The 57671-nt window shown below is 55.6% G+C and carries 49 protein-coding genes (1 of these 49 running past the window's edge); 27 read left to right on the top strand and 22 right to left on the bottom strand.

Translation table 11 applies throughout. From position 1 onward, the window contains the following. Window positions 1-512, top strand: a 512-nt coding sequence (locus tag ACOSDR_RS11155; protein ID WP_420731282.1) for an NAD-dependent epimerase/dehydratase family protein, incomplete at its 5' end; no start/stop codon positions are given. 265 nt (window positions 513-777) lie between these two features. On the opposite strand, the gene ACOSDR_RS11160 is transcribed toward ACOSDR_RS11155, so the two are convergent. From ACOSDR_RS11160 to ACOSDR_RS11190, 7 genes are all read right to left on the bottom strand, one after another. Next, the gene (locus tag ACOSDR_RS11160; RefSeq protein WP_420724982.1) at window positions 778-2028 is read right to left on the bottom strand and encodes an ABC transporter substrate-binding protein; all 1251 of its coding nucleotides are present in this window, start codon (window positions 2026-2028) and stop codon (window positions 778-780) included. Window positions 2029-2077: 49 nt separating this feature from the next. Continuing rightward, entirely contained in the window at window positions 2078-2623 is a 546-nt protein-coding gene (locus ACOSDR_RS11165; protein ID WP_420724981.1) for a carboxymuconolactone decarboxylase family protein, read from the bottom strand. Next, window positions 2620-3555, bottom strand: coding sequence for a branched-chain amino acid ABC transporter permease (locus tag ACOSDR_RS11170; RefSeq protein ID WP_420724980.1), 936 nt, complete (start codon window positions 3553-3555; stop codon window positions 2620-2622). The genes ACOSDR_RS11165 and ACOSDR_RS11170 overlap by 4 nt, the downstream gene beginning before the upstream one ends. Continuing rightward, the gene (locus tag ACOSDR_RS11175) at window positions 3552-4412 is read right to left on the bottom strand and encodes a branched-chain amino acid ABC transporter permease (RefSeq protein WP_420724979.1); all 861 of its coding nucleotides are present in this window, start codon (window positions 4410-4412) and stop codon (window positions 3552-3554) included. Before ACOSDR_RS11175 ends, ACOSDR_RS11170 begins: the two co-directional genes overlap by 4 nt. A 3-nt stretch (window positions 4413-4415) precedes the next feature. Beyond that, window positions 4416-5138, bottom strand: coding sequence for an ABC transporter ATP-binding protein (locus tag ACOSDR_RS11180; protein WP_420724978.1), 723 nt, complete (start codon window positions 5136-5138; stop codon window positions 4416-4418). Beyond that, entirely contained in the window at window positions 5135-5884 is a 750-nt protein-coding gene (locus ACOSDR_RS11185) for an ABC transporter ATP-binding protein (RefSeq protein WP_420724990.1), read from the bottom strand. The genes ACOSDR_RS11180 and ACOSDR_RS11185 overlap by 4 nt, the downstream gene beginning before the upstream one ends. Window positions 5885-6029: 145 nt before the next feature. After that, window positions 6030-7022: a TauD/TfdA family dioxygenase gene (locus ACOSDR_RS11190; RefSeq protein ID WP_420724977.1), complete on the bottom strand. Its 993-nt coding sequence runs from the start codon at window positions 7020-7022 to the stop codon at window positions 6030-6032. Between the two features lie 121 nt (window positions 7023-7143). On the opposite strand from ACOSDR_RS11190, the gene ACOSDR_RS11195 reads away from it, so the two are divergent. After that, window positions 7144-7998 carry a LysR substrate-binding domain-containing protein gene (locus tag ACOSDR_RS11195; RefSeq protein WP_420724976.1) on the top strand — a complete coding sequence of 285 codons (855 nt, stop codon included), beginning with the start codon at window positions 7144-7146 and terminating at the stop codon, window positions 7996-7998. Window positions 7999-8206: 208 nt separating this feature from the next. Then, window positions 8207-9817 carry a GMC family oxidoreductase gene (locus tag ACOSDR_RS11200; protein WP_420731284.1) on the top strand — a complete coding sequence of 537 codons (1611 nt, stop codon included), beginning with the start codon at window positions 8207-8209 and terminating at the stop codon, window positions 9815-9817. Window positions 9818-9850: 33 nt separating this feature from the next. Here the strand turns inward: ACOSDR_RS11200 and ACOSDR_RS11205 are convergent, their stop codons facing one another. Continuing rightward, a complete protein-coding gene (locus ACOSDR_RS11205) occupies window positions 9851-10750 on the bottom strand; it encodes a LysR substrate-binding domain-containing protein (RefSeq protein WP_420724974.1) in 900 nt (299 codons plus the stop codon). Window positions 10751-10896: 146 nt separating this feature from the next. Here ACOSDR_RS11205 and ACOSDR_RS11210 point away from each other — a divergent pair, with 146 nt between their 5' ends. The 6 genes from ACOSDR_RS11210 to ACOSDR_RS11235 all read left to right on the top strand — a co-directional run bounded on the left by ACOSDR_RS11210 (window position 10897) and on the right by ACOSDR_RS11235 (window position 18540). Next, entirely contained in the window at window positions 10897-12003 is a 1107-nt protein-coding gene (locus tag ACOSDR_RS11210; RefSeq protein WP_420731286.1) for a mandelate racemase/muconate lactonizing enzyme family protein, read from the top strand. An 82-nt stretch (window positions 12004-12085) separates the two neighbouring features. Continuing rightward, window positions 12086-13195: an ABC transporter ATP-binding protein gene (locus ACOSDR_RS11215; RefSeq protein WP_420731287.1), complete on the top strand. Its 1110-nt coding sequence runs from the start codon at window positions 12086-12088 to the stop codon at window positions 13193-13195. Between the two features lie 31 nt (window positions 13196-13226). Continuing rightward, on the top strand, window positions 13227-14591 hold the full coding sequence (locus ACOSDR_RS11220) for an ABC transporter substrate-binding protein (protein WP_420724971.1): 1365 nt from the start codon (window positions 13227-13229) through the stop codon (window positions 14589-14591). A gap of 71 nt (window positions 14592-14662) precedes the next feature. Further along, window positions 14663-15526 carry a carbohydrate ABC transporter permease gene (locus ACOSDR_RS11225; protein WP_420724970.1) on the top strand — a complete coding sequence of 288 codons (864 nt, stop codon included), beginning with the start codon at window positions 14663-14665 and terminating at the stop codon, window positions 15524-15526. A gap of 6 nt (window positions 15527-15532) precedes the next feature. After that, window positions 15533-16357 carry a carbohydrate ABC transporter permease gene (locus ACOSDR_RS11230; protein WP_420724969.1) on the top strand — a complete coding sequence of 275 codons (825 nt, stop codon included), beginning with the start codon at window positions 15533-15535 and terminating at the stop codon, window positions 16355-16357. Continuing rightward, window positions 16354-18540 carry a N,N-dimethylformamidase beta subunit family domain-containing protein gene (locus ACOSDR_RS11235; RefSeq protein WP_420731289.1) on the top strand — a complete coding sequence of 729 codons (2187 nt, stop codon included), beginning with the start codon at window positions 16354-16356 and terminating at the stop codon, window positions 18538-18540. The genes ACOSDR_RS11230 and ACOSDR_RS11235 overlap by 4 nt, the downstream gene beginning before the upstream one ends. A 94-nt stretch (window positions 18541-18634) precedes the next feature. Here the strand turns inward: ACOSDR_RS11235 and ACOSDR_RS11240 are convergent, their stop codons facing one another. Together ACOSDR_RS11240 and ACOSDR_RS11245 are read right to left on the bottom strand one after the other, a co-directional pair. Further along, window positions 18635-19897, bottom strand: a complete 1263-nt coding sequence (locus tag ACOSDR_RS11240; protein WP_420724967.1) for a type II toxin-antitoxin system HipA family toxin — start codon at window positions 19895-19897, stop codon at window positions 18635-18637. Further along, window positions 19887-20225, bottom strand: a complete 339-nt coding sequence (locus tag ACOSDR_RS11245; RefSeq protein WP_420731290.1) for a helix-turn-helix transcriptional regulator — start codon at window positions 20223-20225, stop codon at window positions 19887-19889. The genes ACOSDR_RS11240 and ACOSDR_RS11245 overlap by 11 nt, the downstream gene beginning before the upstream one ends. Before the next feature lie 246 nt (window positions 20226-20471). Here ACOSDR_RS11245 and ACOSDR_RS11250 point away from each other — a divergent pair, with 246 nt between their 5' ends. The 3 genes from ACOSDR_RS11250 to ACOSDR_RS11260 are packed head-to-tail and all read left to right on the top strand — an operon-like array spanning window position 20472 to window position 26002. Then, a complete protein-coding gene (locus tag ACOSDR_RS11250) occupies window positions 20472-21158 on the top strand; it encodes an ImuA family protein (protein WP_420731291.1) in 687 nt (228 codons plus the stop codon). Beyond that, window positions 21155-22771: a Y-family DNA polymerase gene (locus ACOSDR_RS11255; protein WP_420731292.1), complete on the top strand. Its 1617-nt coding sequence runs from the start codon at window positions 21155-21157 to the stop codon at window positions 22769-22771. Before ACOSDR_RS11250 ends, ACOSDR_RS11255 begins: the two co-directional genes overlap by 4 nt. Window positions 22772-22777: 6 nt before the next feature. Then, window positions 22778-26002, top strand: coding sequence for an error-prone DNA polymerase (locus ACOSDR_RS11260; RefSeq protein ID WP_420731293.1), 3225 nt, complete (start codon window positions 22778-22780; stop codon window positions 26000-26002). A 41-nt stretch (window positions 26003-26043) separates the two neighbouring features. On the opposite strand, the gene ACOSDR_RS11265 is transcribed toward ACOSDR_RS11260, so the two are convergent. From ACOSDR_RS11265 to ACOSDR_RS11275, 3 genes are read right to left on the bottom strand one after another with little or no spacing between them, the layout of a single operon-like run. Next, complete coding sequence (locus ACOSDR_RS11265; RefSeq protein WP_420731295.1) at window positions 26044-26946, bottom strand: SMP-30/gluconolactonase/LRE family protein; 903 nt, start codon at window positions 26944-26946, stop codon at window positions 26044-26046. Between the two features lie 11 nt (window positions 26947-26957). Beyond that, complete coding sequence (locus ACOSDR_RS11270) at window positions 26958-28874, bottom strand: TRAP transporter permease (RefSeq protein WP_420731296.1); 1917 nt, start codon at window positions 28872-28874, stop codon at window positions 26958-26960. Between the two features lie 57 nt (window positions 28875-28931). Further along, window positions 28932-29933 (bottom strand): TAXI family TRAP transporter solute-binding subunit, encoded by a 1002-nt coding sequence (locus tag ACOSDR_RS11275; protein ID WP_420731297.1) that lies wholly within the window; start codon window positions 29931-29933, stop codon window positions 28932-28934. Between the two features lie 178 nt (window positions 29934-30111). Between ACOSDR_RS11275 and ACOSDR_RS11280 the strand changes: the two genes are divergently transcribed. Then, complete coding sequence (locus ACOSDR_RS11280; protein WP_420724959.1) at window positions 30112-30792, top strand: IclR family transcriptional regulator; 681 nt, start codon at window positions 30112-30114, stop codon at window positions 30790-30792. A gap of 7 nt (window positions 30793-30799) precedes the next feature. On the opposite strand, the gene ACOSDR_RS11285 is transcribed toward ACOSDR_RS11280, so the two are convergent. Beyond that, on the bottom strand, window positions 30800-32029 hold the full coding sequence (locus ACOSDR_RS11285) for a CaiB/BaiF CoA transferase family protein (RefSeq protein WP_420731298.1): 1230 nt from the start codon (window positions 32027-32029) through the stop codon (window positions 30800-30802). A gap of 124 nt (window positions 32030-32153) precedes the next feature. Here ACOSDR_RS11285 and ACOSDR_RS11290 point away from each other — a divergent pair, with 124 nt between their 5' ends. Beyond that, a complete protein-coding gene (locus tag ACOSDR_RS11290) occupies window positions 32154-33104 on the top strand; it encodes a hydroxymethylglutaryl-CoA lyase (protein WP_420731299.1) in 951 nt (316 codons plus the stop codon). Between the two features lie 56 nt (window positions 33105-33160). Here ACOSDR_RS11290 and ACOSDR_RS11295 read toward each other — a convergent pair whose 3' ends face one another. From ACOSDR_RS11295 to ACOSDR_RS11305, 3 genes are read right to left on the bottom strand one after another with little or no spacing between them, the layout of a single operon-like run. After that, the gene (locus ACOSDR_RS11295) at window positions 33161-35476 is read right to left on the bottom strand and encodes a xanthine dehydrogenase family protein molybdopterin-binding subunit (RefSeq protein ID WP_420731301.1); all 2316 of its coding nucleotides are present in this window, start codon (window positions 35474-35476) and stop codon (window positions 33161-33163) included. After that, entirely contained in the window at window positions 35473-35955 is a 483-nt protein-coding gene (locus ACOSDR_RS11300) for a (2Fe-2S)-binding protein (protein ID WP_420731303.1), read from the bottom strand. Before ACOSDR_RS11300 ends, ACOSDR_RS11295 begins: the two co-directional genes overlap by 4 nt. Then, the gene (locus ACOSDR_RS11305) at window positions 35952-36824 is read right to left on the bottom strand and encodes an FAD binding domain-containing protein (protein WP_420731305.1); all 873 of its coding nucleotides are present in this window, start codon (window positions 36822-36824) and stop codon (window positions 35952-35954) included. Before ACOSDR_RS11305 ends, ACOSDR_RS11300 begins: the two co-directional genes overlap by 4 nt. A 191-nt stretch (window positions 36825-37015) precedes the next feature. On the opposite strand from ACOSDR_RS11305, the gene ACOSDR_RS11310 reads away from it, so the two are divergent. Beyond that, window positions 37016-38131 carry an alpha/beta hydrolase family protein gene (locus ACOSDR_RS11310; RefSeq protein ID WP_420724953.1) on the top strand — a complete coding sequence of 372 codons (1116 nt, stop codon included), beginning with the start codon at window positions 37016-37018 and terminating at the stop codon, window positions 38129-38131. Here ACOSDR_RS11310 and ACOSDR_RS11315 read toward each other — a convergent pair. The 3 genes from ACOSDR_RS11315 to dctP are packed head-to-tail and all read right to left on the bottom strand — an operon-like array spanning window position 38128 to window position 40967. Next, entirely contained in the window at window positions 38128-39444 is a 1317-nt protein-coding gene (locus tag ACOSDR_RS11315; RefSeq protein WP_420731307.1) for a TRAP transporter large permease, read from the bottom strand. The two genes, ACOSDR_RS11310 and ACOSDR_RS11315, sit on opposite strands and share 4 nt — an antisense overlap. A gap of 6 nt (window positions 39445-39450) precedes the next feature. Continuing rightward, on the bottom strand, window positions 39451-39966 hold the full coding sequence (locus tag ACOSDR_RS11320; protein WP_420731309.1) for a TRAP transporter small permease: 516 nt from the start codon (window positions 39964-39966) through the stop codon (window positions 39451-39453). A gap of 29 nt (window positions 39967-39995) precedes the next feature. Then, window positions 39996-40967, bottom strand: a complete 972-nt coding sequence (dctP, locus tag ACOSDR_RS11325) for a TRAP transporter substrate-binding protein DctP (protein WP_420731311.1) — start codon at window positions 40965-40967, stop codon at window positions 39996-39998. Window positions 40968-41295: 328 nt separating this feature from the next. Between dctP and ACOSDR_RS11330 the strand changes: the two genes are divergently transcribed. Next, complete coding sequence (locus ACOSDR_RS11330) at window positions 41296-43026, top strand: phosphoenolpyruvate hydrolase family protein (RefSeq protein WP_420731312.1); 1731 nt, start codon at window positions 41296-41298, stop codon at window positions 43024-43026. A 72-nt stretch (window positions 43027-43098) separates the two neighbouring features. On the opposite strand, the gene ACOSDR_RS11335 is transcribed toward ACOSDR_RS11330, so the two are convergent. Further along, entirely contained in the window at window positions 43099-43800 is a 702-nt protein-coding gene (locus ACOSDR_RS11335; RefSeq protein ID WP_420731314.1) for a hypothetical protein, read from the bottom strand. Window positions 43801-43838: 38 nt separating this feature from the next. Beyond that, window positions 43839-44555 (bottom strand): FadR/GntR family transcriptional regulator, encoded by a 717-nt coding sequence (locus ACOSDR_RS11340; RefSeq protein ID WP_420724947.1) that lies wholly within the window; start codon window positions 44553-44555, stop codon window positions 43839-43841. 538 nt (window positions 44556-45093) lie between these two features. Here ACOSDR_RS11340 and ACOSDR_RS11345 point away from each other — a divergent pair. The 11 genes in view from ACOSDR_RS11345 to ACOSDR_RS11395 are tightly spaced (at most 17 nt apart) and all read left to right on the top strand, a layout consistent with a single transcriptional unit that may run on beyond the window. Next, window positions 45094-46104: a branched-chain amino acid ABC transporter permease gene (locus ACOSDR_RS11345; protein WP_420731315.1), complete on the top strand. Its 1011-nt coding sequence runs from the start codon at window positions 45094-45096 to the stop codon at window positions 46102-46104. Window positions 46105-46107: 3 nt separating this feature from the next. After that, window positions 46108-47184 (top strand): branched-chain amino acid ABC transporter permease, encoded by a 1077-nt coding sequence (locus ACOSDR_RS11350; protein WP_420724945.1) that lies wholly within the window; start codon window positions 46108-46110, stop codon window positions 47182-47184. Window positions 47185-47195: 11 nt separating this feature from the next. After that, entirely contained in the window at window positions 47196-48443 is a 1248-nt protein-coding gene (locus ACOSDR_RS11355; protein ID WP_420724944.1) for an ABC transporter substrate-binding protein, read from the top strand. 15 nt (window positions 48444-48458) lie between these two features. Next, on the top strand, window positions 48459-49244 hold the full coding sequence (locus ACOSDR_RS11360; protein WP_420731317.1) for an ABC transporter ATP-binding protein: 786 nt from the start codon (window positions 48459-48461) through the stop codon (window positions 49242-49244). After that, window positions 49237-51489: an ABC transporter permease gene (locus ACOSDR_RS11365; RefSeq protein WP_420731318.1), complete on the top strand. Its 2253-nt coding sequence runs from the start codon at window positions 49237-49239 to the stop codon at window positions 51487-51489. The genes ACOSDR_RS11360 and ACOSDR_RS11365 overlap by 8 nt, the downstream gene beginning before the upstream one ends. Then, the gene (locus ACOSDR_RS11370; RefSeq protein WP_420724941.1) at window positions 51476-52309 is read left to right on the top strand and encodes a phosphoenolpyruvate hydrolase family protein; all 834 of its coding nucleotides are present in this window, start codon (window positions 51476-51478) and stop codon (window positions 52307-52309) included. The genes ACOSDR_RS11365 and ACOSDR_RS11370 overlap by 14 nt, the downstream gene beginning before the upstream one ends. Before the next feature lie 17 nt (window positions 52310-52326). Continuing rightward, window positions 52327-54399 carry a flotillin domain-containing protein gene (locus ACOSDR_RS11375; RefSeq protein ID WP_420731319.1) on the top strand — a complete coding sequence of 691 codons (2073 nt, stop codon included), beginning with the start codon at window positions 52327-52329 and terminating at the stop codon, window positions 54397-54399. Then, a complete protein-coding gene (locus ACOSDR_RS11380) occupies window positions 54396-54833 on the top strand; it encodes an SRPBCC family protein (protein WP_420731321.1) in 438 nt (145 codons plus the stop codon). Before ACOSDR_RS11375 ends, ACOSDR_RS11380 begins: the two co-directional genes overlap by 4 nt. Window positions 54834-54836: 3 nt before the next feature. Continuing rightward, window positions 54837-56309, top strand: coding sequence for an SRPBCC family protein (locus tag ACOSDR_RS11385; protein ID WP_420731323.1), 1473 nt, complete (start codon window positions 54837-54839; stop codon window positions 56307-56309). A gap of 11 nt (window positions 56310-56320) precedes the next feature. Continuing rightward, on the top strand, window positions 56321-57187 hold the full coding sequence (locus ACOSDR_RS11390; RefSeq protein ID WP_420731325.1) for a fumarylacetoacetate hydrolase family protein: 867 nt from the start codon (window positions 56321-56323) through the stop codon (window positions 57185-57187). Between the two features lie 2 nt (window positions 57188-57189). Further along, window positions 57190-57671, top strand: partial view of an alpha/beta fold hydrolase gene (locus ACOSDR_RS11395; RefSeq protein WP_420731327.1) — the 5' portion only. The gene runs 298 nt beyond the window's last position; the window shows 482 of its 780 coding nt (coding positions 1-482); it begins with the start codon at window positions 57190-57192; its stop codon lies off the right edge, out of view.

The following is a 57671-nucleotide window of genomic DNA, read 5'->3' on the forward strand; positions in this document are numbered from 1 at the left end:
CCTATGATCTTTGCAAAATCATTGGAGAGAGGTTTGGCGAGGCATTTGCAGCAATCTCCGATATGGAATTCGCTGCCCTTCGTTTCTCAACCATCTTTGGGCCGGGCAAGACCACACGGCATGGCCGTTTCGGCGCCTTGAGCAAATTAATCGAGAATCCGTTTTACGGGGAGCCGGTGACCATTCCTGTTGGCGGTGATCAAGTCGATGATATGATCTATGCTCAGGAAGCCGCACGGGGGGTCGTAGCGGCCTTATTGGCCCCAACGTTACCGAATAGTATTTACAATATCGCAACAGGTAGGGGGTATACTCTGCACGATGTTGCCAGGGCTGTTCGGCAATATTATCCGAACGCTGAAATCTCTATTGGTGACGGGCTGAATTATCTCGGATCGAGTGTCAACTATTCAGGTATTCTAAGTCCAGAGCGGGCACAACACGATCTCGGTTTCAGTGCCAACACTGATCTTTCTTCGGCCATCGGAAAATACTACGAGGCGCTGTCTTAAGACTTGTTCGAACTGATCCATTCGATTTTCGGTGCGACGGCCTGCTGCATAGCAAGGCCCCGACAAGCCCTCCCTGCGCTCCACGGCTTTGCCTCGGTCTTCATTCCCCCGATTTACGAAACTGTGAATCGAGTCCAAGAGAGTGGAAGAAGGTTTAGATTTTCTGGCATCTCAGTCAGCGATTGAGACACCACAGGTAAACGAAAGCCGACGCTTTATGAAAAGCGTCGGCTCTTGTTTTAAGGTTGGTTCTACAATCACATGTTTATGAAAGTGTCTGCACGAACTCGTTCTTGCCGTCTTTGATGACGCGGTGGAGGAAGTGGCGATTCAGCTGATCCCCTTGGCTGTCAAAATCACAATCAGCGCCGGCACCGACATAGGCTATCGTCTCACCGGCCCGCAGCATCTTTAATGCTTCGATCCCGTCGCTGACCAGTGCCCCAGGAGGATTGGCGATTTCGGGGACGGATTTTGTCCAGACCGCGCTTTCGTCGGTTCCCGCCTTCTCGATAGCAAGTGCGGCGGTCCACACCTGATCAAAGGCATTTCCGGCAAAGAGGAATACCGTATCCTCAGGTTCCCCCATATCTTTGATAAACTTCTTGTAAACAGGACTCTTCAGTGGTGGCGCCGGTTGGTAGTGATCGATGCCTTCCGCGACTTCCGCACCAACACTTTCCAGGAAACGGCCATTTGCATCTGCTGCAATCGACAGCGAGCAAATCTTGCTGGTAAAGCCACCGCGATAGACTTCTTTCATGATCGAAGAAAAATCCGTCAGCAGGCCGGGGATGAAAACGGCATCTGGTTCCGCGCTGAAAATCTTTTCGACTTCCGCACGATAAGAGGGTTGTTCCGGCAGATAGGTGAGATTGTCTACGATCTCGCCGCCGCCCTTTTTTACTTCCGCAACAAACGGGTCAATCATGCTATCGATGAAAGGGTTCTGCTGTGACAGAACCGATATTTTCTTATGGCCGCGCTGTAGCAGGATTTTGCCACCAACCGGGCCCCATTGGGTTGATTTGGCCTGGAAGCGCCAGATCAAACCGCCATGTTCCTGCTCTGTCACGGCATTGGCTGCACAACTGATCATCATTACTTTTTTCGCATCAATCAGAAGCTGTTTGGACGCCATGGCAATCGGGCTGCCCCAATAGCCAATGATGCAATTCACATCATTCACTTCCAGCAACTTCTTAGTCGCTGCTGCACCGGCTGTCGGGTTGGATTCTGAGTCCTCGATAAAGAGCTCAATCATCCGTCCGCCCAGCAATCCACCATTTTTGTTGATGGTATCAACCGCCAGTTTTGCAGCTTTCTCCATTTCGGGCCCATAGGCACCCGTGGATCCCGTGAAGGGGATAACCATACCGATTTTGATGGGGCCTTCCGCTGCCCAGGAGGGTCGGATGAAAGGCGTTGAGAGGGTCGCGACACCGGCAACTGCCACGCCCGTTTTCAAGAGGTGACGGCGGCTGAGAGTGGAAAGGAAAACATCTTTGGTCTTCATATCGGCTATTCCTTTGTTTGAGTGTAGGGAAGGTACATGGAATGGGTTATCAGGTTGGCGCCTGGGTAAGTTCTGGTTCGATTTCCAGCATCAAGGCATCGTTAAAGCGATTGAAGAAGCCACACAGGGCGATGCGCAGTGTCAGTTCGACGATTTCCGCCTCGGTGAATTCCGCCCGAAGTCGGTCAAACATCGCATCCCGGATACGCCCAGGTGTGTTGGTAACAGCGATTGTGTATTCGACGACAAGCTTGTCGACAGGGCTCAGCTCCGGATGCTCCTGATAGTCCAGTAATGTCTCGATTCCGGCTTCTGAAATGCCATCTACCCGCAAATGCGGTGAATGATGGGCGACGCAGTAATCGCAGGCATTCAGTTTTGAGACGCAGACGACGGCAAGTTCAATGTAACGCCAGGTAATGCCCTGGCGCTGTTTCAATTCCATCAGCATGGCGGCCAGATGCTGTGTTGGGGGAACATGGGCCAGAACCTGGGCCTGATTGTTGAATGGTCCATATTCCGTACCGTATTTTTTCAGCACGGCCCCTGCATCCGGCGGCAAGTTTTCGTAAGGCATAGGGCTGATACGGGTCATGGTTGATCCTTCCGGTCATTTGGCAAATGGGTGGGGGTCGTGGGGGCGGTGGCTCGATATTCACGGACCAAACCCTGAGGGCGGTAGATCAACAGCAGGATCAGGCCGCCCCCGATCAATATCAGGCGGATTGCTGCAATCTGACTGTTGTCCAGAATGTCGATGACATCCTTTAGGAAGCGGGTTGCTTCCAGCAGCACCATGATGGAACAGGCACCCAGAATAAGGCCCGAATGCGACCCGCGCCCGCCGGCGATAACAGCCATAAAGGCATAGACGGTCATGATGGCACTGAACTGGCTGGGATCAATGTAACTGAACTGGAACGCCTGCAGAGATCCCGCAATACCGGTAATTCCGCCCCCGATCGCGAAAGCCTTCACCCGCATAAGCAGGACATTCCGGCCTAGGCTTGCGGCGACTACCTCATCATCGCGAATGGCGCGCAATGCCCGCCCGAATGGCGCGCGGGTTGCCAGTTCAAGGCCAGCAAACACAACAAGAACGACCAGAACACAGACTGCCAGATAAAATTTCTCGTAATGATCGGTTCCAATGACATCCACCAGAGGGCGGGGAATGCCCGGCAATCCAAGTGCGCCGCCGGTCAACCAAGCCTCATTCAGCGTGATAAGACGGATCACTTCTCCAAAGCCAAGCGTGACGATGGCCAGATAATCATCCGATAATCGGAGGGATATCAGCGATAACAGCGCGCCCATCACGGAACAGATCACAATCGCGGCGGCAACTGCCACGAAAACGCCTGTGCCATTCAGCATCAGAATTGCCGTTGTATAGGCACCCAGCGCGACAAAGCCTGACAATCCGAAATTGACCATACCGCACATGCCCCATTGGACATTCAAGGCCATGGCGATCAGGACTGCGATAGAGACCAGGGTCATGATTGTTGTCAGATATCCGATCATTTGACGATCTCCCGCCGCCCCAGAAGGCCTGTTGGACGCACAAGCAGGACCAGGGCCACGACCATAAAGGCAATGGCGCTGCGATAATTTGGATCGACGATCAGTGTCGCCAGTTCCCCAACAATACCTAAAGTCAGGGCACCAATGACGGCCCCTACAGGACTGCCAAGACCGCCCAGGATGGCTGCAGCGAAACAGACGATGATGTAATTCCACCCCAATTGTGGGTCGATCGCACGGTCCATGCCGATCAAAACACCAGACGCGGCGATCAGCATTCCAGATAGGCACCAGGTGGCACCAATAACCCAATTGGCATCAATGCCACGGGCTGCGGCCAGGTTTGGGTTGTCTGCCACGGCCCGCATCGCCCGCCCCAGAGAGGTGTGCTGAAGAATGAAATAGACCATTGCCATGGCACTGATGCTGACCCCGGCGGTCACCAGCAACTCATAATTTATCCGCAGTCCCATAACGCGATAGGGGCGCGCCAACGGTATTTCGAAGCTGCGTGCATCATTGCCAAAGAACAGCCTGCAAATATTTTCCAAAACAAAGGACAGGCCCATGCTGGCCACCAACAACGTGACGGGGCCCCGGGTCCGTAAAGGTTTAAAAACGGACAGGTCACAGATCAGGGCGATCAGCGGGAACAGCAAGAGTGTCAGGGCGGCAGCTAGGATCAGGGACATTCCCAGAAGTGTGTTGAAACTCCATGCCATATATGCCGCCATGGTCAACATTGCGCCAATCGCAAAATTGGGGAACCGTAAAATCCCGAATGTCAGCGAAAGGGCCATTGCTGGTAGTGCAATGATCAATCCCGTTCCCAAACCATTGATAATCAGCTGACCCACGTCTTATGACTCCCGAAGAAATAGTTCATGCAGATCACCTCGTTCGCGCAGTGTTTTTGCATCGGATTGATATCGGACCGATCCATTGACCAGGACCAGCGCGCGATCTGAATAGGGCAGGGCCATGGCCACATTCTGTTCGACCATAATCACGGTTGTGCCCAGATTGTTGACGGCTTTGACCTTGTCGAAAATCTCGATTACCAGCTTTGGTGAAAGACCTGCGGAAGGTTCGTCCAGCAGCAGGATATCGGGAGAGGATATAAGCGCGCAGGCAAAAGCCAGCATTTGCCGTTGCCCGCCGCTCAAGTTTCCAGCCAAAAGAGTCTGTCGGTTTGCTATGTCTGGAAACAGTTCCAGAACGCGCTCTCGTTCCAGGTAACCGGCGCGCCCCCTGAGCCCTAGAAACTCTGTCGACAGCTTCAGGTTTTCCGCAATTGTCATATTCCGGAATACATTGAATTCCTGAGGAACATAGGCCATGCCCTCACCGACACGCTGGGGTGCCTTGAACGTCGTCACATCTTTCCCAAACAGCGTGATGGCGCCTTTCCGAATGGGAACGATCCCGGCCAGCACCTTGATCAGGGTGGATTTTCCAGAACCATTCGGGCCAATGATGGTGAATATTTCTCCTGGAACCACCGACAGGCTGACGCCGTTGACGATGTCATCACCGCCATATCCTGCGCGCAAATCTGATGCGATCAACAAGGGCGCCGTCACAGCACACCCCCCAGATACGCATCTGCAACCCTGCGATCGCTGGTCACATCTTTGAAGGTGCCCTCAACAAGTTTTTTTCCTTCAGCCATAACGACGACGTGGTCACTCAACGCGGCAACCATATCCATGTTGTGTTCGACCAGGATGAAGCTGACACCCTTGCCCTGCAGGCCTTTGATAACCTCAATCAGGACCTGAACCATCGGGGGGGCGACGCCTGCAGCGGGCTCATCCAACAGCACGACCCTGGGGTTCAGCATCAATGCGCGGGCAAGTTCCAGAAGCTTCTTCTGCCCCCCTGACAGGACGCTGGCGGTTTCATCTGCCAGCCGTTCCAGGCCGACACGGGTCAGCAGTTGCATCGCGCGCTGTGTGGCTTCTTTTTCTTCCTTCAGGATTCGACCGCGCAGAAAAATAGGGGCAAAAAAGTGTTCATCGGATTGACTTTGCTGCGCCAGAAGAACGTTTTCTAAAAGCGTCAGGCTGGAAAGCTCGCGTGAAATCTGGAACGTTCTGGCAAGGCCGGCACGGGCGAGCCGATGCGGCTTTTCACCGGTGACATTGTTATCGAACAATGTAATCCGACCGCAATCCGGCTTGGTTGCACCGCTGATACAATTCAGCAATGTGGATTTACCCGCACCGTTCGGCCCGATAATGGCGGTGATATGCGACTCTGCGGCCTTGAAGGAACAACCATCCAGTGCCGCGACACCACCAAAACTCTTTTGTAACTGTTCAACCATCAACACAGACAGGCAATCCTTTCTGGAAAATATCCAGGCTTACGGACCCCATGATCCGCAGCGTTTATTGCCCGCATTGGTAATTTCTATCCCAGAAGGCCGAAGCCTCTCCATGACGCTCCGTCAGTCATTGGTGCTGACGGTTTTAACCGGTGTAGGATCGATCCCCTACATCACGCATCCACAGTCGTATCAAATGTCTCCTGTTTTCTGGTTCTTCGAAATCTTCGAACTCTGTCCGGCTATGACCGATGACCTTGTTGTTCACATATTGGAACTGGCCGGCGGACATTGTAAAATGGAACTGCAGATCTGGATCCGCAAACACCCTTTCCAGCGCCGATATTGCCTTGCGGGTGGACTCGTCCATTTCCGCATTTTGCATCTCATAGCCATTCCTGACCTGATGAATGCCCAGCCGCGCGGTGAGGCCTCCCTTGTTGATAAAGACCGGCTCTGAAATCGTAGGAGGGTCATTCTCCAAATGCTCTCTTTGACGGTCGAAAATGAACGGCTCATAGAGACGCGGCAGCACATCAGGATCACGCTTCAACAGTGCATTGTGGGCCGTTTCAAAACTCATCACCCGACTGACGCCCCCACTTTTTGCAGGCTTCAAACACAACAGACCAACAAAATCAGGCATTGGGTTGTTGTAGGAATTATCATTGTGGAAGGTAAGGTCGATATTCGTTTTATCCGGTCGAACACCTGATCCCGCGACGGCCTTTTTGCCTGTATCCTGGACATCATAGATCATTGTGCCATCCAGCTTTTGAGCCACCGGACGACTGATCATGGAAGACAGTAACCAATAAGATAATTTTGCGTCTTCGCTATGAAGCCGATCCATTGGCAATCGGTCTACCAGGGCAAATCCGCATCCAGCGACAAGCGCTTCTCGCACTTTAGACATCACAATCTGGCAGCAGGGCATGTCAAATCGACCGGCATCCAGCAGCTCTATTGGCAGACGATGACTTTTGTGATGGGCAACGGCCAACTCGATTTCATTCAGACATGCCTCGTCCAGGCAAAACTTCCAATCATCCTCTTTCAGGTCAGCGGCGCGCCATACCAGGGGGCCAGTTAAGACTGTGTTGATTGGTTCGCCGCGCGTGACTTTCTCGGTACCCATTAAGGATTAACTTTCCGCTTTCAGGTGGAGGGGATGTCTGACTTTGGAAAAACCTTAACAGTCGGATTTCATAAAAAGAAATTATTTTTCTTTAATATAAATATAAGCTATTCTTATAATTATGTCTTATCGCAACCTTGATTTGTCCTTGCTTCGAACCTTCTCTACCGTTGTGGAGTCTGGCAGCGTTACAGCCAGCGCCAGGCGCCTGAATGTCAGTCAGCCTGCGGTTAGCCAACAGTTGCGACGGTTGGAAGAACTGGTGCAAAAGCCCTTGTTCAAGGCAACAAGAAGGCCCAGTGACCTTACCTCAGAGGGAGAGATTCTTCTTGGCTATTGTCGGGCCATCCTTCGCCTGAATGATGAGGCGTTGAGCCGGTTTGCACGACCAGAGGTGACGGGTCGCATTGTTTTGGGAAGCCCGGATCTTTATGCGAGCTTTTTTCTGCCAGACATTCTGGCAGATTTTGGTCGTGCCTATCCGACAGTTCAGATTGATTTGAGATGCGCCCTGACCGTTCCATTGTTGAAAGACTATGCGGCGGGACGGATGGATCTGGTCCTCGCCACCCAAATGCCAGATAACATACCCGGTCGATTTCTAAGGGCTGAACCACTGCATTTTGTAACGGGCGAGAACAGCACGGCTCATTCCAGGTCACCGCTGCCTTTGGCGATGTTGCCGCCCGGTAATTTATACAGGGATCACGCAATCGCTGCTCTTGAAGCACATGGTAGACCCTGGCGGATTGCCTGTGAAAGTGAAAGCATCGCCGGTCTATTGGCGTCGGTGCAAGCAGGCTTGGCAATCACAGTTCTCACCCGGCCCGCCGTCGGCGCAGGTCTGAGGATCTGTTCAGGATTTGATGGGGTGCCCGCACTGCCCAGCGTGGACCTGGTCCTGTATCACGAGTTTTCCGAAACAAATGAGCCCGCAGGCCATCTTGCGGATTATCTCATCACTCGATTGGCATGAATCCCCAAAGTCAAATTCGCAAGAACAAAACTTAGGTCGGTGTCTCAGCCAGATAATCTGAAACATGTCCGATGACGCTCTGCTAATCCTCTTAAGAGGCAAAAAAACTTATCCCTTACACCCATTTTCCTTCGTTTGCTTTTCCCTGGAGACGCCATAAAAGTCTGCCTGATGTGATATTCGGTGTAGGCTTAGGGGGGGTGTCTTTATGGAGGCGGATTACATAATTGTTGGGGCAGGGTCGGCTGGATGTGTCCTGGCCGAAAAGTTAAGCGCCCATCCGAACAACCGTGTAATCGTCGTCGAAGCCGGGGGCGCGGACAGTTCTTTCTGGATATCAACGCCCATCGGTTACGGTCGTCTGTTCTATGATAAGGCTGTTAACTGGTGTTACACAACAGAGCCTGATCCCAGCTTAGATGGCCGGACGAGCCATTGGCCCCGAGGGCGAGTTCTGGGGGGATCCAGTTCGATTAATGCGCTGGTCTGTATTCGCGGACGCGCAGAAGATTATGAAGATTGGGCCGCGGCGACCGGGGATACCCGATGGGGCCCCGATGCGATGGCAGCGTGCTTCCGTACATTGGATGACAATGATCAGGGCGCGAATGAATGGCGCAATTCTGGCGGTGTTTTTCCCATTCACAGCATTAAAGAGGCCTCCCATCCAATTACCCAGAATTTTCTGGATGCCTGTGCGGAAACTGGTGTTCCTCGTAACCCGGATTTCAATGGAGAGCGTCAGGAAGGCGCCGGGTTGTACCAAATTAATACGCAAGGCGGTAAACGCGTTTCCGCCGCTGATGCCTTCTTGCGCCCGGCAATGCGCCGACCAAATCTGACAGTGCTGAAACGAACCCAGGCGCTGCGTTTAATCTTCTCTGAAAATCGATGCACCGGCATTGTGGTTCAGCGAAATGGTGAGCAAGTAAATCTGGTCGCCCGCAAGGAAGTCCTTCTGGCATCGGGCGCCATTGAGTCACCGAAACTGCTTCAACTGTCAGGAATTGGTGATGCAGGTCATTTGTCAAAACTGGGCATCAATGTGCGTGTCGATAACCCCAATGTTGGGGCCAACCTTCAGGACCATGTCGGACTGAACTACTATTTCCGATCCAAGGTCCCAACCTTGAATCAGGAACTTTCCCCCATCATTCGGCGGTTTTGGAATGGTGCGCGGTATTTGCTGACACGGTCTGGCCCCCTTTCCCTGTCTGTTAATCAGGGGGGGGCATTCTTTAAGACATCACCAGACCGGCCCCTGCCAAACATGCAATTGTATTTGCAATTGATCACCACACTGAATGGCCGGGGACAGGCCCGACCGTTGCTTGCGCCCGATCCGTTTCCGGCATTTGCGCTGGGCCTGTCCAACATCCGCCCGAAAAGCCGGGGCAGCATTCAGATCAACAGCGCCGATCCTTTGGCTCCCCCGATGATTGATGCCCGCGCCTATAGTGCATCAGAAGACTTGGATGAAATGCTGGAGGCCGTTGAATTCATACGGAAACTGGTTGCAACAAAAGCCTTCTCTGGTATTACGGAGTCAGAGATCGTGCCGGGCCCTGATGTGCAATCGCGTTCGGATTTGTTGCAAGATATCAGGCAACGGACGGGAACTGTCTACCATCCCAGTTGCACCTGTGCGATGGGGCTGGACCCCAAGGCCAGTGTTTTGGATTCAGAATTAAGGGTGCGCGGTCTAGACGGGTTGAGAGTCGTCGACGCCTCCAGTTTCCCCAATATCGTTAGTGGGAATTTGAATGTGCCGGTGATGATGCTGGCAGTTCAGGCATCGGAGATCATTTCGAAGGGTTGAAGCCTAGCCTCCAGTTGAGATCAATCATCTGGATCAAATCGATTGAATTTGATCAATCAACCACGATCTGAACAAAACCATTTCAGGTTTTGCAATTTTCCGTTTATGGGGCGTTAACAAATAATGCGCCTCTTCGATGGGCAGCGGGAAATCGAATGGCATGGCAAGTGGCAGCGTCTCGGCGGCGGCCATCGCATGGGAGCGCAACACGATTGCAGCACCGGCCCCATTGGCGACCAGGGTTAACGCGGCCAAGGAGTTATCGACCCGCAATGATCTTGGGATCGATGGATCTTCCAATCCCAAAATCTCAAAAGCCTTTTTCCAATGATCCTCATATCCCACGATGTGAATTAAGGCTGAACTCGCGATAATTTCGCGAAGTTTGGAAGCATCCCGCTTACATTTTTCCGCCAAAGACTTTTGGATGACGATCACGGAGTGATCTTGCATCAATCGTTCTGCAGAATATCCGGGCCATTTTCCAGATCCAAACCGTATGTCCAAATCTGTCGTTTCGTCGGCCAGAGCATCTGCCCAGACGAGGGAATAGAGTTGTATTGGTATCTGCGGATAGAGCGCCTGAAAGTTCGCGATTCGGGGGGCTAGAAACAGGGCCACAAAGGACAGGGGCGCACTGATGGTTAAGACAGAGCCGGTGCCAAGTCCAAACAGCTTTACGGTCGTTGCAGACAGGCGTTCCAAGGCTTCACGGACTTCTGGCAGGTAGGACGCGCCCATCCCCGTCAGCCGCACACTCCGAGCACGGCGTTCAAACAAGGGGTGCCCAATCTGCTGTTCCAGGGACCGAATTTGATGACTGATTGCGGTTGCAGTCAGGTTCAATTCGCGGGCGGCAGCCGCAAAACTGCTATGCCGCGCACTGGCTTCAAAAGCCCGAATCCAGTTGAGTGGGGGAAGCCGATAACTCATTTGAGACCCAATTTTAATTATGCCTAAGCGCCATAAAACTTCACTTGTGTTGGGCAAGCAAGTGGCAAATACTTTTCCTAAGAAAAAAGCAATTAGCTCTGTGTATGGGTTGAGGTCTTAAAAAAGGACCTTTGGTGGGGATGGAAATGAAAATTGTAAAGTTAGAGACATTTTGTAACCGTTTTGTCGGTTTTCTGGTTGTGACAGATGAGGCTGGTAATCAGGGCTGGGGGCAATTCTCCACCTATAATTCCGATATCACCGCGACAGTGTTCCACCGCCAGGTTGCGCCGCATGCTTTGGGGCAGGATACCGATAGCCTGGAACAGCTTTTAACCCTTGTGCCGGAGCGGGAGCATAAGTTTCCTGGTGCCTATTTGAAGCGGGCGTTGGGAGGGTTGGACACCGCGATTTGGGACCTTCGCGGTAAGATTGCTGGCGTTCCGGTCACGGTGCTGCTGGGCGGAACACCAGGAAAATTACGCGCCTATGCGTCGTCGATGAAACGCAGCATTTCCCCTGAAGATGAAGCCCAACGTTTCCTTAAACTGCGCGATGAGTTCGGGTTTGATGCGTTCAAGTTTCGGGTCGCCAATGAATACGGCCATGACGTTGATGTGTATCCAGGCCGCAGCGAAGCCATGGCCCCAACCATCCGCAAAGCGCTGGGGGATAAAGTGTCGCTTCTGGCAGATGCTAATAGCGGTTTTTCCCCCAAGCGCGCGATTGAGATCGGCCGGATGCTGGAGCAGAACGGCGTCGAACATTTCGAAGAGCCGTGCCTGTACTGGGAACTGGAGCAAACCAAAGAAGTTACCCAAACACTGGACCTGAATGTAACTGGCGGCGAACAGGATTGTGAATTTGTTGTCTGGAAGGAAATAACTGGACGCAAAATCGTTGATATCGCGCAGCCTGATATCCTCTATCTTGGGGGTATGTGTCGCACGATGGAGGTCTGCAAAATGGCGGCAGAGGCGGGAATGTCGGTCACCCCGCATTCGGCCAATCTGGGCCTGGTCACGCTGTTTACCATGCACCTTTTGCGCGCCATTCCCAATGCTGGGAAATATCTGGAATTTTCGATTGAGCAGGCGGATTTCTATCCCTGGCAATATGGTGTTCTGAGGAACGATCCCTACAAGATTGAAGATGGAATGGCGACCGTTGGGGAAGAACCCGGATGGGGCTTTGAGGTTGAGCCGAATTGGTTGGCACGGTCTGAGTACAAGATCAGCGAGCATACTTCATGAGCAATACTGTAAGCATGCGGGCCTGTAAGCATACGAGATTGTGTATCGGTCGCACCGGCTTCGAGATTGGTTAGGGCACATTATGGCATCCATTGAACTGCAGGACGTAACAAAGCAATTTGGCAACATGACTGTTGTCGACAAGGTGAATCTGTCGATTGACGATGGTGAGTTGATGGTCTTTGTCGGCCCATCCGGGTGCGGAAAATCAACCACGTTACGGATGGTTGCCGGTCTGGAAACAACGACGTCCGGCACGATTCTGATTGGCGGTCGTGATGTCACCAGGCTTGATCCGAAAGATCGCAATATCGCGATGGTGTTTCAGAACTATGCGCTTTATGCCCATAAAAATGTTTATGGGAATCTGGACTTTGGGCTGCGCATGCGTGGGGTCCCAAAGCAGGAAGCGGAGCGACGGGTCCGGGAGGCCGCCGAAATACTTGGCCTGACAGATTTGCTGCATCGGAAGCCCAAGCATTTGTCGGGTGGTCAGCGCCAGCGTGTGGCCCTGGGGCGGGCACTGGTTCGTGATCCAGACGCTTTTTTACTGGACGAGCCGCTGAGCAATCTGGATGCAAAACTGCGCGTTAAAATGCGCGAAGAGATCGGCAGCCTGCATTCCAGACTGGGCAAAAGCATGTTGTATGTGACCCATGATCAAGTCGAGGCCATGACGCTTGGCAGCCGGATCGCCGTGATGAAGGACGGTGAGATGCAGCAGGTCGGAGCCCCCTTGGAGGTCTATGACAACCCGGCAAACCTGTTCGTTGCTGGCTTTATTGGATCACCAGAAATGAATCAGGTTTCTGCGACGGTGATCGAAAAGGATGGCGGGTTGTGTATCGCCGGGGATGGTTTCTGCTTTGTGGTGCCCAAGGGTGACTCGAATGGGCTGACGCCTGGAACAAAGGGAATTTTTGGCGTTCGCCCCGAGCATTTGGAGATTGTCTCGACCCCGCCGCATACGGACGCGCCCTTCAAGATGCGCGTCGATCTGGTTGAGCCGATGGGCGCCCAGACTCTGTTGTTATGTCGCGATGGGGAAACGTCGCTTCGTGTGTTGATTGCCCGCAATGACAAGATCACACGCGGTGATCACGTTGGTATGCAATTGGGCAATGGTCGCTGTCATTTCTTCGACTCAGCGACAGGGAAGACCCTGAAGTCAATTGGGACGACAGGTTCATAAGGGAGACCTAACGGTCGGAAGGAGGAGCATCATGGCTGATACGAATGATACAAATTTGCCACGGTCCGGTAAAAAACTGATGGGGAACGGCATTTCAAGACGGTCCGTGGTAAAGGGGCTGGGCGCGGCGTCCATGGTACCTTTTGCTTTGTCTGCCCCCAATGTTCTGGCGGCGGATAAAACCATCCGCTTTCTGAATGCAGAACCCAGCGCTGATAGTGTCCGGGCCATGCGTTTCGCGGCGGCACAGTATGAAAAGGAAACCGGCATCAAGGTTCAGATGGACAGCGTGCCGGGCGGCAAGGCTTTTGAGAAGCTGCAGACGTCAATTCAATCAGGTCGTCCTTATGACATTGGGACCTTAAGTTTCTTTGGCGACGTGCTGTTGCTGGCCAATGAAAAGAAGATTGTGCCGCTGAACAGCATCATCAAGAAATATGAATGGGGTCCGAAGATTCTCTACCCCGTGAATGGGGACAACTTCTGGTATCCGTACGATTACAATCTGTGCTGGATCAACTATCGGAAAGATATGTATGCCGCAAAAAGCCTGTCTGAGCCCCAGAATTGGGACCAGTATATGGGCAACCTTGCCAGCGTGACAGGAACTGGTGAAGGCCAATTGGCAAGCGGTGTTGTCCACCCGATTGGCAGTAATGGCGCAACGAACTACACCGCCTTTGGTTATATGTGGGCAAATGGCGTTAAGTTGTTTGACGACAATTGGAATGTTATCTTGGATTCGCCGGAAATTCTTCCCAAGGCAGCGGAATATGTCGACTTCATGGCGGACCTTACCCAGTATATGCCGCCATCGCCAATGCAGGCTGGCTGGGCCAATCTGGTCGGGGATTTCCAGGGCGGGATCATTTCCCATACACCAGGAACCGGTCGCCTGATTGACCAGATGAATATGACCATGCCGGACAAGGCGCAGCAGGTTTCGTCCTTCCTGTTCCCGTCGAAAGATGGCAAGAAGTTTGCGGTCAATCATGGGTATGATGGCTGGGTTGTCTTGGACACAGCGATGACAGATGAGGCGTTGAAGTTCCTGGAATGGTTCTCCGACGAACATCTGATCAACTTCCTGCACAGCTCTCCCGTGCATTATCAGCCAACCCGTCTGGACATCTATGAAGATGCCCGATGGCTGGCGCATCCTGCACTGGAAACCTTTGCGGATATCATCGCGATGCAAAAGCGTGTGTTGAATGACCCAGATGTCATCATTCGTTCGATCGATACAGAAGGGCCTGAGCCTGATGTGCGTGCAGGTAAGGTCTTCCGGTCTTACGCCCTGCCGGAAATGCTGCAGGATCGTATTCTGAACGGATTGTCCGGTGAAGACAGCGTGAAGGCGGCTGCGGCCAAAATTCGCAAAGTCATCGCCTCTTAAGGAAGCGGGAGGTGCCGGTTGCTCTTATGCAACCGGCACCTCTGTGCTACCCCTATACGGGACCTACCCCTATGCCCAGTGATCGCGTCATTTATGTAATTCTATTTCTGGCCTTGGCCTTTACGGCCGTGCTGGTGCTTTATCCAGCATTCTATGCCCTGGAACTGAGTTTCCAGCATCGGGAGTCTCTGGTTTCCGAACCCGAATGGGTCTGGTTTGCAAATTATATAAAAGTGCTGGCAATGCCTGAATTCTGGCAGGCGCTGGGGCGTGGCGTTGTTTTCGCTGGGCTGACGATATTTCTTCAAATTGTGTTGGGTATCGGCTTTGCGCTTTTGCTGGCGCGGGAGTTTCCCGGCATGCCGGTCATTCGGGGCCTTGCGGTTCTTCCCTATCTATTGCCCACAGTCGTGGTTGCCTTAACTTTTCGTTGGATGCTGGACGGGTCGGTTGGGATCCTGACCGTGGTCGCGAAGGTCTTTGGATTCGACTATATCCCCTGGGGTGAAGACCCGACCCTGGCAATGTTGACGGTCGTACTCATCAGTGTCTGGATCTGGACACCCTTTGTGACGCTGACCTGTCTTGCGGGCCTGCAATCCATTCCAGAGGAGTTGTATGAGGCTGCGCGCATCGATGGCGCTGGTCCCTGGCAGCGGTTTTGGCATGTAACCTTGCCACAGCTTCGCTCCGTTCTGCTTGTCGTGTTGCTGTTGCGCGCGATCTGGATGTTCAACAAATTCGACATCATCTGGCTGATGACCCAGGGCGGGCCACAGCATGCGACGGAACAATTGCCCGTCTTCTCTTATCGCCTGGCGTTCGAAATGTATGACGTGGGCCTTGGGGCCGCAGTGTCGTCCATATCCTTCTTAATTCTGTCGGCAATCATCCTTTTGTATTTCCACTTTTTTCCCTTAGAGCAGAAGGATTGATTGACGATGACCAAGCCGATTTCTCGAACAATCTATTGGCTTCTGCTGTTGTGCATGGTCGTGTATTCCGTGTTCCCGGTTTACTGGATGATCAATACCAGTTTTCGTGACGCACGGACCATTTACAGTTCAATCGATTTCATTCCTGTGCCGTTTACGCTGGAAAACTTTTCGACCTTGTTGGAACTGACGGACTATCCAACCTGGTTCATGAATTCAGTCATTGTGGCCTCTGGCACGGTGGCGGTGACAATCGTGTTGTCTGTGCTGATCGCCTATTCGGTTACCCGGCTTCAGTTTCGCGGTAAGAGCCTGGTAATCGGCACTATGCTGTATGCGTATATGTTTCCGCCCCTTTTGCTGGCGATCCCGCTGGCAACATTGTTCGTCCAGATCGGTATTCCAGACACATTGCTGTCGCTGATCATTTCACACACGACCCTGGCGCTGCCGCTGGGTGTTTGGCTGCTGTGGGGCTTTTTCAAACAGATTCCAACAGATGTGGAAGAAGCCGCCATGGTGGATGGGTGTTCCCGGTTGAAGGCCTTTATCCTGGTGGTCCTGCCCCTGACTTTGCCAGGGATCGTAACCGTCGCGATTTTTGCCTTCTTATTATCCTGGACCGACTATGTCTTCGCACTGGTCATGATCAGCAGTGATGTCAACAAAACCCTGCCAGTCGGCCTTGATACAATGGTGGGATTGTATGAATTGCGGTGGGGGGAATTGATGGCGGGGTCGACATTAATCGCACTGCCGTTGTTTGTGATGTTCACCTTCCTCAGTCGGTTCTTCATACGTGGCTTGGCAGCTGGGGCGGTGAAAGGATGATCCCGCTAATCGGCTATGCCAATGAGCTTGGCGCCCGCCCAGGTGAAAGCCTTGGCTTCAAAGTCAGTTCCACCAGCGATCAACCCTATGACGTTCAAGTGGTCCGAATTATATCGGCAGATCCGAATCCCGATGGTCCAGGTATCATCCATGAAGAAGTCCATGCCACCTGTAATGGGCAGTATCCCTCACGGTTCCAGGACTATGCATTGGGCTCTTATGCTGTGGTGCCGCTCAATCGTGCAACCGAACATCAGCAGCTAACGCTTGCCGTTATGGTATGCCCGTTCTTGTTGGATCGTGATCGCCAGACGCTGATTGCCATCGGGGACCCTGCGACTGGGGTGGTGTTGGAGCTTTGCCTTGATCGTGATGGTCCGGCCCTTTCTCTAGCGCGGGAGGGTCAGACAGATCGCTTGTGCCTTCAGACGCAGCCACGCCTGCGCCAATGGTATCGCCTTACAGCGTCTATCGACTTCATGACCGGCAATGCCAAATTGGTGTTTCAGGATGCCCGGAAAATCACGACTGTGATGACCGTTTCCGGCCAGCTGTCCACCAAGGATGCATTGAAACTATCTGATCTGTCCCAGGTTACGATTGCGGCCAGGAATATAGTCGGGACGCCCGATAATCTGTTCAATGGCCGTTTAGAAGCTCCTAGACTCTATTCAAGCCACGCAGTCGGCGCAGATCCCTTTGCTGAAAATGTACCGACAGGATGTTTCGCCGCCTGGGATTTTTCTAAGGGAATTGGTAGTGACAGGATTTCAGATATTGGCCCGAATGGATTTCACGGAACTCTGGTGAACATGCCGACCAGGGGCGTGACTGGCGTGAGTTGGCGGGGGCACGAAATGTGCTGGCGTCATGCGCCGCAGGACTATGCAGCCATTCATTTTCATGAAGATGATTGTCACGATTGTAGATGGGAAGATGATTTCACTTTTGAAATCCCGAAGGATTTTAAAAGCGGCAACTATGCCATGCGCTTGCGCTGTGGGGAGGAGACGGACTTTGTTCCGTTCTTTGTTGCCGCCCCGTTGGGTCATCCGCGTGCGTCGATCTGCGTCGTCATCCCCACCTATACCTATGTCATGTACGGCAATAATGGGCGTTATGATTATGGCCCTGCAATTGAGCAACGGATGAAAGACTGGGGTGCTTATCCGTATAATCCAGAGCGCCAAAGCCAGTTCAGCCAATCCAGCTATAATCTGCATCCGGATGGATCCGGTATCAGCCTGTGTTCATGGCGCAGGCCATTGATAAATTTACGCTCGGGCTATTTGACCCTGCTGGCGCCGCGTTGTGGGTCAGGATTGCGTCACTATCAGGCGGACAGCCATCTGTGGTCCTGGCTGGAGAATAAGGGGTTGGACTTTGATGTGGTCACAGATCATCAACTGGAACGCGATGGCGCGGACGCATTAAATCCATATCGGACGGTTCTGACCTGTACCCACCCCGAATACCATACTGAACGATCCCTGGATGCCTTTCAGGGATATACGGATCAGGGGGGGAATCTGTGTTATCTGGGGGGTAACGGATTTTACTGGCGGATTGCGGTGTCTGATACCATTCCAGGGATTGCGGAAATCCGACGCAATGAAGGCGGCATCCGAACCTGGGCGGCACAGCCCGGTGAATATTATAATGCCCTGGACGGCCAGTATGGTGGCCTGTGGCGACGCAATGGGCGCCCGCCGCAGATTTTGACGGGTGTCGGGTTTTCCGCTCAGGGGACCTTTAATGGATCCTATTATCGTCGCACAGCGCAGTCCTATTGCGACAAGGCGCAATGGATGTTTGAGGGTGTTGAGGGGGATGTCTTTGGGAATGAGGGCCTGTCTGGCAGTGGTGCCGCAGGTTATGAACTGGACCGTTATGATCCGCTGCTGGGATCACCAGAGAATGCAATTATTGTCGCCCAATCCGAAGCCCATGCCGACACTTATGTCGTCGCGCCAGAAGAAATGCTGACCCATGTCAGCACAACGACCGGTGACCCTCCCGCGGACTTGATCCGTTCAGATATCATTTATTTCGACACGCCATCCGGGGGCGCGGTGTTTTCTGTCGGGTCGATCACCTTTTGCGGCAGTCTGCCCTGCAATAATTATGATAACGCCGTCTCCCGCCTGTTGGAGAATGTCGTACGGCGGTTTTCGGGGTCTTAGAGCCTCTGCCTTTATCAAGTAATATACGGTCATTTCCGGCTTCGTATGGCCATTCCGTCGCCATGGAATGCATCGGTGTGGCCGCGGCACCCCGTCACAGATTCTCGTTGCCCTCAAAAATATAGGGGTTGAGGAATATCCGCTCCCAGAACAGGTTTCGATCCACGTCTGAGAGACAGGCCTCATTGCAGGTTGCTTCCCATTCCGTTCGCAGGATTGCCAGCATGTCCTGAATAACTCCCGCAGCGGTTTGTTTATCGAGCAGGAAGTTGGGAGCCGCCTCGATGCAGGTCGCGAGCGTGCTGCGCCGATTGTTATCGGTAATCAGCATGGCCTGGCTGGCCTCGTTGCCGGTTCTGCTTTGCGGGCAGATATCATAGGCGGGGGTCAGGTGGAGTGACTTGCCATCCCAGAAGGCGGCATGGTTGCGGGCATGGTCGTCGGTGTTGCCGCACAGGATGTTGAACACCAGTCGCCCGAACAATTCGCGCAATGTGTCCTTTGGCTGGCTGAAACGATGCCGGATCACTTCGGTCAGATCGGCATAGCTGGCATAGCGGGCCATCATCTCATCGAGCCCGAATATCGTCAGCGCCGAGACCATGGCTTTCCGCTGCCAGGCGTCACCTATGTGCAGGCGGTCAAAACGTTCGACCAGCAGCACATCCTTCCCCGCGACATGGGCCAGGCGCACCGGCGCAACGTTGAGACCGGCCTTGGCAGCAAGCCGCATGGCGATGAATTCCGCCTTCACCACGTTGTAGGTGTCCGAGGACGAGGAGAACTTGGCGATCAGCTTCTTTTCGTCTTCCTCAATCATGGCCTTGGGTCGTGCGCCGCCCAGCGAACTGCCATGAAACAGGGCCTGATCCAGCTCAGGAGTGAGGGGAATGCCCCTTTCGACCTTCTCTGCGGCGGTGAGCAATTCCTCCAGAGTGGCGGCCTGTACAGAACGGGGAACATATCTTGTCGGGGATAGCTGAAAGTCGAGCGCACCAATGCGGTCGGAGCCGGATTCAAGCAGATAGGTCAGTTCGTCGATTGCGCCGATATCGGCATCCTCGCCCTTGATGCCAAAGGTTCTATTCAGGATCACACGCCGCCCCCAGGCATCTGGTGCGCCATCGCGCAGGCAGCCTGCCATGTTCAGGCCCGGCTCAGGGGGGATTGCACCTGTACGTAAGGGCAGCTCAGGCAGATAGAGGGGAATAGCTCCTTCAAGCTCCAGGTAGCGACGGCCATAGTTGAAAATCAGGCCATCGCCATCACGGGCGAGGCGGCCAGCGACAACCGGCTGGGTTGCGTCGGGCAGCCATACCCAGACATACGCTTCATCATGACGGGGCTTAGAAATCATCCTTCACCGCCTTTGTGCTTTTGCGCACTTTCTTCGGCAACAGGGTCAGCTTGCTTCGTGCCGCTGCAAGATGGCGGGTCAGGATGGAGGGCTCTGGTTCAAAGAGCGGCACGCCAACGATGGCAGCGAGCTCAAAGACGGCACCGATGGAGCAGCCCATCTCGCCATTCTCGATCCTGTGGACCAGCCCGCGTGATATGCCTGCGCGTTCAGCAGCTTCCGCGACCGTCAGTCCTCGCTCAGTGCGCGCGTCGTGAATCAACAGCCCCAGCAGTTCAGCAGCTTCCAGTCCGTAACGGGAATAAGGTCGGGTGTTCGGCTTTGCCACTGCGATTAATCCTGTTCCATTAACAGGGCATAAAAGCCCTTAAAAGATTATTTATGGGTCAAGATAGTATATTTCAAGTCAGTTTTGCAATGATTTGTTCTATAAAAAGGGCTTTAGGCTTTTTAAAGACCTGTTTATAGATCGTTTATGCAACTTGGGTCGCTATCTCCTCGCCCCCCTTGATAAGAACATTAGTAGACTATATTAAAGAACATAGTATGAATAAACTAATCGGAGATGCACCCCATGCGGTTGGAGGAAGCGCAGGAGGACCGGCGGCGTTCGGCGCTTGATAGGGCGCGGGGGCTGATGCGGCGCATTGAGGCGCGGGATCGCCCCCGGTGTCATCGCTCTGTGGCGCTGGGCTGGGAGGAACCGGATGCGGCGCTGGGGGGCGGGCTTGGCCTGGGCGCGTTGCATGAGGTCGGGGGTAGGGCGGCAACAGGGTTTGCCATACGGCTGTTGGGGCGGCTGAAGGGGGCAGTGCTGTGGTGCCATCCAGCCGGGCAGAAGACCACACTTTACGGGCCGGGACTGGTGCAGGTCGGCCAGGGCGATCTGCCGGATCGACTGATCATCGCCCGGGCCCGAAATGGCAGCGAAGGCTGCTGGATCGCTGAAGAAGCCCTGCGTTCTGGCGCTTTCACGGCTGTGGTGCTGCAGCCCGCCGACCCGGTTGGCTTGATCCCCAGCCGCCGCCTGCATCTGGCGGCCGGGCGCGGGGGCGCGCTGGGCCTGATCCTGCGTGAGGTGCAGGGACATGGTCCGGTGCTGGCCCCTGGCATCGCGGCAAGCCGATGGCAAGTCGACCCGATACCCTCCATCCGGCAGGGGGCAATGATCGATCCCCATTGGCGCCTGGTACTGCAACGGCAGCGCGGGGGAAGTGCGGACAGGATTGGCGAAGAAGGGTGCTGGAGCGTCCCGGCATGACGACAGCCCCCATCTCCCGTCTGAATCCGCTGTATCTTGCGCTCTGGTTTCCCTGTCTATCGACGGACCGCTTACGCCGGGAGAAGCAGATCAATACAGAGCGGGCACTGGTTGCAACGCGCCGCGCAGGATCAGGCGTCTTCCTGGCCGCTGTCGATGCACTGGCGGCGCGTGAGGGGCTGTCCCCCGGCATGACACTGGCAAGCGCCCGCGCGATTCATCCCGATCTTCGCGCTGAACCGTTGGACCCCATTGCCGATGCGGCCCTGGTGCAGCGTCTGGCGGACTGGTGCGACCGTTATTCGCCGCTTGTGGCGGTTGCGGGCAGCGACAGATTGGTGATTGAAGCAACAGGCTGCACACATCTTTTCGGGGGGGAGAAGGCGATGTTGGAGGATGTCCGTGATCGGCTGCGTCGCACCGGCCTGTCGGTACGTGCCGCCCTGGCTGCCAGTCCCGCCGCGGCCATCGCGCTGGCGCTCCATGGGCCGCAGGATTGTGTGGTCAGCAAACGCCGTGGTCTGAGCACGGCCCTTGCCGATCTGCCGGTCTCAGCTCTTGCGCTGGCAGAAGGGGCGATGGATCGTGATGCGCTGTCAGGAATGCACCGGGTCGGTCTGCACTATTTGGGGGATCTGTATCAACTGCCCCGTGCGGCGCTGGCCACCCGCTTTGGACCAGTGGTGGTCTCCGCCCTCGACCGGTTGCTTGGACAGGCATCGCATCCGATAGCCCCCCGGCGTCCAGCCACGCCCTATCGTCTCCGCCTTGCCTTCGCCGATCCGATTGGCCTGCGCAGTGATATTGATGCCGCGCTTACCCAGCTGCTCTCGGACCTCTCGGTACAGCTACAGGCGAAGGCCATGGGCTGCCGACGCCTGACCCTGACCGCCTGCCGCGCCGACGGCACGGTGCAGGAGATCACCATCGGCACCAGCCGTCCGGTCCGGGCCGTCCCGCCGCTGATGCGCTTGCTGGCAGAGAAACTGGAAAGCCTGGATCCCGGCTTTGGGATCGACTGCCTGATCCTGACCGCCCCGATTGTTGAACCTTTTGAGCATGACCAGATCGACAGCGGGGCCCTGACTGAGGATAGCGGAACCGAGGATACAGTTGCAGACGACCGGCTGGCGTCGGTCTGTGACCGGCTGATAAACCGGCTGGGAGCAGAGAATCTGTTCCGCCTCGCCTCGGTCGATAGCCGCCTGCCGGATACCGCCCAGGGGCCGCGCCCCGCAGTGTCGTCGCGACGAGACCCGGCAGGCGGTTGGCCCCGTACTGTCGGTCGCCCGACCCGCCTGCTGGGTCAACCGATCCCGCTGGTGCCGCTGCACGCGCCAAGGCCCGGCGATCCGCTGGTGCGCTTTCGCTTGCAGGGGCGTGAGCATAGGGTTCGGATCGCACAGGGACCGGAGCGGATCGCGCCTGACTGGTGGCGGCGGGATGCGGCCTGGGCCGCAGGCGCACGGGATTATTGGCAGGTTGAGGACGAAGCGGGTCAGCGGTTCTGGATCTACCGCGACGGAACCGCAGGGTCGCATGCAGGATCAGGCGCGGAATCGGGGAAAGCTGATACGCCCCGGTCGCACTGGTTCCTGCACGGTTTGTGGTGATCTGCGATGCAACGCTATGCCGAACTGTGTTGCATGACCAATTTCAGTTTCCTGGAAGGGGCCTCCCATGCTGATGAACTGGTGGTGCAGGCAAAAGCGCTGGGCCTGGCGGGCCTTGGCGTTGCAGACCGCAACAGTTTGGCGGGCGTGGTGCGGGCCCATAAGGCGGCCAAGCAGGCGGGCCTGCCGCTGCTGATCGGTGCCCGTCTGGATCTGCAGGATGCCCCCCCTCTGATCGCCTATCCCAGAGACCGCGCCGCCTATGGCCGTCTGTCGCAATTGATCACCCTGGGCCGCCGCCGGGCGGAGAAGGGGTCTTGCCTGCTGTATCTGGACGACGTGCTGGCTGCCGCCCAGGATACTGTGCTGATCGTGCTGGCCGATGAAAGTATGGACAGGGCCGCCCTTTCCAAACAGCTTCTGCGCCTGAAAGCCGTTGCCGGTCCACAGGAACTCTATCTCGCCGCCAGCCACTTGCATCGTGGCGACGATGACCGGCGCATTGCCCGTCATGCGGCAATCGCCCGGGCATTGGGTCTGCGTCTGGTCGCGGTGAATGATGTCCTGATGCACAGCCCCGCCCGCCGTCCGCTGGCCGATGTGCTGACCTGTATCCGAGAGAAGCAGGTTATCGATACCGCAGGCACCCTGTTGGCTCGCAATGGAGAGCGGCATCTGAAGAGTGCAGCAGAGATGGCGCGGTTGTTCCAGGGCTATGAGGAAGCCTGTGCGGCAACGCTTGATATCCTGGAGCGCTGCTGCTTCTCGCTGGACGAACTTTCCAGCGATTATCCCAGCGAGGTTTTGGGCACAGAGGAAACACCCCAGGCGGTGCTGGAGCGGATGACCTGGGCGGGTGCCGCACAGCGCTATCCGGGCGGCATTCCGGCCAAGGTGCGCAGCATCGTGGAGCATGAATTGCGGTTGATTGGAGAATTGGGCTATGCCCCCTATTTTCTGACGGTGGAGGATCTGGTCCGTTTCGCCCGCAGTCGGGATATTCTTTGTCAGGGGCGCGGCTCGGCGGCCAATTCTGCGGTCTGCTATTGTCTTGGCATCACCGCTATTGATCCGAACCGGCTGGACCTGTTGTTCGAACGTTTCATCTCCGCCGCTCGTAATGAGCCCCCTGATATTGATGTCGATTTCGAACACGAACGCCGGGAGGAGGTGATCCAGTATATCTATACAAAATATGGTCGTGACCGCGCCTCGATGACGGCCACTGTCACCCGCTATCGGGCGCGCGGTGCGATCCGCGACGTTGGCAAGGCGATGGGGCTGAGTGAGGATACGGTGACACTGATGGCCTCTCAGGTCTGGGGCTCATCTGATCCGTCCGCCATGACCGAACGGCTGGTGGAGATCGGGCTGGATCCCTGTGACGAACGCCTGCACCTGACCCTGGCCCTGATTGGACAGATCACCGGCTTCCCACGCCATCTGGGCCAGCATGTCGGCGGTTTCGTGATCACCGACAGCCGCCTCGACAGCATCGTGCCGGTGGAGAATGCCGCGATGGAAAACCGCACCGTCATCCAGTGGGACAAGGATGACCTTGATACGCTGGGCATTCTTAAGGTGGATGTTCTGGCGCTTGGCATGTTGAGCTGTATCCGCCGCTGTTTCGATCTGATCCGTGGGCATCATGGCCGCAGTGTTGATTTGGCCGGGGTGCCACCGGGGGACACGGCGACTTATGATATGCTGTGCCGGGCGGATTCCCTGGGTGTTTTCCAGGTCGAGAGCCGGGCGCAGATGAGCTTCCTGCCGCGTATGAAGCCGCGCAATTTCTATGACCTGGTGATCGAGGTTGCCATCGTTCGCCCCGGTCCGATTCAGGGTGATATGGTTCATCCCTATCTGCGTCGCCGCAATGGGGAGGAGGTGGTGGATTATCCTTCTCCCGAATTGCGTGCCGTGCTGGAGAAGACGCTGGGCGTGCCACTGTTTCAGGAACAGGCGATGAAGATCGCCATTGTCGGAGCCAGGTTCAGCCCGGAGGAGGCCGATCAATTACGCCGTGCGATGGCGACCTTCCGCAAGGTCGGTACGATTGAAAACTTTCGTGGCAAGTTCCTTACCGGAATGGCCCAGAACGGCTACCCGCCGGACTTTGCAGAGCGATGCTGGCGGCAGATCGAAGGCTTCGGGGAATACGGTTTTCCTGAGAGCCATGCCGCCAGTTTCGCACTGCTGGTCTATGTCTCGGCCTGGATGAAGCGGCATTATCCCGCCGCCTTCGCTTGTGCGCTGTTGAACAGCCAGCCGATGGGCTTCTATGCCCCGGCCCAGATCGTGCGGGATGCGCAGGACCATGGTGTCGCGGTGCGCCCGCCTGATATCAATCATTCCGACTGGGATTGTACGCTGGAACCGGCGGAAGGGGGCTTTGCGCTGCGTTTGGGGCTGCGTCAGGTGAAGGGGTTGAAGCAGACAGAGGCGGAATGGGTTACCGCCGCCCGCGCCAACGGCTATCGCCACCCCGCCGATCTGTGGCGACGCGCGGGCCTGAAGCGGCGCAGCCTGACAGCATTGGCGGAGGCGGATGCGTTTACCTCACTGCATCTCTCGCGGCGTCAGGTGATCTGGGCCCTGCGTGGGATTGGTGGCGACAGGCCCCTGCCGCTGTTCGAGGCCGCGAATGAAAGCGATCGGGGGCGGGAATTGCCCGTCGACCTGCCGAAGGCAACACTGGGCGAGGAGGTCGCAGAGGATTACGCCAGTTTACGCCTCAGCCTGAAGGCGCATCCGCTCACCCTGGTGCGCGATCAGGCCGATGCGCCCCTGGCGGGCTGTCTGCCTGCCCTGCATCTCGCTGATGCAAAGGATGGGACAACCGTTTCTGTCGCCGGACTGGTGCTGGTTCGGCAACGTCCCGGCAGCGCCCATGGCGTTATCTTCGCGACCATCGAGGATGAAACCGGCACCGCCAATATCGTTGTCTGGACCGATGTCTTCGAGCGCTACCGCCGTCCCCTTTTGACCGCGCGGTTGATGCGTGTCACCGGCAAACTACAGCGCGAAGGCATTGTCATCCACGTCATCGCCCAAACCATCGAAGATCGCTCTGACCTGCTCGACCGTCTGCTGACTCCAGGCACACGGGCGGGCGCATGCCTGAATACCCTTGCCCGCGCAGATGAGGTCCGCCGCCCGATCCATACCGAAGACTTCCGCGGCACCGGCTATCATCCGCCAAAACTGGGGCCTTCGCGGGAGCGTCGGTAAGACCATATCTTGATGCGATTGCCATGACCCGGCACGGGTCCCTATTCCAATAGGGTTTTGATCGACGCTTTTGCGATAATACCGGTATCAGAAACAGTGATGAACAGGGTGTCGCAATCAGCCCCCCCAAATGTCAGGTTCGTGGTCGTCAACCCAAAGGCCTGACAATCGATGCGGGCGATTTGGTCGCCATGCGGGTTATAGACAAAAACCGAACCACGGCTGGCATGGCAGACATACAGGTTGCCTAGACGGTCCAGGGCCAATCCATCCGGCCCGCTGCGCCCGGCAGGCAGACGCGCAAAAAGGCCGACTTTGCTGGTTCCCGTGGCAAATAACGGCATGCGCCAGATTTCACAACTGCGGGTCATGGCGACATATAATTCCGTGCCAGCATGATTGGTGACCAGGCCATTGGGGCTGGGTCCGGTATCCAGAAGCACCTCAAGGTCGCTGAGACCCGGTCCGGCGCGATAGACACGACCGCTGGGGTCGTGCAGCCCTGTTTGCCCCTGATCAGTGAAAAACAACGTGCCGTCCTGGGCGAACCACAGATCGTTGCAGCCCTTAAATCCCTCACTGCGATATCCCTCAAACAGGGGGGTTATGGTCCCGGTTTGAGGGTCCAGGCGCAGAATTCCCCGTTTGTAGTCGGCGATGCATAACGTACCGTCGGGTCGATAGCGCATGCCGTTGGGCCAGCCATCATAGTCGGCCATAACCGTCCAGGTACCGTCTGGCGCAACACGGAGGATTCGACCATACGGGATATCAACCACCCATAATGCACCATCGGGTGCCATGGTTGGTCCCTCCAGAAAGCTGTCAACCTTGGCGCCGGGTTTATTTGCTGTCACCCAACCGGAGGGCCGATCCTGCAGGCGCAGGGCGTCTGGCATGCTGCTCCACAACTCTGCCTGGAGAATTTGAATTTCTGGGGTCATCCGATCGTCCTTCAGGCCAGTCTGGTGCGGCGTTGAGCGATATAACGGTCCGCAAGGATCAGCAGGATCATGCCGCATGCGACCGCTTGTATCCAGGGATCTGTGTAAACCGCACCGGCCGCGCCAAGTGTTAATACCAATCGATGCCACAGCCGCAAGGGGCTGAAGAAATACCCTATATGGGCGGCATTGAACCCGATGATTGCGCAGGTCAGGGCGGCAAATACGGCCAAAGCCGGCCCAATCATGTCGGCGCGGAGAGTATCCAGGAAGATTTCCGGGTGATAGATCCAGACAATCGGTAAAACGAAGGCAACAGCACACAGCCTTAGGGAATTGCCCGCAATGACTAAAGGCTTCTCTCGCGCGATGGCGGCGGCGGCAAAGACAGCCAATGCCACGGGGGGCGTGATTGCTGACAGGACGGCGTAATAGAAGACGAAGAAATGCGTCTGTAGCTGGCTGACCCCCAATTCCATCAGCGATGGACCGGCGACAAAGACGACCATCAAATAAGACGCTGCGGTCGGCAGCCCCATGCCCAACACAATCGAACAGATCGCCGCCAGGATAAGCGCGGGCAGCAGGTCTCCCGATCCCATGGAGACAATCAGCTGATTCAGTTTCACACCCAGACCGGTGGAACTTACCGCGCCGATAACCACACCAATGGCGGCACACGCGATCAGCACAGACAGGCCATCCCGGCCTGAATCCACAAGGAATTCCCAGGTGGCTTCCCATCCGAAACGGGTTTTCGGTAATACGAATCCGGTAAACAGAGTAACGCCCGCCGCGCTGAGACCGCTGAAGGTTGGGGAAAAGCCAGAAAACAGCATGCCCAGCAAAGTGCCGAAACCCAATACCAGTACAAGTGCTTGCGACGCCCGTTGTCCGGTCCACATGTCAGTGGTGGCTTCTCCCTGGGCTTTGATTCCCAGACGCTGGGCTTCCAGTATGGCTGCGACTGACAGTGAGAAAATGAACAGGAACGCAGGAACGATGGCGACCAACATGATTGTCGCATACGGAATGCCGGTTATCTCCGACATGATGAAGGCGCCAACGCCCATGATGGGCGGAATGATCTGACCAACGCAGGATGCGGTCGCTTCTACCCCACCCGCAAAACCGGCGGTATAGCCTGCCCGTTTCATCATTGGGATCGTCAATACACCGGTCGACGCCACATTGGCGGGGGCCGACCCGTTGACCGATCCAAACAATGTCGACGCTATGATGGCGGCCTGGGCCGGGCCGGAGCGCAAGCCACTGGTTGCCCGCATGGCGATGAAATTGAAAAAATCGCCAGCCCCTGAAATTCGAATGGCCGCCCCCAGAATGACAAAGACCATCACAACATCGACCACCGCGCCCAGGGCGATGCCATAGATCCCTTTGTAACTATAGGCGACTTCCAGGGCATTGGAGAATGGCATTGCACGGTGGTTCAACACGCCTGGCATCCAATGGCCATAGGCAAGGTAAAGAAAGGCCGCGATGACGATACCAACCAGAACCCAACCCTCGACCCGTCGTGCGGCCTCAACAACCACAAGCGTACCAATGGCATAGCAGGTCAAATCAGCAGTGTTGGGGATGCCTTCCCGAAACGCCGCAATGTCGTAATAATTCATCAGGTAATAGCCGCCGGTCCCCAGCGCCGCCAGGATCCACATTGAATTGACCAGGGCCATGCGCATGGTCAGTTCGCCATTTCCGTGAAATACACCGGGCTTTAACAGGAAAACCGCGACAATGCTTAATGTCAGGGCGATGCTGTATTGAGCCTCAGCGGGCAGTTTCCCAAAAACCGTAGTCGCGGCGATGAACACCGCCAATGCTACACAGCACAGTTTGCCCAAGGCGGGAAAAAGGACCCGCAGCGCCTTTGGGGCTGCTGCGGGGTTAGATGGGGTGTCTTGCATTGAAACAGACCCTTAAACAGAAAACTTTGCCAGTCTTACTGCATTAATCCTACTTCCTTACTGCATTAATCCTACTTCGCGGTAGTATTTTGCCGCGCCAGGATGAACCGGCGCAGACAGCGCCGTCAGGGCATTTTTCATTTGGATCAGCGCCAATGCCGGGCTCATGTCATTCACCTTTGCGATGTTATCCCAAAAGGTCTTCACCAGCGTATAAGCCGTTTCTTCTGGCATATCATTGCGCACAACCATCATGAAAGGGAAGGTCCAGAAATACGCAGGGCTGTCGGCTTGCACGCGCCCTTCATAGGCCTTGTTCAGGATTTCCGGGGAGACTTCCTGAAAAACATAGTATTCGCCGTTGGTGATATTGTTGCGGAAGTCATCTAACTTATCCGGGTCTGGCGAAACAAAGCGCAGCTTCATCTGGCGCGATGCATTGTCAACACCCGCATGGGGCACACCACCCCACACCAGCGTCGCATCCATTGTACCATCCGCCATCTGATCCAGTGCGGGTTGGTATTTCAGATATTGGCCGTCGGCATCCCCGGCTTCCAGATCAATGCCATGGGCTTTGAACAGCGCCATTGTCACGCGGCCTGCATTCCCGCCGGGTCGACCGATTGCCAGGGTTTTGCCTTTGAAATCCGCAATGGTTTTGATGTCGCTTTCAACGCGGGCAACATATTGGGCAGCACTGGTCGTGATCGCAAACAGCGTGCTCATGTCTTTATATTTTTCGACCAAATCTTCAGGGTCTTCATTGAATTTACCACTGCGCTGAATGGCATCTTTGTAATGGGGGGAGCCGATGGCGACGATGTCGGCCTGGCCCGCCGCGACCTGCCGCAAGCCCTTTACGGAGCCATTGTCGACAACAGTCAGTTTGATATCCGATCCGGATTCCGCCATTAAGTTCGACCAGGCGACCCCCATCTGATAATCTTGGGTTGTCGGACCAACGGCGCTGAAAATAACTTCCTGGGCGTTTGCGCCCACACCGAAACCCAAGCTTATTGGAAACGCAACTACAACTGTCGCAAGGAACTTACGCATGACTTCCTCCCTTTTTCAGGTCGGTCATTGCCGACCTGTTGTTTCACCACACTTGTGCATGGCTTTAAGAATCGTTTGTTCTATCTGACAGAACATCGTTCTATAATACACTTGGGTTAAGTTTGAAGTAAAGTAAAAATCCAAAAGACAGGAGGCGTGGTGATTATGCGTTCAAGAAATGAGCGATAAGGGGGTCGCGGCCGTAGAGCGCGCGTTGGCGATCCTGGATTGTTTCGAATCGGATCATGAGAGTCTTCCGCTAAAGACAATCGCGCAAAAGACCGGGCTTTATAAAAGCACGATACTTCGGTTGTGCGTGTCGCTGGAAAGCTACGGCTATCTGCGTCGGCGGGAGGACGGGGATTTTCAGCTTGGACCGACGCTTTGGCGTCTGGGCGCGCTGTACCGCAATCGATTTGACGTCGCAACGCATGTCCGTCCGGTCCTGAAGCGGCTGTCTGAAACAACCGGGGAAAGCGCATCCTTTTATGTGCGCGATGGCGATGCGCGGATTTGCCTGATGCGCCATAACAGCAGTCAGGCCATTCGGCATCACCTGGAAGAAGGCGTTCGCCTGCCGCTAAATTTAGGGGCGGCCGGACATTTAATTCTGGCCTATTCTGATGGCAGTGACCCAAAGACTGAGGAGATAAAGTCCTGCGGCTATGCAATAAGTTTGGGAGAGCGCGACCCCAATACCGTATCGATTGCGGTTCCCGTTCTGGGTCGAGGCGATGCCTTCATGGGCGCGCTTGTCGTGTCTGGCTTGGGAACACGGTTTGACGAAGCGGCCCGCTATCAGGCGATTGACCTGGCCAAGGACGAGGCGCGCCGTCTGTCACAGGAGATATATGGTTAGACCAAAGTCAGTCTGAGAAATTTATAATCCCAGACTGCTTCAAGGTATCAATTTCCTCGTTACTGAAGCCGAGTTCCTGTGCCAGTTCCTGGCTATGTTGACCGCTGCGGGGAATGTTCAGTCGAACACCAGGGCGCCAACCGCCAACGGAAATTGGCAAGGCAGGGACCTGCGTTTCCGTTCCATCGGGCAGGGTTATATCCAGCAGGCCGCCGGATTGTTGCAGATGGGGATCGTCAAACAGATCTTCGGGTCGGCGGATCGGCGCATAGGGCAGGCCCGATTTTTCACAGTTTGCCATCAGGGTTTCTGACGGAATGGTCAGAAACAGGCGGCGGATTTGGGGCAGGAAGGCATCTCTGGCATGGCACCGTTTGGCGTTTGTATCCAGGGCCGGATCAGCCAGCAGATCCAGCAGATGAAAATCCTCACAAAAGGTCTTCCATTGTCTGTCAGACACAACGCCGACAAAAACCTGTTCGCCATCGCTGCAATCAAAGACGTCATAAACAGCCCAGGCCGAAAGCCGTGCAGGCATGGGGGCGGCGGGCTTTCCTGTCATGGCAAATTGCGTCATGTGCTGGCCACTGAGGAAGGCGCAGTTCTCAAATAAGGCCGAAATCACTTCACTGCCTTGCCCCGTAACATCCCGTTGTCGAAGCGCAGCCATTACGCCAATGGCGCCGAACATACCGCCCATCACATCATTGACTGATGCGCCGGCGCGCAGGGGACGGCCGGGTGGCCCTGTCATATAGGCCAGGCCGCCCATCATCTGAACCACTTCGTCCAGGGCGGTGCGCTTTTCATAAGGTCCCGCCAGGAACCCCTTCGCGGAACAATAAATTAATCCGGGATTAGTCTCTTTCAGTTTCGCATATCCCAGGCCCATCGCGTCCAGCGCGCCAGGGCGGAAATTCTCAACCAGCACGTCTGCCGTCGCGATCAGGCGTTCGACAAACGCTTTGCCTTCCACAGATTTAATGTCCACAGCGACGGACCGCTTGTTGCGATTATAGGCAGTAAAGAAGCCAGCCCCGGATCCCGTAAGCTTGCGGGTTTTATCCCCCTCTGGTGCAGGTTCCACCTTGATCACATCCGCACCAAGATCGGCCAGAATCAGACCACAGGTCGGCCCCATAACCATATGGCTGAACTCAATTACCCGGATGCCCGCGAGCGGTAAGGTGGATTGAGTTCCTGATTGCTTGAGATGATCGAGGGTTTCTTCTGGCATTCTGGCATCCTCCATATACTTGTCATTCTCGAATTTAGTTGATATTTTAGAACGACGTTACGTAGAATAGAACGAATGCATGTTATCACGCAACTCCCTTTGCACGATCATAAAGGACCTGACCATGACCGATATCGACATTCTGATCAGCGAAGTTGGCCCGCGAGATGGCTTGCAGATGGCAAAATCAATCATGTCCACGGCTGACAAGAAGCGTTGGATTACGGATGCGCATGCTGCCGGGTTGCGGGAGATTGAAGTCTGTTCCTTCGTGCCACCGAAATTGGTGCCTGGCATGGCCGATGCTGATGAGATCACGCGTTTCTCTAAAACACTGCCTGGATTGCATGTGGCGGTTCTGGCCCCGAATTATCGCGGTGCAGAGGCCGCAATGGCTGCAGGGGCTGATAAGATCACCGTGCCGATCTCCGTCAGTGCCCCCCATAACCGGGCTAATGTGAACAAAACTCCAGAGGAAAGCATTGTGGAGATTGCCCGGATCTGTGCCCTGCGCGACAGTCTGCCTGAAGGACAGCGCCCCGCAATTGAAGGCGGTTTATCCACTGTCTGGGGTTGTACCATTGCGGGTCCGGTCGCCCAGGATGACGTTGTCCGTCTGTCGGTTGCCTTGGTGGAAGCGGGGGTGGATGAAGTTGGGCTGGCCGATACAACAGGCATGGCGGACCCTGCCGGTATCCGGCGTGTCTTCAAGGCGGTACGTGCCGAAATTGGTGAGGACAAATTAGGCGGGGCCCATTTGCATAATACCCGTGGACTGGGCCTGGCGAATGTTCTGGCGGCTTTGGATATCGGGATTACAACCTTTGACGGATCTCTTGCAGGATTGGGCGGTTGCCCCTTTGCACCAGGGGCTTCTGGCAACATTGTGACGGAAGACCTGGTCTATATGCTGGAAGAAATGGGACTGCGAACCGGCATTGATCTGGAAAAATTGATTGCCGTGCGCAAGGTATTGGAATCCGGCCTGCCCGACGAACCGCTTTATGGCTTCATCGCACAAGTCGGCCTGCAAAAAGGTGGCAAACGCCCGGACCGTCTGGCTGTCGCATCATAGATCGTGATGCGCAGAGGAACGAACTTGCACAGTCAGGCGGAGTTCAAATGAAGCTCTTACGTCCCGGATTGCGATAGAATTCCATTCAGGAGTCTCTCAGAGGTCATGGGAATGCGCGTCATTCGTGCGCCGGTCGCGTTATAGATTGCATTGGCAATCGCGGGGGCAACGCCAACGATACCGGCTTCTCCAATGCTTTTGGCACCATACGGTCCCGTTGTTTCCGGGGCGTCTTCAATCAGCATGACCACGATTTCATCAGGAGAATCCAATCCGTCAGGAATTTTGTAATCCATAAAGGATGGATTGGTTAGATGGCCGTTTTCCCACACCAATTCTTCCAGCAGGGCATAGCCAACGCCCTGAACGACAGCGCCATGCACCTGTCCCTCGACACTTTGTGGATTGATGGCACGCCCAATGTCGTGAGCGGACCAGACTTTCTGAACCACAGCCTTGCCGGTCACTGTATCGACATCCACGACGGCCCCCACGGCCCCAAAAACATAGACGCCCAGATTATCAAAGGCAAAATTCGACATCTCGGCCCGTTTGGGATCAAAGCGCGGCCCGTCGAAGGCAAAGGCATGGTGTCCCATAATTGGACCCCCGACGCGATTGAAGGCCCGGGCTGCGATTTCCCTGAAACTCGTCTGCCGGTCCGATCCGACAACCCGGACCGTACCGCCTATTTCCAGTTCCAGATCATCCTTGCTGCATTCCAGCATATCTGCAGCATCATTCAGGATTCGATCCCGCATTTCCACGGTCGCCTGCATCACAGCCCGTCCCGCGGTGTAGGTGATACGGCTGGCCGCAGTTTTCCAATTATATGGGGAACTGTCTGTGTCCTGGGTCGCATAGGCGATGGATTCTAGGGGAAGGCGCAATGTCTCCGCACATATTTGCGGTAACACGGTATCCGACCCTTGTCCGATATCCACCACGCCGGTTTGCAGGGCAACCGTGCCATCAGCCCGCAAATTGACAAAGGCGCTGGTGCCCATCAGGCCGGAAATATGAGACAGGCCTGATATGCCAACGCCCCTGACCCACCCGTCCTGGGGGGCTGGCAAAGCGGAGACATCTTTCTTCAGAGCCGCATCCAGCGCATCCAGACATTCGGTCATTGCACAGGACGGCACTGTTTGGCCCCCCAACCAAGCGTCACCAGCCTTCATGGCATTGCGGCGGCGCAATTCTATCGGGTCCATATCAAGTTTTGCGGCAAGTGCGTCCAATTGGCTTTCACTGGCGAATGTTGCCTGTGGATTGCCAAACCCCCGGAAGGAGCCCGCTTTCAGTTTGTTGGTGTAAACGGCATGGCCCTTAACACGAACATTGGGGCAGTTATAGGGGCCTCTGGAACACAGCATCCCGAAGCTCAGCACTGCTGGGCTCTCGTCTGAATAGGCACCAGCATCGAACCAAAGCTCTGCTTCTCGCGCGACAAGGGTGCCATCCTGTTTTGCGCCTGTGCGCATTTTAATGCGCGTAGGATGGCGGGAACGCAGCATTTCCATATCTTGCGCCCGGGTCAGAGTGATTTTAACAGGGCGTCCTGATGCGCGGGCGAGAGCAACCGCAATGGGCTGAACACTAACGCCGTTTTTGCCGCCAAAGCCTCCGCCGATCTTGGGGGCGATACAGCGGATCTTGGACATCGGGATATCCAGTTCCTCGCTAATGCGACCCTGTAGATAAAAGATTGATTGTGCGGTTGAACGCACAGTAATGCGACCGGCGAGGTCCGGTTCTGCCAAGGCGCTGCAGGGTTCCATATAGGCGTGATACTGGGCGGGTGTCTCATAGACATCTTCGACAATGACATCACAGGCCCCCCAGACTGACTCTGGATCACCTTCCAGAATACCGGCGGACCAGAAGATATTGCCGTTGGTTTCTGTATCGCTGTTACGCGTATAGCGATCCTGATCTGGATGCACCAAGGGGGCGTCTTGCGCCAAGGCGTCATCCAGAGAGCAGACAGCTGTGTAATCTTCATAGTCAACCGAGATCATTTGTGCTGCGAGGTCGGCTGCTTCCTTGGTTTCCGCTGCGACGGCCGCTACAGGCTCCCCAACATAGCGGACGTGGCCGCGCGCCAATGTTACTTCATCTTTGATAAAGGAGCCGACCAATTTGTCGGGTAAGTCATCCGCCGTTATGATCGATATAACCCCCGGCACGGCAAGGGCGTCGGTCAAATCAATGGCTTTGATGCGCCCGCTTGCAATCGGACTGGCGGTGATTGCTCCATACAGCATGCCAGACACCGTGTAATCATCCGCATATTTTGCCGCCCCACCCACTTTTTCTGATGAATCCAGACGAGCGGAAGACATCCCAACTGCACTAAAAGAATTCGTCATGATCCTGCCTTCCCCGCGACAGCCTCGGCGGCATCCACAATTTTTACATATCCTGTGCATCGGCAAAGATGACCTGACAGAGCCTCCCTTATCTTTGTGCGATCCGGCTTGGGGTCTTCGCGTAGCAAGGACGTCAGGGCGATGGTCACACCCGCTGTGCAAAACCCGCATTGTACGCCGCCGCTGTCGACCAGGGCTTGCTGTAAGACAGACAGTTTTCCATTCTCCAACAGCCCCTCTACCGTTTCCACATCCCGCCCGTTGCAGGTCGCAGCCATCGTCAGGCAGGACCGCATTGGGTTGCCATCAATCAGAACCGTGCAGGCGCCACAAAGGCCCTGGTTGCAGCCTCGTTTCGATCCGGTTAGTCCAAAACCTTCCCGCAACAGGGACAGCAACGTTTCCGTTGATTTGCAGAAGATATTTTTAGGGCTTTTGTTCAGCGTAAAGCGAATTGGAATCTCATCGGTATCGGTCATGCCGTTCCCTCCAGATCAGAGGTCAATTGGGTCTTCAATGCCTGGCTCAGGGCCCGGTGGATCAAACGCGGCATTAACATCAAACGATAGTCGGCACTGCCCCGCATGTCGTCGATCGGATTGCACAACGGTTCCAGGGAAGCACTGAAATCCTGGATCGCATCTTCTGTCAGGGGATGTCCGATCAGGCTGTTTTCATCAGACGGACTGCGCACCGGCTTTTCAGCGATGCCCCCCACAGCGATCCGGGCTGTTTTTACAACATCATCTAAAATACGCAGACACACGGCGACAGAAACTGTGGCAAAATCCCCATCCGCGCGGGTAAATTTTTCATAATGTACCGAAGCACCGCTTGGATCAGGCGGAATGACAACGGATACAACAATCTCCCCCGGTTCAAGGGCAGTTTCCAGCCAATCAACAAAGAATTCCGACGCCGGGATCTGACGTGTCGTCCCAGATCCGGCAATGTTAACGATGGCATCGGCGGCGGTGATCGCTGTCGGGTAATCTGCTGATGGATCCGCGTGACAGATAGAGCCACCGATGGTTCCCATATTGCGGATTGCGGGATGTCCGATCCGTCGGGCCGCTGCGGCAACGATCCTTTGCGCCCCGGTAAATCCATCATAGCGGGCGACATCGGCGTGACGGGCCATTGCCCCAATCTGGACGGAACCATCGGGTAAGGCTTGAATATTCGCCAGATCCGGTATCTTCCGAAGGCTGATCAAATGGGACGGTGCCAGCAACCCTGCATTCATCATGGCAACCAAACTGGCGCCGCCGGCCAAACAGCGGGCGTCCGGCTGTTCGGAGAGCAGATGACAAACCTCTTCTAATGTTTCTGGTTCTGAAAAAACCATTTAGGGTCCTACCTTGATCACGGACGAAATATTTTATGCATAAAATGGTTTCATATAGACATTTTCTGGTCAATGCTTAATACCGATTGGTAATCGTTTTCTGTAAACTAAATCTGTTCTGTGACAGCAACGCGAGGCACGACATGTTCGAATATTTTGGTGAGAATTATTCTTGGGACCTCGCCGTTTTGATGGCGATGCAACTGGGGGGACATCCATCCGAGATTGATGAGGCGTGTCGACCACTGCGTGCTTTGGCTGCTGCGCCGGACGCCAAGACGAATACCACTATTCAGGTCGCGTGGCTGGAGGCCTGGTTGGCACTGGCCAAAAAATTGGAAAGCAAGGCTGATCAGGATGTTTCTGAGAACCATCGCTTGAGTGCGGCAGGAAAATACCGACGCGCCTGCGTCTATTATCAACAGGCGGACCGTATGGCCCCCCATGATGATCCACGCAAGGCGCTTGCCTATGATGCGATGCGCGGAACATTTCAAAAATCGATCCAGAATGCGGATATTCCTATGGAATGGGTTGAGATTCCCTATGAGGGAACAACGCTGCCGGCTCTGTTCCTGCGGGGTCAGGGGGATGGTCCGCAACCCTGTATGATTGGTTTCGATGGATTTGATGTGACCAAGGAATGGACGTATCTGTCTGGTCTGGCAGATGCCTTGCGCGCACGAGGGGTATCGACCTTATTGGTTGATCATCCAGGCGTTGGTCTGGCGTTGCGCGATCGTGGCCTGCCCGCCGTGGTAGAGACGGAGCGTCCAGCCTCAGCCTGCGTCGATTATCTGATGGGGCGGGATGACACCAATGATGAAATTGGCATCGTCGCCATGAGCCTGGGTGGATACTATGCCCCGCGCGCGGCTGCATTCGAAAAACGCTTGAAAGCTTGTATTGCCTGGGGTGCGCGTTGGGATAATACGGAATCTCATGGCCGAATCTTGCGCGATCCCAATGCGGCCAGGTCCATTCCGGGTTGGATTGATCACGCCCTCAAGGTCTATGGTCAGCCTGACATAGAAAGCTGTGCTGCGATGATTGCCAAGATGAGCCTAGCAGGCGTTGCAGACCGGATCGAATGTCCGTTGCTGGTGGTTCATGGCGAAAATGACCGCCAGGTTCCCTTCGATCAGGCACAGAAGACCATTGATGGCGCGGTAAATGCCCGACGCAGGGACTTACGGGTCTTCACCAAAGAAGAAGGCGGTTGCGAACATGTGAATGGCGACAATTTCAGTCTAGCCATCGATGTGATCGCGGATTGGTCTGCCGATGTCTTGTTGGGGCGGCTTTAAGGGCTGGTTAGTGATACCAATCCTGTTGCCAGTTCTGGCACAAATATGATGCACAACAACAGCAACAATCCTAACCCGACGAATGGGGCCGCAGCCATATAGACCTGCCGCATCGTGACTTCTGGCGGGGCAACCCCTTTCATGACAAATAACAGCAGTCCGAATGGCGGCGTCGTCAGGCTGATCTCCATCACCAGCAACAGGATCACACCAAACCACACGGGTTCATATCCTGCCGCCGTCGCCATTGGCATGAAGAATGGCAGCGTGATCAGTAACATGCTGAGTTGGTCCATGAAGGCCCCCAGAAACAGCAGGATACCGATCATCGCGAACAGCTGAACCATCGGGTCCAGACCCAGGGCATTCACCATGGTCAATAGGCCGGAAGTTGCCCCCGAGAAAGCAAGAATCTGAGAGAATGTCAGTGAACCGGCAATGATCAGTAAGATGGTGACAGTAATTTTTGTCGTTTCCATCAAGGCCAGCTTCAGGGACTCCCAGGTTAACTGGCGGTACAGCATTGCGGCGATCAACGCGCCGATGGCTCCTAATGCAGCGGATTCGCTGGGGGTTGCGACACCGGTCAGAATCCCGCCGACGACCAGGACAAACAATCCGAACAAGGGAACAACATGTTTCAAGAAGGGATCTATGCGTTCCCTGAACGACATCGCCTGCACGTCCTGGCTGGGGGCAAGGCTGGGGTTCAGATGGCATCGAATAACCACATAGCCAATGCACAAACAGGCCATTAACAAGCCAGGGACGATGCCTGCGATTAACAATTTACCAATCGAGATACCAGCCAGACTGCCCAATAGAACAGCCAAGGCAGATGGGGGAATCAACATTGCGATACCGCCCGTTGCCATGATCGGCCCCATGGCGATGGTGGGATGATACCCACGCTTGCGCATGTCGGGTAACAAGGTGCTGCCCAGAAGAGCGGTATTAGCCATTGTTGAGCCGGAAAGAGTTGAAAATACGGTCCCGCCACAGATCGCCACCAGGGACAACCGACCGGGCACTCGCAGAATCAAACGGTCCACGGCATCAATCGCACGATGGGCAAGGCGGGTCTGAAACAGGATCTCTCCCATCAGGACAAACATTGCGATGGGGGCGAGTGAGAAGGACGAGACCGCATCAACTGCATTCCGGGCCAATTGGATCAATCCCCCATTTCCTCCCAGGAAAACCAGGGCACCGACCACATTGACCCCTAGGAAAGCAAAGGCGACGGGCGTTCCCAGCATCATCAAAAAAATCACGCCACCCAGCAAAAGGGGAAGGGCAAAATACCATTCCATATGATTTTAACCTTCTTGGATTTGGTGTTGCAGGGTGGGCGGTGTACGGCCGCGTATGCCAGACAGGCGCAGGAGAAATTCTATCAATAACAGCAGTGCACCGATTGGTAATGGAAGCAGCAGCCAGAATTGTGGAAAGATGAATGACTTGAACACCAATGTGCCTGCCATCCAGGCTTTCCATGTGGCAAGGCCTCCAGCGTAAATCAGGGTTGCCGAGACAATTAGGCCAATCAAATTGACCATCACAGCCGCAATGGATTTCCATTTTGGAGACAGCGAGTCGGTCACAATTTCGACCATGATATGTGCGCCCAGCCGCAGCGCCCAGGGAGACGCCAGAACGGTAACGATGTAGAGCGCATATTCGGTCAGTTCGATGACACCGTTCAGGCGCGGAGCAAATGGGATATGGCGCGTTAAGGCATCAAAGGCGATGAGAAAAGTGATCGCGAAAAGAATGCACGCTGCAAGAACTGCCAGCCCATCAATCAGGCGGTCAAACAGTCTTACAGCGCGCATTTTAATTTTCCGATCGATCAGAGACTAAGTTACTTCGACAGGAGTGGCCGCAATTTGCCAATGCTGTCCGCGTTTTCACCTTCCAGAAGTGACCAATAGGCACCAAGCGCCATGTCTTGCAGACTGGCGGCGTCATCCTTGGAAAGGGTGATAACCGTCATTCCCTTATCAACCATCTTCTGACCTTCAGCCTGGTCTGCTGCGACCATGGCTGGCGCCATTTCCATTTCGACGGCTTCTGCGGCGCTGGAAAGAACCGCTTTCTGCTCATCAGACAAGGAATCCCAACGTTCCTTGTTGACTGTGATTGTGACAACGGCGTGATAGAAACCAGGATCAACACGATATTTCGTCACGTCATCCCAGCCCGCGGGTGCGACTTCGGACATAGCATTGGCATATCCATCCACCACGCCGCGTTCCATCGCCGTATACAATTCGCCACGGCTGGTTTCCACCTGACGCGCCCCAAGCGCATCAAAGAAATGTCGGTAGGTCGGGGTCGTACGAAGGGGGAAATCTTTCAGATCCGCCAGCGTTTCAATCGGCTCGTCCAGGAATAAGTGGAATTGTAACCCATATCCGTATTGTGCCAGAAACTGCCAGCCGGCCGCATTATAGCGGGTTTGCAGATAATCAATCGCCCCATTTTTCCGCTGTTCTGCAGGAGGGACAGAAGCCAATTGCAGGGCATCTGCCTCTAATATGATCCCGCGATAGTAAGCGGGGGGAAGCCCGGCAACATCAATCACACCCTCGCTTAACGCATTGGGCATTTCCCGGGATGGAATTGCTTCAGGGCCCAGAACCGGGTCAATGCGAACCAGCCCTTTTCCTGTTTCATTTACCCGTTCAACGAATTGATTAAAGACTGACCGAAACAGTGACTTGTCAGACTTGATAAACATGGCGCCTTTCAGCACAGCTTCTTCTGCCTGCGCAGGCGCACCGGTCAGTAGAAGTGTCGATAGGCCCAGAACTGCAAAATACCGTCTCATCATAACCCTCCTGTTCTTCGTTTTTGATATTGAAACGAGTATGAGGCCAAGTAATTTTTTGTGTCAATACCGATTGTCATTCGGTACTGGTTTTATTTCTGATAAACCGTGCAATGTAGACATGCATTGCCTGACAACATCACTTCTTGCCTGCAGTAGGATTCTTGATGCCCTTTTGTCGATGACGTGGGTATGCGGTGCCTGCGATCATTATTCTCTGAATGTTTTGCCAGCGCAGTAAATTCGGTAGCATGCTATGCCAATTGATAAGGCTGTGTGATGAAGCTGATGTCCGTCGGGAATACCAGGGTAAGGGCTGAAAGTGGGTGCGGTGCGACAGATTTTGACAGATGGGTCTTTTTTGATTGGGGCGGCGATCGGGTCTGGCAGCACTGCGATGGCGGCCCAACGGGGCAGGGCTGATTTCCTGATCGCATTGAATGCCGGTCGATTGCGCAGCATGGGGGTGCCGTCAATTGCTTGCATGTTACCTGTATTCGATGCGACCACCCTGACGGAGAAATTTGCTGGGGAAGAAGTTTTGCCACAGACCAAGCTGCCGGTCCTGTTGGGCGTCAATGTCTGGGAAGAGCGGCTGGACGTTACGCAAAAGGCGATGTCGATCCAGCGGGCGGGATTTGCGGGCGCGGTGAATTTTCCCAGTTGCATGCACTATTCTCATGCGATGCAGCATATTCTCGCGCGCGCCGGTCGCGGCATTGAACAGGAAGTCGCCCAGTTAAAGGCGGTTCAGGATGTCGGGCTGACGGCTATGTTCTATTGTGCAACACGCACTCAGGCCCGACTGGCCGCAGATGTCGGCCTGGATATGGTCTGTCTTAATTTGGGATGGAATGTTGGCGGGGCGCAGGGGCATCGCCAGCGCGAAACCATCGAAGAAGTTGCCGTCGCCGTGCTGGAGATTGGCCGGTTGATCAAGCGGATCAGTCCTAAGACGCGGTTCTTATTGGAAGGTGGCCCGATAGAGACAGCCGACGATCTGCGCCGCCTGCTGCATCTGGCACCGATAGATGGATATGTTGGCGGTTCCACGTTCGAGCGCATGCCACTGGAAGTTTCTGTCGCTGATCAGGTTGACCGCTTTCGGCATGCCGGGCAGCGCAGGGATGTGCTGGACGATGAAGGGGCGCGGCTGGTCGCCTGGGGTCGTCCATACGGGTTTGTCGGTCACGCCAAGGCGCATTTAAACTTCCTATCGCGCCTTAAGGCTTTGTCGTCGGCTCAGGGCTCTGTATTGCTCTTGGCGGAACCTGGATTGCAGACATTGTCATGTTTGAAGGCATTGGGGTCTGCGAATGGCGCGGTTCCATCCATGGTTCAAATAGATGTCGCGGGAGAGGATTTTCCAACGCGCGCGCGCAGCATTCTGTTTGGATCGAATGATGCCAGTTTGAAACGCCGCCCCGCGCTGGAAGCGGGCGAGGGTGATCTGGTCGTGATCTTCGCGCCGGAACGCCTGCCTGCGGGAACTCAGCGACGCCTGGCCCGGGCGATGCGGGATGGTGTATTTCAAACCCCCGGGTCTCGCCGTCCAATTCCAATGGCCCGTCGTGTTGTGCTGGTCAGTACGGCGTCGGACCCGCAGGCAGCGGGATTGGACCCATCCCTGACTGAGGTTTTGCGTGGATGGAGCATTCGGGTGCCGCCCCTGCGCGAACGAATGGATGATCTTCTGTTATTGATCCAACAGATGTCGATTGAACGGTTTGGTGAGGTGATCGCCCGCGATCATTTTTCAGCAGATGCAATGCAGGTGCTGACGGAACATCTGTGGCCCGGTAATGAAACAGAGATACATGCCTTGCTGGGCCAATTGCTGGATATTCTTGGCGCGGCCCCGACGGGTCAACGCATTCGCCGAAGTGATATACTGCCCTTGTTGAATGGTCCGGAGCCTATGCGAGATATCGGGACAGAAAAAGATCGAATTGCCGATGCGCTGTGGCGGCATGGTTTCAACCGGGGGCGCACGGCACAGGCATTGGGTATGTCGCGAAAAACACTGTACAACAAGATTCAGAAATATGGACTGACCCGATAGAATGGCATAAGGGCCCTGCCAATTTCGCTCTATTATTGGTCTGTACGCATACAGTAAACTGAAAGGCGTACATTAGTGGGGGTCCTGTGTGTAGACCTGGGGTCGGCAAATCAATCCGTCCAGCGCATCGGGCCAAAGGCTTTCTGACTCCGCCTCAATCGCGGTGCCCAGGCCATAGATCCCCCCTGTCCACTGAACCTCTTTTGTGGCGCGGGCTATGGCGTCTATGGCGGCCCCTCTCTGCCGAAAAGATGGAAACCCCGCCCCAAAATCACCCACATGGGGCAGGACGATCAGGAATTCGGGATCGATCCTGCAGGCTTCGACCGATCCGGCTGCATCGGTGACCGTGACGGCGATGTGAAAACCAGCCATTTTAAATGATGCAAGCCGCTCCAACTCCCGATTCAGATTGAACTGCACTTCTGATAGCTGCAGGGCAATGCTGTCATCATACTGCGTTACACTTGGCAAATTCGTCACCCAGGTAATGCCTGCTTGTTTGATGGCATCGATACGATGGTCAACCACGAAGAACGGGTCGGCAAGAAACAAGCCCAGACCTAGCGGGCCATTGGATTTGATCGTCACAGTACGGAGCGCCGGAATCAGCGCGCGGACACCATCCTGGTTGGGCAATAGCAAAGCAACCTCCGGCGGAAGGCTGTCATGCTGTAGTGGCGCAGACAGGGTCAAAAATTGCTGTGGTGCCGCTGAAACACGCGACAGTCTATTGCGGCGCGGAACAATCCGCCAGGAGGAGAGTGACGTCATAGGCTGTCATATTACTCAAACTTACCCGTTTCGCCAGATCAGCTTTCCAGCAGGGCCTGGCGCACCTCTTCCAGATGGCGCGTCATCGCTTCGCGTGCGGCCGTCGGGGATCGGTTGATGACCGCATCAATGATCGCCGCGTGCTGGGTGACATAGCGGGCCTTCAGGGTCGCGGAATAGGCGCGGCGTTTTGCGGCCAGCCAGTCGGCATCATCGCGCAGGCTGCGAATCATCAGATCGATATGCTGCACGATGTCATTATGGGTCATGGCAAAGAGCAGGCGATGGATCTCTGCATCCTGCTTTTCGAATTCTTCCATAATATCCGTGTTGGTTGAAGCCAGCTGGGCACGCATCAAAAGCTCTATATCTGCATCGGTTGCATTGATTGCTGCGGCTGCGGCTGCGGCAGGTTCGATCATCATTCGGGCTTCAATCAGGGCGCGCGGGCTGACATCCCGTTTTGGCAATAACAGGGGTTCCGAATATAAAGCATCGGTTTCGATCGTATCACTGCCCGAAACAGGAACGGCATTTATATAAGTGCCACGACCAACCTCCCTGGAGATCTTGCCGGATTCTTCCAGTGCATCCATGGCGCGGCGAATTGTGTTGCGGGCTACGCCAAAACGCGTTGCCAAGTCCCGCTCCGTCGGGAATCGAATGGCGCCGCCCGATGTCGGGCTGCCGATGCGCCTGTTTTCTATGTCGCGCGATAAGGTTGCGGCGATGCGATGGGAGGCAGAGTTTCGCACGGTGGACTCTTTCATAACTGCCAAAACGACATGGGTTCTTTTGAATAGGTTCAATTGGTTCATTTTGTCAAGAAAATTACACCATCATCATTATTTTTCTTGACCATTGGTTCATAGTTATACCTATTATGATAACAAATGAACCTGATTGGGTTAATTTTGATCTGAATGGTTGGAATTGGTGCAATTTAAATTTTCCATCAGATTTTGAGAAAAATTGTGCGCCGCAGCAGGTGAGTAGAGTCAAGAGAATCAGAAATATGGCATCGGTTATTACCCAAAATTACCCAAATCTATGAGTCTGGGTCCTTGCGGGCAATTTCTGTTGACGCCAAGCTTGAACATCAAGGCCGGAAAACAGGCCATAGGGGAATACCCCTGAATAATATGGGCGCTGGGCACGTTTCGTACGGTGCCGGTCCAAATGGGAGGGTACAGACGTGATATTCAAGGATCACTGTGTCTTTGCGACTTTGGTTCGTGAGGTCTATCGGTCGCGCGTTTCCTCAGACCTGTCCGCGCGTCAGTGGGCGCGCGCATGAGGCAGTTTGTTGAGCGGCATACCTTTTGGGCAATCGTCTTGCTGGTCGCCATTGGCATATTGCTGTGGCTGATCTTTTCGGTATGGCCCGAGTGGTTGATTGATGCGATTGGCCGCAAGAAGACTTTCGTTAGCACACTATTGAATGGTGTTACGCTTGGCGGGCTGTACTTCCTGGTGGCCAGCGGGTTTACGCTGGTATTTGGATTGATGCGCAATGTGAACCTGGCGCATGGGTCTATGTATCTGTTGGGCGGCTATATCGGTTACGAGGTGGCGGAACTGACGGGTAGTTGGTTTTTTGGGTTGGCGATCGCCTTCGGCGCGGTTGCCCTGACAGGGGTGTTGCTGCAGGTTCTGGTGTTCCGGCGCATGGAGGGTGATGACCTGCGCCAGACACTGGTGACGATTGGCATTTCGATCATTGCCGCTGACCTGATGTTGGCGATTTGGACCGGGACAACATATCAGTTCCAACCGCCGGAATGGTTGTTTGGTGCCGCTGAGTTGCCAGTAATATCGGTGATTAAGTCGTCTGGCGATGCCGTCTATATCATGTATCCCATTTATCGCTTGTCCGTTTTGGCGGCTGCAGTGGCGGTTGGCATCGGGCTTTGGTTGTTCCTGAACCGCACGCGGATTGGAATGATGATCCGCGCTGGGGTGAATGACCGGGAAATGTTGTCCGCGTCTGGTGTGAATGTGCAGCTGGTCTTTGCCTTGGTCTTCGCAATCGGGGCCGGGCTGGCTGGATTTGCCGGGGTGGTTGGTGGCACAGCGCTTTCCATCGCGCCGGGGGAAGACATTCGCTACCTGTTGGCATCCCTGATTGTGGTAATCGTTGGCGGGTTGGGGTCCGTGCCAGGCGCGGCAATTGGTGCGCTGTTGATTGGTTTGGCTGAGCAGTTTGGGTTGGCTTATTTCCCGACATACGGGGTCGTGCTGACCTTTCTGATCATGGTGGTGACGCTGGCTGTGCGCCCTCAAGGCCTGATGGGGGGGCGCTAGACCATGGATTCACGACAGCTCTTTTCCGGTGGATTTTCTCTCAGCGATATACATCCGGCAAAGCTGGCACTGGCGGTTTTTCTAATCGCCTATCCTGCCTTTTCGTCTGATTTCTTCACCTATCAGATTGGTGCCTATTCCCTGATCCTGGGAACCATCGCCTTATCGCTGATGATGTTGGCAGGCTATGGCGGGATGGTCAGCCTGGCGCAGATGACTGTCGCAGGCTTGGCAGGCTATCTGGTTGCCATCCTGGGCGATAACAGCATGGATGTGATGGGGCTGGGCTGGCCCTGGTGGATGACAGCCCCCGTTGCCATCCTGTCTGCGGCATTGTTCAGTGCTTTTATCGGCGCGATTTCAGTGCGCACAGAGGGGATCTATACCATCATGATCACCCTGGCGATTGGGGTCGCCTTCTTCTATTTCGTGCGACAGAATTATCCGGTGTTCAATGGATTTACCGGCTTTGCAGGCATCGAACCCCCAACGGTCCTGGGTGTGTATTGGCGCGATCCGGTGCCCTTCTATTATTTAACGCTTTTTATCGCTGCGGGATTTTTCTTTGCGGTGCTCTATGCCTCACGCTCGACCTTCGGGCTCAGCCTGCAGGCGATCCGCGACAATCCGCGCCGGATGCGGGCGTTGGGCTATGACGTCACCCTGCATCGCATCGCGGCTTACTTTATGTCGGGTGTTATTGCGGGGACGGCGGGTGTTCTGATGGTCTGGTTCAATGGCCGGATATCGCCTGGCTCCGTCGGTGTGGATGTTGTGATCGACATCCTGGTCATCGCCGTTGTTGGTGGAATGCGCCATCCAATCGGGCCGTTCCTGGGGGCGATTGCCTTTGTGCTTTTAGAGAATTTCGCCATCGATTTGATTGACCGGGAACGGTTCAACACCGTGATCGGGGTGGCGTTTTTGCTCATCGTGCTGTTTTCGCCCGATGGGTTGTTGGGACTTTGGAATCGGACGCGTGACAAGATCCGGTTCGGAAGAAAAGTGCGGTCAGGATATGGCAGCACAAAGACGAACGACCGGCATGCCGCTGGATCGTTGGAAGAAACCAAACCTTAAGGGAGGTTACTATGCTTGGTATCGGTAAAAAGGCCCTAGCAGCGGCGGCGATCCTGTCGTTTGCCAGCCCGGCCATGGCTGAGGACACCATCAAGATGGGTGCGCTCGCAACCCTGGAAGGTGCATTCACCGTGTTGGGTGAAGATGGTATGCGGGGCGTCAAAATGGCGCTGGAAGAGTTCAACTATACAGCAGGCGGCAAGAAGATTGACCTGATAACAGGCTCGTCTGATGCGTCTCCTGACAGTGCCGTACGGGCCGCCCGCAAACTGGTAGAACAAGATGGCGTGCAGGTCTTGGTGGGCCCGCTGTCTGGTTCCGAAGGTCTGGCGGTTAAAGATTACGCCAAAACCCACCCGGAAGTGACCTTCCTGAATGGCTCATCGGCCGCTCAGGATACGACGCTGCGTAACCCGGCCGACAACTTCTTCCGCTTTGGCACTGAGGGTGCACAATGGATGGCCGGTCTTGGGGAATATGCCTATAATGAGAAGGGCTACCGTAAAGTGGCGGTCCTGGCCGAAGATTACTCCTTCCCCTATACGCAGGTTTTTGGGTTCCTTGAACCCTTCTGTCGTCTGGGCGGGGAAGCCCCGGTTGACGCCCGCTTCTGGGTTCCGATTGGCAACAAGGATTACTCCTCCGTCATTGCAGCATTGCCAGATGATGTGGATGCCATCTTTGTTGCGCTGGGCGGGGCTGATGCCGTCAACTTCCTGACGCAGTATGAACAGGCGGGCGGCAGCGCCCCGCTGATCGGTGGTTCCATCACCGTTGACCAAACCGTGCTTGGCTCCAAGGGCCGGACCCGGGATTTCATCATCGGCACACCCTCTGCTGGCCCGATTTCGGATACGTGGGACGATCCAGCGTGGAATGCTTTTGTTGCTGCTTACAAGAAGCAGTTCCCTGATGGTTTCCCATCACCGTCGCTTTTTGCTCATGCCTATTACATCAACACCAAGGCCGCTCTTTTGGGTCTGGACGCTGTGAATGGCGACCTGTCTGATGGTGGTGCGAAATATCGGGCTGTTCTGTCCGATCTGGAATTCGACACGCCAACTGGTAAGGTCAGCCTGGACGAGCGTCGCAACGCCATTGCTGACATGTTCCTGTCAGAAGTGATCGTCGGCCCGGATGGGAATCTGGTCAACAAGGTCATCAAGGTTATCCCACAGGTCTCTCAAACCCTGGGCCTGTCTTATGATGAATTCTTGAAATACGGCCAGGTTGGTCGTGAAAACCCGACCTGTGGTTAAGGGTTAGCACGGATCATGGTTGGTACGAACGCCCTTTCCCGTCTGCAAAGCACCGGCCGTTATGCGCTGGAGCTGGAAGCTGTCAGTCGCCATTTTGGCGCATTGGTGGCCTTGGCGGATATTAACTTAACCGTAAAGGCGGGAGAGCGGCGGGCGGTCCTGGGATCAAACGGGGCGGGGAAGACCACTCTGTTCAATGCGATCACAGGGGATTTTCCGCCAACCACGGGCCGTGTGCGTTTGTTTGGTGAGGACGTGACGGATTTGCCCAGTCAGGAGCGAATCCGTCGCGGCCTGCGCCGTACCTATCAGATTTCCCTGTTGTTTAACGGGCTGAGCGTGATCGACAATATTTACCTTGCCTGTCGCGGTGTCAGCCGGGGTCGGTTTTCGCTGCGCCGGCCGGGGCGGTCCGATACGGCGATGGAAAGCGCGGAGACGCTGCTGCTTGCCGTTCATCTGGATGATGTCAAAGACCGACCGGTCTCTGAATTGAGTTATGGCCAACAGCGCCAGCTTGAAATTGCCCTGGCGCTTGCGGGCGCACCACGCCTGATCCTGCTGGACGAACCCGCAGCGGGGCTGTCGCCTACAGAGCGCACCGATTTGATTGAGATATTGCAATCACTGCCTGAGCATATGGGCTTTATAATTATCGAACATGATATGGATGTGGCGCTGCGCGTCGCGGATAGTGTCACGATGATGCATAATGGCCGGATCTTCAAGGAAGGCACGCCTGACGAGATCGAAAACGATCCAGAGGTGCAGGAGCTGTATCTGGGGAATGCCCATGGCTAATCGAACCCCCGTCAGAAATGCCTCTTCTGCCGTATTGCAGGTGCGGGATCTGCACGTTTACTACGGTCAGTCCCATGCGCTGCAAGGGGTGGACCTGACCCTGGAGGCAGGTGTCCATGCCGTCGTCGGGCGCAACGGCATGGGTAAGACGACATTATGCAATACGATCATGGGCCTACAGCCTGCCCGGCGCGGATCAATCCGGTTTCTGGGGGAGGAACTGATCGGTCAGCCCCCTTACAAAATTGCCAGTAAAGGAATTGGCTATACGCCGCAGGGTCGCCGTCTTTGGCCCTCACTGACAGTGGATGAACATTTACGATTGTCCGACACCGGCGGTGGTGCCTGGACGATTGAGCGTATCTACGACACGTTCCCGCGCCTGGCGGAACGTCAGCGCAATGGCGGTGCTCAATTGTCGGGCGGGGAGCAGCAGATGCTGGCGATTTCCCGCGCCCTTTTGCAAGACCCCCGCTTGCTGGTTCTGGATGAACCAACGGAAGGGCTTGCCCCTGTCATCGTGGATCAGGTTGAAGAACTGTTGGTTCGACTGACCGAAGAAAGCGATGTTGCGATCCTTCTGATCGAACAGAATATCTCTGTCGCCACGTCGATTGCCAAAGATGTGGCGATTATGGTCAATGGCAAAATCAGCCGTGTCATGCCCGCCGCTCAATTGGCAAATGACCGGGCCCTGCAGGAGCGCCTGTTGGGCGTTGGTCGCCATTCTCACGAAGACGTCGACCTTCCGGCATGGGAGCCAACGGCGGAAGTTCCCCAGATAGACCCTGAAACGCAAGAGCCTGCGGAAGATTTGGCAAAGCCACCGTCTCCCAGCCTGGTTTATGTGCCACCGACACGGTGGTCTGCGGCGCGCTGGTCTGAAGGAAGTGAAGCCGCGCCCGCTGACATGCCAGCATCAAAGCCGCCAGAACGGGTTCGGCCTTTTGATACCAAGCCGGAGCCCTTATTCAAAGAACCGCTGACCCCGTTGGAATCGCTGGTTGGCAATGACGTCTATGTGGTTGGCACATTCGATACCAAGGGCGCTGAACTGTCCTATATCCGTGACTGCATTGCCGCTCAGGGTCTTCGGGTGCGCACCGTCGACCTTTCAACGTCTGGCAAGCCGTCCAGCGCCGATGTTCCCCCTCATTTGGTTGCGCCCTACCACAAAGGGGGATCCTCAGCGGTTTTTGATTCGGATCGTGGGACCGCCGTGCGGGCCATGGCGGATGCCTTTGAAAACTGGATTGCGCGCCAGCGCGGTATTGGCGGGATCATTTCTGCGGCGGGTTCCGGCGGTACGGCACTTGCCACCCCGGCGATGCGTCGCCTGCCGATTGGCTTGCCCAAGGTAATGATCTCTACCGTCGCCTCTGGAGAGGTCGGGCAATATGTTGGGCCTTCTGACATTATGATGATGTATTCCGTAACCGACGTGCAGGGGCTGAACAAGATTTCGCGCCAGGTTTTGGCGAATGGTGCCAATGCGATGGTCGGCATGGTGAAACGCGCGGCTGCGGACAAAATTACCCGCGACAAAATACCTGCCAAGCCGGGGCTGGGCCTGACAATGTTCGGGGTGACGACCACGGCAATCCAGCAAGTCACCGCGCAGTTGGATGACCTGTATGACTGCCAGGTGTTCCATGCGACCGGCGTTGGGGGGCGGTCGATGGAAAAGCTTGCAGATAGCGGTCTGTTATCTGCTGTCATGGACCTGACCACGACAGAGATTTGCGACATGATGTGTGGGGGCGTATTCGCCGCGACAGAGGATCGCTTCGGGGCCATCATCCGCACCCGCATTCCCTATGTCGGGTCGCTGGGGGCGATGGATATGGTGAATTTCGGGGCCCGCAATACTGTTCCGGAAAAGTATAAGGATCGGGTCTTTGTGGAACATAACCCGCAAGTCACCCTGATGCGCACTACCGCGTCAGAGAATGCCAAAATGGGCGACTGGATTGCCAGTCGATTGAATGAGATGACCGGACCTGTGCGGTTCCTGATCCCGGAAGGCGGCGTGTCGGCCCTGGATGCGCCGGGCAAAGCATTCCATGACCCAGCGGCGGATAAGGCCCTGTTTGATGCCTTGACCGCCCGGTTCCAGGAAGGGGGCAATCGCCGCCTGATTCGTGTTTCCCACCATATTAATGATCCAGCTTTCGCGCGTGCAGCGATTGAGGCGCTGGAAGAGATAAACCCGATGAAAAGGAATACCCGTTATGCCGCGGTTTGAACGAAAAGACCTGCTTGAGAAGTTTCAGGATATGAAGCGCAAGGGCGTACCGATTGTTGGGGGCGGGGCGGGCACTGGCCTGTCTGCGAAATGCGAAGAGGCAGGCGGTATTGATCTGATCGTGATCTATAATTCCGGGCGGTATCGCATGGCGGGGCGGGGCTCTCTGTCCGGCATGATGGCCTATGGCAATGCCAATGATGTGGTGATGGAAATGGCCCATGAAGTCCTGCCCGTCACCAAAAAGACGCCGGTTCTGGCCGGGGTGAATGGCACCGATCCGTTCTGTATCTTTGATCATTATCTGGATCAGGTGAAGGCCATCGGCTTTTCCGGCATTCAGAATTTTCCAACGGTCGGGCTGATTGATGGGACGTTCCGGGCCAATCTGGAAGCAACCGGAATGTCTTATGGCCAGGAAGTGGATGTGATCCGACTGGCGCATGAAAAAGACATGTTCACCACACCCTATGTCTTTAATGAAGACGACGCGACGGCGATGGCAAAGGCGGGGGCTGATATCATCGTGTGCCATCTGGGGCTGACCACGGGTGGGTCAATCGGGGCGGGCACGGCGTTGACGCTGGAAGAATGCCCGGCGCTGGTCAATGCCTGGTCAGAGGCTGCGCTGAAGGTCAACCCGGATGCGATAATCCTTGTCCATGGCGGCCCGGTCGCGATGCCACAGGATGCAGAATACGTTCTGAACAATACTGAAAACTGTCACGGTTTCTATGGCGCATCCTCTATGGAGCGTCTGCCGACAGAAATAGCGCTTACCGAACAAACGAAAGCCTTCAAGGCAATTCGAACCGCCTGAAGGGAGGAGGTGTGACCATGACAACCGGTCTGATTGGATCAATAATTCTGTGGCTCATCATAGGTATCATCGCAATAGCGGTGGTCGTCTATCTATTGAACTGGCTTTATCATCGCTCAACCAAAGAGGTCGCCTTCGTGCGCACCGGCTTTGGGGGGGAGACAGTGGTGATCAATGGTGGGGCCCTGGTCCTGCCGATCATCCACGAGGTGACGCCCGTCAATCTGAACGTGGTGCGCATCTCCGTCTCGCGCACGAAAGAATCGGCTGTCATTACACGCGATCGCATGCGCGTGGATATCGAAGCCGAATTTTTCGTCCGTGTTATCCAGAAGCCCGATGCTGTGGCAGCGGCCGCGTCAACCCTGGGCCGTCGAACGATGGATCCAGCGGGACTGGCGGATCTGCTGAATGGGAAATTCGTTGGGGCCTTGCGGTCGGTTGCTGCTGAGATGTCCTTGGATGAAATGCATGAGAAGCGCGGCGACTTTGTATCTATTGTCGAAGAGCGTGCTGCCGGGGCGCTGGCGCGCAATGGGCTGGAGTTGGAATCCGTTGCGATTACGGATTTGGACCAGACCAATCTGGAATTCTTCAATCCGGCCAATCGCTTTGACGCTGAAGGTTTGACGCAACTGATCGAAACCATCGAGTCACGGCGCAAGCTGCGCAATGACATCGAACAATCGTCGATGGTTGCCATTCGCACACGCAATCTGGCGGCAGAAAAAGAGACGCTGCACCTGGAACAGGAAAGCGAGAATTCGCGCCTGAACCAGGAGCGTGCGCTGGAAGCCCTGCGTGCAGAACAGCGGATGGAGATCGTGCGCAACCGTGTCGCGATGGAGGCCGAGGCGGAAAAATCCCGGATCGCCAGCGAACGCGAAACCCGCGAATACGATATTGATCGCCGCCGCGCCCTGGAAGGATCGGAAATCAAGGCGCAGTTGGAAATCGAACAGGCCCGGATCGCCCAGGAAGAGGCCCTGGAAGCCGCCCGGATCGCGCGCGAAAAACAAATTCGCACGCAGCAGATCAAACAACGCCATGAGATCGAAACAGCCGAAATTGCATCCAGTGAGGATGTGGAACGGGCTAAGATCGTTTCTGAACGTCAATTGCGCGATGCACGGATCACGGCGGATGAGGAAATTGAGGCCCATGAAATCGCTCGGGGCCAGCAGGTGGAAACCGCACGGATTTCTGCAAACAAGGCGGTGGAATCGGCGCGTATTGCCCAGGAACAGGTATTGGATAAGGCCCGTATCGAACGGGACCGCCTGTTGCGCGCGCAACAGATTGCCCAGCGTCAGGCTATCGAAGAGACTGAGATTTCCGCTCAAGAAGAGGTCGAGCGGGCGCGCATTGCCTCCAATCGTGGCCTGGAAGAAGCCCGCATTCTGCAGCAGCGCGATTTGAAACGCCTGGAGATTGAGCGTGCTCTGGCCCTGGAACTGGCGGAAATTGAGAAACATATCGGTATCCTGCAGAAGCAGGCGGCTGAAGCGGATGCAATGGTCGAAACCGAAGGTGCGCGCGCCAAGGCGGTTGCGGCGGAAGAGAAGGTTGGCACCGTCCGCGAAACAGAAATGGCTGAACGCATCGCGGCTGTGGACCGGTTGCTGGCCAAGAAGGATGCGGATGCCGCGGTTATTGCTGCTGAGGCTGAGAAGATCACAGCCAGCGTTGCCGCAGAGGCCCAACGTCTGCGCAATGAAGCCGAAAATGTTCTCAGCGAGGATGCCCGTGCCGGTGCCTTGCGTGGCAAGATGATTGATCGCCTGGAAGGCATCGTGCGCGAAAGCGTGCGGCCGCTGGAAAACATCGAAGGGATCAAGATCCTGCATGTCGATGGTCTGGGCGGCGGCAACGGTAATGGTGGCGGCAGTCGGTCCCCAACCGATGAGGTGATTGAAAGCGCATTGCGGTATCGCGCACAGGCCCCGCTGATCGATGAGATGATGAAGCAGATCGGTGTGGAAAATCCCAATGTCGCGAAAATGGGGGATATTTTCCGGTCCGCCAAGGATGCCCAAAGTCTGGCCACTGCTGCCCAAGGCAGCAAGAAGAAGTCGGGGGATGACGAATGACCCATGTCTATGCGTCTTCCATCATATCGGCATCTGTGGATCAGGTTTGGAAGGTGGTTCGTGACTTCAATGCGCTGCCCGCATGGCATCCGAGCATTGCAGAAAGCCGCATCGAAGAAGGCCGCCCCGCAGATCAGGTCGGCTGTGTGCGCGCCTTCCGCCTGAAAGACGGCGGGTTCATCCGCGAACAGCTTTTGGCGCTGTCGGACTATGACTTCAGTTGCAGCTATGCGATCCTGGAAAGCCCGATGGGCGTGGAAAACTATGTCGCTGTGATGAAATTGAGCCCCGTCACGGATGGCAATCGATGCTTCGCAGAATGGTATGCTGATTTCGACTGTGCGCCAGACCGGGAAGCGGAATTGACCGCTTCCATTGGCGGTGGCGTGTTTCAGGGCGGATTCGATGCCCTGAAGAGCCGGTTCGGGGGCTGACCCATGGTTACGGTACACCGCAGCACTGTCATCCAGGCGCCCCTTGCGGCGGTATGGGCGATTCTGCGGGACTTTAACGGTCATGACCGCTGGCACCCCGCCGTCGCGTGCAGCGACCTGGAAGCTGGACGGAAGACCGACCAGATTGGGGCGGTTCGTAATTTCAAACTGGAGTCCGGGGAAGGGCTGCGCGAACAGTTACTATCCCTGTCTGACAAGGACCACAGCCTGCGCTATGCCATTGTTGAAAGCGATGTGCCGCTTCAGAATTACATTGCCGAAATCAAGCTAAAGCCTGTTACCGACGGGAACGGGACTTTCTGCACCTGGACCTCACGCTTTGATGCGCCAAAGGGGCGGGCGGATGAATTGGCGGCGCTGGTCGCAGATGGTGTCTATGTCGCGGGGTTCGAGGCAATCCGCAAGCGGGTCGCCTCATCCACCCCCAGCGCCCCTTCTGTTCAATCGCAGGCTGGTCCGGGCATGGATGGCATGGCCATGGGGATCAAACGCTATGGCGGGCCGGACGAATTGCAGCCGGTCGAGATTAAAGCCCCTGTTCCAGGTCCCGGCGAGGTTCGGTTGGCGCAGACCGCCATCGGAGTGAATTACATCGATGTCTACTGCCGGACCGGATATTTCAAACTGTTGTCGCCGCCGGGCGTGCCGGGAATGGAAGCTGTGGGCACGGTGATCGATGTCGGACCCGGTGTGCGTCATCTCTCCGTCGGTCAGCGCGTTGGCTATGCCTGTCCACCTGTTGGTGCCTATGCAACGATACGCACCATGCCGGCGGCTTTGGTCATTCCGTTGCCAGATCGCATTGATGATGCGACCGCTGCGGCGGGCCTCTTGAAAGGTATGAGTGCTGAATTCCTGCTGCATCGTGTCCATCCGGTGCAAAAGGGGGAGACCGTTTTGATCTTCGCGCCTGCAGGCGGTGTCGGGCGGCTGTTATGCCAATGGGCGGCCTATCTTGGGGCGACTGTCATTGGTGCGACCTCAACCGAGGAGAAAGCGCGACTTGCCCGCGCATCTGGCGCGCATCACGTCATTCTGCCCGGTGCAGACAGCCTGGAAGACCAGGTTCGTGCGCTCACCAAGGGGCGGGGCGTAGATGTGATCTATGATGCGGTTGGTCGCGACAGCTTCGCGCATTCTGTGGAAGCATTAGCGCCCTGTGGTCACCTGATCAGTTTTGGCCAGGCTTCCGGCGATATCGGGGCATGGGATATCGGCTCGCTGGCGGCGAAATCGATCACCCTGTCGCGCCCGAATTTCGCCCACTATACCGACACACCAGAAAAGGTGCAGGCAATTACGCAACGGCTGTTCCAGGCTATCGATCAGCGCATTGTCGCAATTGAACCAGCCCGCCGTTACAAGCTCAGCGATGCTGCCCAGGCCCATCGCGCCCTGGAAGGTCGCCAGACCACCGGGGCTTCCATCCTAATTCCAGATGATTTGTATCGATAGAAAGGCCGATCATGAAACTTGCAGTATTTGAATGGAAGGGTGCGCGTCATATCGGCGTTGTCTCAGAATCAGATGACACGGTGACACGTCTGGATATCGCATCCGATGCTGTGGCGGAAGCGGGGGTCACCGCCTTGATTGGGCGCGATCTACCCGCGACGGCGGAAGTTCTGGCGCTGTCAGATGTGTCCCTGTTGGCCCCTGTTCCCCGCCCACGGCGCAATATTTTCTGCGTTGGAAAGAATTATTTCGATCATGCGCATGAATTCGCCTCGTCCGGTTTTGACAGTTCCGCGGCGAAAGGGGCGATCCCGGAAGCACCGATCATTTTCTCAAAGGTACCGGAATGTGTCGTGCGGACGGGTGACCCGATCCGCATTGATGCCAGTGTCTCCACCGCCATTGATTATGAAGCAGAGCTTGCTGTGATCATCGGCAAGGGCGGTCGTAACATCGCACCGGAAGCCGCACTGTCTCATGTTTGGGGATATACGATCGTCAATGATATCACCGCGCGGGATTTACAGGGTCAGCACAGCCAATGGCTGATCGGGAAATCGCAGGACAGTTTCTGTCCAATGGGTCCCTGGGCTGTAACCGCCGATGCAGTGGATCTGGCCGACACGACAGTGAAATGCTGGGTGAATGGTGAGATACGCCAAGATTCGAACACCAAGCTTCTGATATTCGATGTTCCGACGATCATCGCCGCCCTGTCCAATGGCATCACCTTGCAGCCGGGGGACGTGATCGCCACGGGAACGCCAGCAGGTGTGGGCATTGGCTTCAAGCCGCCAAAATATATGGTGCCGGGCGATGTCGTTCGGGTCGAGATATCGGGCATTGGGACACTGGAAAACCCGGTTGAGGCGTATTGATCATGGCGGATGTACGACTGGGCAGTATGGTGATTGAGGATACGGGCACCGGTGAGGCGGTGGTAATGGTCCATGGACTTGGTGGCAGTTCAAACAGCTTCCAGCCGATAATGGCAGATCTGGGGGACTATCGTGTGTTGCGCCCTGATCTGCCCGGTGCCGGTCGGTCCAGATTGCGCCCCGGATTAAAGGGCCTGCCAGGTCTGGCGCAAGCCATTCAGGATGCCCTGCGCGCGACGGGCGTAGAATCTGCGCATTTCGTTGGCCATTCCATGGGGACGATCCTGTGTCAGTATCTTGCGGCAAGCAGTCCAAAGCTTGTGCGCAGCCTGACCTTGTTCGGTGCCATTCTGGAGCCGCCCGTCGCCGCGCGACAGGGATTGAAGGAACGCGCGGCTGCTGCCCGCAAGGACGGTATGGCAGGGATTGCGGATGCTGTTTGCAAGGGCAGCCTGTCTGCGGCATCGCGGGCTGAAAACCCGGT

The sequence above is a fragment of the Hwanghaeella sp. 1Z406 genome (assembly GCF_048892425.1).
In the GTDB taxonomy this organism is placed as follows: Bacteria; Pseudomonadota; Alphaproteobacteria; order UBA8366; family Aestuariispiraceae; genus Pacificispira.

Excerpts from the sequence above, each read along its gene's own strand:
- ACOSDR_RS11160 (WP_420724982.1), bottom strand. The coding sequence starts at position 2,028 with ATGAAGACCAAAGATGTTTTCCTTTCCACTCTCAGCCGCCGTCACCTC.
- ACOSDR_RS11165 (WP_420724981.1), bottom strand. The coding sequence starts at position 2,623 with ATGACCCGTATCAGCCCTATGCCTTACGAAAACTTGCCGCCGGATGCA.
- ACOSDR_RS11170 (WP_420724980.1), bottom strand. The coding sequence starts at position 3,555 with ATGATCGGATATCTGACAACAATCATGACCCTGGTCTCTATCGCAGTC.
- ACOSDR_RS11185 (WP_420724990.1), bottom strand. The coding sequence starts at position 5,884 with ATGGTTGAACAGTTACAAAAGAGTTTTGGTGGTGTCGCGGCACTGGAT.
- ACOSDR_RS11190 (WP_420724977.1), bottom strand. The coding sequence starts at position 7,022 with ATGGGTACCGAGAAAGTCACGCGCGGCGAACCAATCAACACAGTCTTA.
- ACOSDR_RS11195 (WP_420724976.1), top strand. The coding sequence starts at position 7,144 with ATGTCTTATCGCAACCTTGATTTGTCCTTGCTTCGAACCTTCTCTACC.
- ACOSDR_RS11200 (WP_420731284.1), top strand. The coding sequence starts at position 8,207 with ATGGAGGCGGATTACATAATTGTTGGGGCAGGGTCGGCTGGATGTGTC.
- ACOSDR_RS11205 (WP_420724974.1), bottom strand. The coding sequence starts at position 10,750 with ATGAGTTATCGGCTTCCCCCACTCAACTGGATTCGGGCTTTTGAAGCC.
- ACOSDR_RS11210 (WP_420731286.1), top strand. The coding sequence starts at position 10,897 with ATGAAAATTGTAAAGTTAGAGACATTTTGTAACCGTTTTGTCGGTTTT.
- ACOSDR_RS11215 (WP_420731287.1), top strand. The coding sequence starts at position 12,086 with ATGGCATCCATTGAACTGCAGGACGTAACAAAGCAATTTGGCAACATG.
- ACOSDR_RS11220 (WP_420724971.1), top strand. The coding sequence starts at position 13,227 with ATGGCTGATACGAATGATACAAATTTGCCACGGTCCGGTAAAAAACTG.
- ACOSDR_RS11225 (WP_420724970.1), top strand. The coding sequence starts at position 14,663 with ATGCCCAGTGATCGCGTCATTTATGTAATTCTATTTCTGGCCTTGGCC.
- ACOSDR_RS11230 (WP_420724969.1), top strand. The coding sequence starts at position 15,533 with ATGACCAAGCCGATTTCTCGAACAATCTATTGGCTTCTGCTGTTGTGC.
- ACOSDR_RS11235 (WP_420731289.1), top strand. The coding sequence starts at position 16,354 with ATGATCCCGCTAATCGGCTATGCCAATGAGCTTGGCGCCCGCCCAGGT.
- ACOSDR_RS11240 (WP_420724967.1), bottom strand. The coding sequence starts at position 19,897 with ATGATTTCTAAGCCCCGTCATGATGAAGCGTATGTCTGGGTATGGCTG.
- ACOSDR_RS11250 (WP_420731291.1), top strand. The coding sequence starts at position 20,472 with ATGCGGTTGGAGGAAGCGCAGGAGGACCGGCGGCGTTCGGCGCTTGAT.
- ACOSDR_RS11255 (WP_420731292.1), top strand. The coding sequence starts at position 21,155 with ATGACGACAGCCCCCATCTCCCGTCTGAATCCGCTGTATCTTGCGCTC.
- ACOSDR_RS11260 (WP_420731293.1), top strand. The coding sequence starts at position 22,778 with ATGCAACGCTATGCCGAACTGTGTTGCATGACCAATTTCAGTTTCCTG.
- ACOSDR_RS11265 (WP_420731295.1), bottom strand. The coding sequence starts at position 26,946 with ATGACCCCAGAAATTCAAATTCTCCAGGCAGAGTTGTGGAGCAGCATG.
- ACOSDR_RS11270 (WP_420731296.1), bottom strand. The coding sequence starts at position 28,874 with ATGCAAGACACCCCATCTAACCCCGCAGCAGCCCCAAAGGCGCTGCGG.
- ACOSDR_RS11275 (WP_420731297.1), bottom strand. The coding sequence starts at position 29,933 with ATGCGTAAGTTCCTTGCGACAGTTGTAGTTGCGTTTCCAATAAGCTTG.
- ACOSDR_RS11280 (WP_420724959.1), top strand. The coding sequence starts at position 30,112 with ATGAGCGATAAGGGGGTCGCGGCCGTAGAGCGCGCGTTGGCGATCCTG.
- ACOSDR_RS11285 (WP_420731298.1), bottom strand. The coding sequence starts at position 32,029 with ATGCCAGAAGAAACCCTCGATCATCTCAAGCAATCAGGAACTCAATCC.
- ACOSDR_RS11290 (WP_420731299.1), top strand. The coding sequence starts at position 32,154 with ATGACCGATATCGACATTCTGATCAGCGAAGTTGGCCCGCGAGATGGC.
- ACOSDR_RS11295 (WP_420731301.1), bottom strand. The coding sequence starts at position 35,476 with ATGACGAATTCTTTTAGTGCAGTTGGGATGTCTTCCGCTCGTCTGGAT.
- ACOSDR_RS11300 (WP_420731303.1), bottom strand. The coding sequence starts at position 35,955 with ATGACCGATACCGATGAGATTCCAATTCGCTTTACGCTGAACAAAAGC.
- ACOSDR_RS11305 (WP_420731305.1), bottom strand. The coding sequence starts at position 36,824 with ATGGTTTTTTCAGAACCAGAAACATTAGAAGAGGTTTGTCATCTGCTC.
- ACOSDR_RS11310 (WP_420724953.1), top strand. The coding sequence starts at position 37,016 with ATGGCGATGCAACTGGGGGGACATCCATCCGAGATTGATGAGGCGTGT.
- ACOSDR_RS11315 (WP_420731307.1), bottom strand. The coding sequence starts at position 39,444 with ATGGAATGGTATTTTGCCCTTCCCCTTTTGCTGGGTGGCGTGATTTTT.
- ACOSDR_RS11320 (WP_420731309.1), bottom strand. The coding sequence starts at position 39,966 with ATGCGCGCTGTAAGACTGTTTGACCGCCTGATTGATGGGCTGGCAGTT.
- dctP (WP_420731311.1), bottom strand. The coding sequence starts at position 40,967 with ATGATGAGACGGTATTTTGCAGTTCTGGGCCTATCGACACTTCTACTG.
- ACOSDR_RS11335 (WP_420731314.1), bottom strand. The coding sequence starts at position 43,800 with ATGACGTCACTCTCCTCCTGGCGGATTGTTCCGCGCCGCAATAGACTG.
- ACOSDR_RS11345 (WP_420731315.1), top strand. The coding sequence starts at position 45,094 with ATGAGGCAGTTTGTTGAGCGGCATACCTTTTGGGCAATCGTCTTGCTG.
- ACOSDR_RS11350 (WP_420724945.1), top strand. The coding sequence starts at position 46,108 with ATGGATTCACGACAGCTCTTTTCCGGTGGATTTTCTCTCAGCGATATA.
- ACOSDR_RS11355 (WP_420724944.1), top strand. The coding sequence starts at position 47,196 with ATGCTTGGTATCGGTAAAAAGGCCCTAGCAGCGGCGGCGATCCTGTCG.
- ACOSDR_RS11360 (WP_420731317.1), top strand. The coding sequence starts at position 48,459 with ATGGTTGGTACGAACGCCCTTTCCCGTCTGCAAAGCACCGGCCGTTAT.
- ACOSDR_RS11365 (WP_420731318.1), top strand. The coding sequence starts at position 49,237 with ATGGCTAATCGAACCCCCGTCAGAAATGCCTCTTCTGCCGTATTGCAG.
- ACOSDR_RS11370 (WP_420724941.1), top strand. The coding sequence starts at position 51,476 with ATGCCGCGGTTTGAACGAAAAGACCTGCTTGAGAAGTTTCAGGATATG.
- ACOSDR_RS11375 (WP_420731319.1), top strand. The coding sequence starts at position 52,327 with ATGACAACCGGTCTGATTGGATCAATAATTCTGTGGCTCATCATAGGT.
- ACOSDR_RS11380 (WP_420731321.1), top strand. The coding sequence starts at position 54,396 with ATGACCCATGTCTATGCGTCTTCCATCATATCGGCATCTGTGGATCAG.
- ACOSDR_RS11385 (WP_420731323.1), top strand. The coding sequence starts at position 54,837 with ATGGTTACGGTACACCGCAGCACTGTCATCCAGGCGCCCCTTGCGGCG.
- ACOSDR_RS11390 (WP_420731325.1), top strand. The coding sequence starts at position 56,321 with ATGAAACTTGCAGTATTTGAATGGAAGGGTGCGCGTCATATCGGCGTT.